The sequence below is a fragment of the Polaromonas sp. genome (genome assembly GCF_029945685.1).
In the GTDB taxonomy this organism is placed as follows: domain Bacteria; phylum Pseudomonadota; class Gammaproteobacteria; order Burkholderiales; family Burkholderiaceae_C; genus Polaromonas.
The window spans coordinates 1-57,671 of sequence record NZ_JAQSDA010000009.1; the positions used below are offsets into that span (position 1 = coordinate 1).

The following is a 57,671-nucleotide window of genomic DNA, read 5'->3' on the forward strand; positions in this document are numbered from 1 at the left end:
GGGTCGCCTTTTCTTTTGCTTACTTTTCTTTTGGCGACGCAAAAGAAAAGTGAGTAGCTGCCGGGCTACCCCCGGCTTGCTGGCAAACCTCCAACAGCAGAAGCAAAGAAGACTTCAACAAGCTCAGCCTGAGCAGCATGAAGACGCTGCCGCCTAAACCGGCAATCCCCGGAATTTAAGCGCGGCCTGGCGAATCACTTCGGCCAGCAGGTTTTCCTTGGCCTGCAACTCGCGCAACCAGCGCGCGTCGTTGTTGGACAGCTCGACGCTGCTGCGCAGCAGGTGAATGCCGCTGCTGGCCCCAAGGGCTCTGGCGTGTGAGCCGATCTTGTCCATGGTCATCAGGATGTGGTCGCGCAGGGCCATGTGTTCGCCGGTGGCCGGGTCCACGTAGACCGCCTCCAGCCCGAAGCGGCAGGCCTGGAAGCGGTTGTAGGTGTAGACCAGGTAGTCGTCTTCGGTCGGCGTGAAGGGCTGGTCGTTCATGAACCACGAAGCGAGCGACTGCACGTAACCCGACAGCGCGGCGGCGCGGCCCACTGTCAACGGGGTGTCGAAAACGCGGATCTCAATGGTGCCGAACTCCGGCTTGGGCCGGATGTCCCAGTAGAAGTCCTTCATGCTCCTGACCACGCCGGTGCGTGTCATTTTCTCGAAGTAGACCGTGAACTCGTCCCAGGTCAGCGCCATCGGCGCGCGGCCCGACAGCGGAAAGGCAAACACCGAATTCAGGCGCGCTGAGTCAAAGGCCGTGTCCTGCCCCTGGACATAAGGCGAGGAGGCCGACAGTGCAATGAAGTGCGGAATGTAGCGCGACATGCGGTGCAGCGTCAGCAGCGCGGTGTCGGCATCGGGGCAACCCACATGCACGTGCTGGCCAAAAATCGTGAACTGCTTGGACAGGTAGCCGTACAGCTCGGACAGCTCGCGAAAACGCGGCTTGTCGTAAATGCGGCGTTCGTGCCACTGCTGGAAAGGGTGGGTGCCACCACCGACCACTGCAATGTTCAGCTTGTCAGCGCTTTTGACCAGCGCGTCGCGGATTTGCGTGAGCTGGCCCAGCACCTCCGACGAAGACTGGCACACGCCGGTGGAGATCTCGATCATGCTCGACGTCATCTCGGGGACCACGCTGCCGGGCAGCGGAATCTTTTCCATCAGGCGCAGCATGTCTTCGGCATACGGGGCGAGGTCGTAGTCATGGGTGTTGACGAGCTGCAGTTCCAGCTCGACGCCGAGCGACAGCGCCTCCGATTTCTGGAAGGGCTCCAGCCCGCCGGGTGCCAGTTGCGCAGGGGTGTGTTTACTCACGGAGCTCTCCGGTTGAGGGGGTCCAGGGTTTGTGCGCCCAGGGCTTGGAGCTTTCACGGGCACGGTAGATGGAGAAGGTCGCGACAATGGCGCCCAGCACTTCCATCAGCAGGATGGCCGGTAGCGCAATGCTTGCAATACGCGGTCCCAGGGAAGCCGACGAAGCCACAAACTGGGAAACGATGAGCAGCGCCACCGAGGACATGGGCGACATCGCGCAGCCGACCCACAGGGCCTGCTTCCAGCTGGCGCCGCTGCCCACATTGCCGAGCGCGACGCCGGTGATTTTGGCCAGAGCCCGTGCCACGACCAGCGCCGCCACCAGTCCGGCCACCTGGCCGCTCCAGTCGGCCTGTGCGGCCACCACGGAGACCAGCACAAACATCAGCATGGTCAGCATCGCCGAGGCGGTGCCCATCTGCCGCGGCCAGGACCACGGCCGGGGATTGAGCTGCTTGAGCATCATGCCGCCCAGCAGCGCAGCCAGCGGAGCCGATCCGCCGAAGTGCGCGGCCAGTGCAGCGCCCGCAGCGATCAGGGCCAGCAGCAGGATGGCGGTGTTCTCGCTGGTCGGGCTCATCACGCGAAGGGCCGACCGCAGCGCCAGCGCCAGGCCGGCACCCACCACCACCGACAGGCCCAGCACCACGGCCACCGGGTAGAAGGTGTCGGTGAGACTTTGTTCGCCGCGGCCCATCATGCCGGCGCGGGCGCTGCAAAGCGTCAGCGCATACAGTGTGCTCAGGGTCGACAGCACCATGGCCCGCTCGGTCACGGGACCGGAGGCGCGGGTGTCGATGATCACGCGCGACAGCACCGCCGGCGAAGCCGCCATGGCCAGCAGGGCCAGCGGCTCGGCGACAACCTCCCGCATGCCGAAAAAGGTCAGCGCCCAGTAGACGGCGACAAAGGTCAGTGTCGATTCGGCCAGGCTTTGCACCAGCACCATGGGGTTGTGGCGGAACCAGCGCAGAGGAATGCGGCCACCCGCTTCAAACAGCACGACGGCCACACCGAGTTCCAGCAGAAACAGGCCCGTTCCCTGCAGCGGCCAGGCGGCGCCGGTAAACCCGGCCAGGCCGGCAAAGGCGCCGACCGCCGAATACCCCACCACCTTGGGCACGCCCGCGTAGCGTTGCACCAGGTGCCCGGTCAGTGCGGCCAGCGCCAGAAGGAAGGACCACTGGACCGTGGGCAGACCCGCTGAGGGTTTGATCCATTCGGCCCAGATGGCCATGATTTCATTCATGGATGAGTGTCTCCGTTGATTGATTGAAATTCATGCAGCGCCGCACGGGTGGTGCGCGGGTGCTCGATGGGACCGGCCGCCGATGGGGCGACAAGCCCCGGTGCCTGCGGTGGGTCTATGTTGCGGCCAATGATTTCAGGCCAGGCAGGCTTCCATGAAAAAAACATGCCTAATTTACAACGCTTCACACTCTTTGCATGTAGGACAAGTACTCACATGGGCGCCTGCCGTGCTGTGGGCGTAGCAGTTGTCAGGGTGTTGACAGCTCCTGCGCGGTGTCAATCAGGCAGAAAAAAGCTGGCCGGCTTGCTGCGCCAGCGCGCCCAGATCGCGGAACGGATGCGTCCGCGATCCACGCCGCTGACGCTGTGCGCCCGCAGCGCCAGCCGGAACGCGAAGTAAAAGCTCACCCCCAGGTTGAGAGCGCCGATCAGCGGGATGGCGGCCACACACCACCACAGGGCCGGTTGCCGCAGCGCGTCCCAGCCGAGGGCCGCAACGGCCGCGGCCAGCTGGCCGGAAGACAGTGTGACGTGGCGCACTTCGAGTTCCACCCCGAAGAAGCCGGTCATCGGCGGAATCAGTCCCAGCATGAAACCCAGGGCGATATTGGAGGTGAAGCCCGAAATGTTGTCGCGCATGAAATGGCCCCAGCGCCGCGCCCGTGCAACGCCCAGTGCCCGGGTGATGCGCGGGTTGTAGCGCATGGCCGACGCCAGGCGGTACAGCACAAACCAGTTTTCCACCCAGCCGCCTATGATGCTGGCAGCAAACAGCACCACGCCGGTGAAGGCGGCCCACAACAGCGTTGGGCCGAGCAGGCTCAGGGCGTGCAGCACATGAGCGGCTTCCTTGGCATCGATCATCGGTCGCCCCAGCCCGTACTGCATGGCGATGCTGATCAGCAGGACCGCCGGCACGACCACGAGCACGTTGCCCAGCACGGCCGCCACCTGGGAGCGCACCAGGTGCGTGACCTCATCGACAAACTCGCTCACCGCTTCGCCCGTGCGCAGGTCCTTGAGCTTGGCGGCCATGGCCGGTGCCGTCATGGCCGGCTGTTTGGTGGCCAGCGTGAAGTGCATCAACTGGATCAGCACAAAGCTGGCGGCATAGACGATGCTGGACAGGAAGCCGCCCCAGAAGGCCGACAGTGCCAGCCCCACCACCATGAACTTGAGCAGCGTGGTGACGGCCGTCAGGGCGCCGCCGCCGGCGGCCTTGCCCAGCATGTCGGTGTAGGCCGCGCGGTCGCGCGTGATGTAGTGCTCGCCGGTTTCGGCGCCGCGTTCGGCCACCTTGGCGGCCAGCAGGGTGGAGTTGCTGGCCACCAGCGCGCGTATGCTGCGCCGCTCCTCGGCCAGCAGCACCAGCCGGGCCAGCAACTGCATGGCGCTGGTGGCGGGTTTGTCCGAAAGCAGGCAGTCAAGCAGATCACGAATGCGCAGGATGCGCTCGCGCAGCTGGCGCAGGCGAAACACCAGGCCGACCGAGATGCCGTGTTCATCAAGATGGACGTACACCGACGAGGCCGCACTGCGGCAAGCCTCCAGCCGGCTCTTGAACTGGTCAAGCGCCAGATGCAGTGCGCCGCTGTCGGGCCCGTGCAGCAGTAACGCGGCGCGCAGCGCTTCAAGATCGGCGAGCAGGCCGTGAAAGGGCCGGGCCAGCAGGCTCTGGGGGCTCATCCGCAGGCGCAGTTCGGGCGAGAAGCCGGTGGCGCAGACCTGGCTGGTGCAGTAGGTCAGGGACTCCAGCAGCGTGGCCTGCCAGTCCTTGAGCAGGGCACTGGCGCCGGGGGCAGGGAGGTCGGCGGGAGCGTCGTCGCCGGCCTGGCCCAACAGTGCACCCAGCCGCCCCAGCGTGTCCTCGTCGAGCAGTTTGAGCCACTGTGCGTCAAACGGGACCGGGAACAGCAGCATGAACAGTTCGGTGGCGTGGGTGGTCTCGGGCGTGCCCGGCAACAGCTTGTAGCGCAGCCGTTCGCCGAGTTCGCTGAGAAAAGCGGCACGTGGCGCAAAACCGAAATCGGCAAACAGGGGCGTGGCATCCACCGTTTCGACCAGGGTGAGCCACCACAGGCGCAGCCGCTCCGGAAAACCCGGCCGGGCATGCGCCGCGTCGAGGAACAGCCCCACCCGCGACAGCGCCGCCTGCGCATTGCTCGCGTCCCCGCGTATCCAGTCCAGCAGGTCGCTGAGCCAGAGGTGCCGCACGGCCAGTTCAGCCCCGGGCTCCAGCTGGTCGAGCAGCTCGCTCAGTGTCCGCATGGCCGGACGCCCCTAGTGGAGGACACGGGCGCCGCCGGCCTGGCCGGGGCCACCGCCACGGCCAGCCTCGAGCACAAACATCGGAATGGTCGCTTCGAAACGTTCGCCATCCTCGGCAACACAGAAGTAGCTGCCGTGCATGGTGCCGGTGGGTGTGCGCAGGCGCGAACCGCTGCTGTACTGGAAGGACTCGCCCGGTTTGAGCAGTGGCTGATGGCCGACCACGCCCAGGCCCTTGACCTCCTCGGTGTGACCGCGCGCGTCGCTGATGATCCAGTGGCGCGAAATCAGCTGCGCCGCGACCTCGCCGGTGTTGGTGATCGTGACGGTGTAGGCAAAGCCATACACCTCGTCTTCGGGGGCCGATTGCTCGGGAAGGTAGTGTGGCTGGACGTCGCAGGAAAATTCGTATTTCGGCATGGGGTTCCCATAGAGGCGCCCATGTTAACCGCCCTCCGGCGGGCATGAAAATCCGGGGGAAATGGGCGGGGTGCGCACTTGCTGCGACAATCCTGCCATGAGCCAAAACAAGCCACCGGTGTACCGGATTGCCCCGTCGATTCTGTCCGCCGATTTCGCGCGCCTGGGTGAGGAACTGAGGTCAGTCATCGAGGCCGGCGCCGACTGGATCCACTTTGACGTGATGGACAACCATTACGTGCCCAACCTGACCTTCGGGCCCATGATCTGCAGCGCCCTCAAGCCGCACGCCAAAAAGGCCGACGGCACCGCGGTGCCGATCGACGTGCACCTGATGGTGCAGCCGGTCGACAGCCTGGCCGCAGCCTTTGCCGATGCCGGCGCAGACCTGATCAGTTTTCACCCCGACGCTTCCGGCCATGTGCACCGCAGCGTGCAGGCCATCAAGTCCAAAGGCTGCAAGGCCGGGCTGGTCTTCAACCCCGCCGCGCCGCTGGATGTGCTGGACTGGGTCATCGACGACATCGACCTGATTCTGATCATGAGTGTCAACCCCGGTTTTGGCGGCCAGAGTTTCATCGACTCGGCCCTGCGCAAGATCGAGCAGGCGAGAAAGCGCATTGACGCGTCCGGCAAGGACATCCGTCTGGAGGTCGACGGCGGCATCAAGCTCGACAACATTGCGCAGGTGGCAGCGGCCGGAGCCGACACCTTTGTGGCGGGCAGTGCGATTTTCGGCAAGCCGGATTACCGGTCGGTGATCGAGGGAATGCGGGCAGCGCTGGCGACATAGGCCGATAGCGCAGCCTGCGGGTGAACCAGGCGCCGTGCCCTGGCTGGATTGGAAGGGCCGGACCATGGAGACTGCGGGCAGACCGGAAGTGGAGGAGCTCAAGCAGAGCAGCCGTGCGAACCTGCCGGAGCCGCTGCACAGGCACCGCATTCTGGTGATTGAGGACAGCGCGGATATCCGCTACCTGCTCACGGCCCTGTTGCAGGACAGCTACGAGGTGATGGCGGCTGCCGCCGGCGAGGTTGGCCTGGACATGGCCCGTTCGGCCGAGCGGCCCGACATCATCCTGCTGGACGTGGTGATGCCGGACATGGACGGCTACGAGGTGCTTGCCCGGCTCAGCCGGGACCCGCGCACCGCCGATATTCCGGTCATTTTCCTCACGGCGCTGGGCAGCGAGGATGAAGAGCAACGGGGGCTGGACCTGGGCGCGACCGACTACGTCACCAAGCCCATCAGCCCGCCGGTGCTGCTGGCGCGCCTGAAGCTGCACCTTGAGCGCCACGCCAATGCCAGGCGCCTGAAGGTGTTGTCCGAGCAGCTCTCGCGGTACCTGGCGCCGCAGGTTTACCAGTCGCTTTTTGACGGTTCACGCCAGGCCGAAATCCGGACGCAGCGCAAGAAGCTGACGGTGTTTTTCTCCGACATCAAGAATTTCACCGAGTCGACGGCGCAGTGGCAGCCTGAAGAGGTCACGCTGCTGCTCAACAGCTATTTCGCGGAAATGTCGCAGATTGCCGCCGAGTATGGCGCGACGCTGGACAAATTCATCGGGGACGCCATCGTCATTTTTTTTGGCGATCCGCATACGCTGGGCGTTCGCGAGGATGCGGTGCAGTGCGTGCGGATGGCCATCGCCATGCAAAAACGCATGGAAGGGCTGCGGGCCCGCTGGCGCGACATGGGCATCCACAGGAATTTCGAGATACGTATCGGCATCAACTCGGGGTTTTGCGACGTCGGCAATTTCGGCAGCAGCCTGCGCATGGAATACACCATCATCGGCCGTGAGGTCAACCTGGCCGCCCGCCTTGAGCAGGCTGCCGAGCCCGGCGAAATCCTGATTTCCAGCGAGACCCATGCCCTGGTGCAAGGCCAGGTGCAGGCCGACGCTCGGGACGCCATCCTCGCCAAGGGCTTTGCCCAGCCCATCCCGGTGTATGTGGTCCGCGGGGAAAACACCGGAGTGCCCGGCGATCCCGGGGTCATCCGCTTTGACGGGCCCGGCTTGCGTCTGGAGCTAAATGCGGTCCGCCTGACCACCGCGCAAAAGGCCGAGGCCGTGAGCGAGTTGCGCAAGGCGCTGGCAAGGCTGGAAGCGGCAACGACCGGCGACCCGGATGCCGATGCCTGGCCCACCGCCATCGCGGGGCTGGACCTGGCCCTCGGGCTGCGCCGGGCGATGGGCGTGAAAACGCTTTATCTCTCCATGCTGGGGCGTTTTCTGGAAGGGCGCAGAGACACCCCCCGGCGCATCCGGGAGGCGCTCGACGCGGGCGACACAAAAGCAGCGGAACTGCTGGTCCACTCCCTGCGCGGCCTGTCCGGGCAGATCGGCGCCACGCAGGTGCCCGACCATGCGCAGGCGCTGGAGCAGGCACTGCACGGGGAAGCGCCGCGCGCCGCCCTCGATGTTTTGCTGTTGCGCCTGGAGGCCTCGTTGGGCGAATTGATGGCGGCGCTGGAGTCCGGCTTGCCCGCAGCGGCCACGCCATGACCGGCAGGCTGCGTCCGGCCGCAGGCAGGCCTGCAGGGTCCACTGGTGTATCGTGCGTACAAGCGGTTCGGGAAAAGCCCGCGGGGCACCGATCCCGCACCCAGCCCCCGCACAAGGCCCCGCCATGAAGCTGCCCTTTCGCACCAACATCACCATCGCCCTGGGCTTGGGCCTGCTCCTGATGGCCCTGAGCACGGTCACGTCCTACATCACCATCCATTCGCTGCTTGAGGACGAGAAGGGCGAAGAAAAAATCCAGGTGACGGTGGTCCTGCTGGAGCGGCTCGTCTCGCAGTTCAAGACCACAGAGTCCCTGCAGCGGCGCTACCTTCTGACCAACGTCGACCAGGACCTGGCCGCCTACCGGCAGGCCAGGGCAGAGTTGCAGCAGGTGCTGCTGGGCGTCGGTGGCCTGCCGGCGGCGGACGAGCGCCTGGCAGACCTGCGTACCCTGCAGGGGCTGGTCGCCCGACGACTGGATTTCATGGAGGAGACCGTCAGCGCCCGGCAACAGGCGGGGCTGGAGGCGGCGATCGCGCTGGTCGGCAGCGACGTGAACCGCCAGCTTCACAACGACATCGGGGAGCTCGCCGGCCGGATCAAGAGCACCCAGGCGCAGACTCTGGATCGTTCCGAAAAAAACACCCGGAGGACGGCGCAGACGGTCCGCTTGCTGATTCTGTTGAGCGGCCTGCTCACGCTTGGGCTGCTCGGCTGGACCATTCGGGCCGCAATCCGTGCGCAGGCCAAGAACCGCAGCATCCAGGCCGAACTGGCCGACAGCGAAGCCATGAGCCGCGCCATCACCGAGAGCATGGCAGAAGGGGTGGTGACCGCCACCGGGGATGGCCTGGTCGTCCACGCCAACAGCGCTGCCCGGCACCTCTTCGGCTACCGCCTCGACGAGCTGATGGGGCAACCGGTGGTCAGGCTGCTGCCTGTGCGTTACCAGATGGGCTTCACGGCCTTCTTCGCGTCGCTGGCGGACCGGCCCCGGGGCTTCCGGGAGTCCGATACGCAGGTCGTGGGCCAGCGCCGTGACGGCACCGAGTTTCCGGTCAACGTGTCCTTTGGCGACGTCAATGTCGGCGGCCGGCGCTTGTTCACGGCCATCATTCGTGACGTCACCGAAAGCAAGCGGATTGCCCAGCACTTGCGCGACAGCGAGGAGCAGTTGCGCCAGCTCACCGATAATGTCCCGGCCTTGATGGCCTACGTGGACAGCGACCAGCGTTTCCAGTTTCACAACAAGGCCTATGAAGAGGTTTTTGGCTTGCCGCGGGAAAGAATCGACGGCAAAACCCTGCTTGAAATCACCGGCCCCGAGTTTTACAACCGGATCAGCCACCATGTGCAGGAGGCGCTGTCCGGCTATGCGGTGCGTTACGAGCGGGAGCAGGTCACCGCCAGCGGTGAGCGGCGCGAATACGTGATGAGTTATTTCCCGCGCTACGGCGAGGGCGATGAGGAGGACAAGGTCATCGGATTTTTCTCGCTGGGTACCGACGTCACCGAGCTCAAGCGCATCGACCGCATGAAAAGCGAGTTTGTCTCCATCGTCAGCCATGAACTGCGCACCCCCCTGACTTCGATACGCGGCTCGCTGGGGCTGGTCTCGGGGGGCGTGGCCGGTGCGCTGCCGGAACGGGCCAAAAGCCTTGTGGAAATCGCCAAAAACAATTGTGAGCGGTTGATCCGCCTGATCAACGACATCCTCGACAGTGAAAAAATCGAGTCCGGCAAGATGCAGTTCGAGCTGCAGCCGCTGGAACTGCTGCCGCTGCTGCAGCGGACGCTGGCGGACAACGAGGGATTTGCCGCGCAGCACCAGGTCAGGCTGGCCCTGCATGCGCCCAGACAGCCCCTGAAGGCCCTGGTGGACAGCGACCGCCTGCTCCAGGTGATGACCAACCTGCTGTCCAATGCCATCAAGTTTTCTCCCGCGCAGGGCACGGTGCTGGTGCTGCTGGGCCGGCACGCCGGCCGCCTGCGTGTCGAGGTCAGTGACAATGGACCCGGTATCCCCGAAGAATTCCGCCAGCGCATTTTTCAGAAATTTTCGCAAGCCGATTCTTCCGACACACGCCAGAAGGGTGGTACCGGTCTCGGCCTGGCGATTTCAAAGGCGATTGTGGAGCGGATGGAGGGAAGCCTGGGCTTCACCTCCAAGGTCGATGTGGGGACCACCTTCTATTTCGAACTGCCGGAGTGGCGCGAGGCGCCACCGGTGACAGCGCCCATGAGTCTTGATGGCATCAACCGGCCGCGTATCCTGGTGTGTGAAGACGACCCGGATGTCGCCCGGCTGATAGGCATGATGCTGGACAAAGCCGGCTTCGATGCCGACATCGCCCACACAGCGGCACAGGCGCGTGACTACCTCAACATGGTGTCTTACACCGCGATGACCGTGGACGTGCAGCTTCCCTACGAAAACGGGCTGGACCTGATCCGTTCACTGCGGCAGGACAAACGCACCGCGGACCTGCCGGTTCTGGTGCTGTCCGTGACCGCTGCGGAAGCCCGGCTGCATGCCGGCAACACCCTGGCAGTGTCGGCCTGGCTTGAAAAGCCGATTGACGAACAACGCCTGCTGGGCAGCTTGCGTCAGGCCATCGACGGCCGGCGGGCGGCCCGTGGCCGGCGCTGAACCGGTATGATCCCGGTCTGCGCTGCGCTGTCCTTTCCAACCTTCACTCGGGTTCCACCCACCCATGAAATTCTCGCGCCATACGGAACGCCACCGCACTGACCGCATCGGCTGGCTGCGTGCGGCTGTGCTGGGGGCCAACGATGGCATTGTTTCCACCGCCAGCCTGGTGGTCGGCGTTGCCGCCGCGCAGTCAAGCCAGGGCAGCATTCTTGTGGCCGGGGTCGCCGGGCTGGTAGCCGGGGCGATGTCGATGGCCGCAGGGGAGTATGTCTCGGTTCACTCGCAGGCTGACACCGAAAAGGCCGACCTTGAGCGCGAACGTGCCGAGCTGGCGCTGGACCCCGCCGCGGAGCAGCGTGAGCTGACGGCCATTTATGTCGCGCGGGGGCTGACGCCCGGGTTGGCCCAGCAGGTGGCTGTTGCGTTGACAGCGCACGACGCGCTGGCCGCCCATGCCCGGGACGAACTCGGCATTTCAGAGGCGCTCAGTGCGCGGCCGGTGCGGGCGGCGTTGGCCTCGGCGGCAAGTTTTGCGGTCGGCGCGGTGTTGCCGCTGGCCGTGACCGCCCTGGCTCCCGCACAAGGCCTCATCGTCTGGGTTTCCGCCAGTTCACTGGTGTTTCTCGCCCTCCTGGGTGTTGTGGCTGCCCGCGTTGGCGGCGCCGGCGTTCTGGCCAGTGCATGGCGCGTCACCTTCTGGGGCGCACTCGCGATGGCGATCACGGCAGGCGTGGGCGCACTGTTCGGCGCGGTAGTTTGATCTGCAGGGAAACAAGGCCGGTGTCCCTGAACCACAGCCTGTTTGATGCAGCGATCGTCGACCTGGACGGCACCCTGGTCGATACCCTCGGTGATTTTGTGGTTGCCCTGAACCGGATGCTGGCCGATCTGTCCTTGTCGCCGGTCGACCGATCCGTGGTCGGGGCGCGGGTGGGCAAAGGCTCGGAGCATTTGATTCACTCTGTCCTGGATCATGTGCTGAATAGCCCTGTAGCCCCTGATGGACAAGCGTCAACAGCTATCAATAAAGAAGCAGTGGAGCGGCTGCTTCCGGCAGCCTGGGCCAGTTACCAGCGCCACTACCTGGCCATCAACGGCCAGCATGCCAGCGTCTACCCGGGCGTGGTGGAGGGTTTGCAGCTGCTGCAGCGCCAGGGTCTGAAGCTGGCCTGCCTGACCAACAAGCCGGCCGCGTTTGCCCGGCCCCTGCTCAAGGCCAAGGGCCTGGACGGTTTTTTCAGCCTGGTGTTTGGCGGCGATTCGTTCGAGCGGAAAAAACCTGACCCTCTGCCCTTGGTCAAAACGTGCGAGGCGCTGGGAAGCGCACCGGAGCGAACGCTGATGATCGGTGACTCCAGCAACGATGCGCGGGCCGCAAGGGCCGCGGGTTGCCCGGTGTTGCTGGTGACCTACGGCTACAACCACGGCGAGCCGGTTCGCGGTGTGGATGCCGACGGTTTTGCCGACACGCTGGCGGCGATGGACCTGGCCGCCCTGCAAATAAAAACGGGGCTTGCGCCCCGTTAACCGTCACCGCCAGCGCTGGGCTCAGGCGGGTTTGCCGAGCAGGGCGTCCTTGAGTTTCCAGTCGGCGGGCACGGGACCGAGCCAGATGCGCATCAAGGCGTTGAAAAACTCTGGTTCCTTGAAGGGCTCGCCTTGCGGGGCGCCCTTGACGGTGATCACGGTGCCGGTGCCGGGCACCCAGTCAATCATGAAAACGTCGCCGGCGACCAGCTTTTTCTGGTCCGAGAAAATCTGGGCCATCTTGATCAGGCCGGGGATCAGCTTGGACATCTCGGCCTTGGGCGCGTTGTCCTGCACGCCGCGCGTGAAGAGCTTGCCGAGTTCATTGGAGTCGATCTCGCGCAGCATGGTGATCTGCAGGCGCTTGGCGCCGGGGGCTGCCAGAACCTCTTCCGGCGTGGCGGCTTTTTTGCCGAGGTACAGGCCGGCCGTGTACACCTTGAAGACGGCCTTGTAACGCACACCGGCGCCATTGAGCACCAGCTTGCTTCCGCGCATGTCGATTTGGTCTTCCAGCTTGACGCCGCCCACCTCGATGGTGGCTGCGGCGGCGCTGACGGCCAGCAAAAGCGACACGACGCCCGCCAAGCATGTTTTCATCCAGGTCATATGAGGTCTCCCAAAAAAAGAACGGTCGTTCGTTAATGAAGTTATTCTGTTCCGGCACCCGGGTACCCGCAAGAGGGTTTGCGAGATGAGTGTTACTACTAGTTACATTTGTCCGAAGCTGTGGAGGGGCTGATTTTTTACTGTTCTTTTTTGTCGGACTTTCTGTGAACTTCGGTTTTCGGCGCCTATTCAAGGGGGCCGGGGTCTGTCTTTCAGTCGGCCTTTGCTACACTCAGCTTTCCATGTTCATTCATCGCATCATTCAGACAGGTAGCAGCTACCGGGGAGCCTGGCCCTGGCGGGCCTGACAGCTCTCGCATGCCGCGGCCGATTGGTCTCGTTGCCATGCAAGCCTGTTTTGATGCGCTCTTGCCCTCCTGCAACGAGCATCCTTGCCCCGGTTTTCGGGGCGTACTGAATGAAGGTGGCCACGCCGGCGCGCGTGGGCCCACCGGTGAAGGAACTTGCCGTGATCACTGAACTTGAATTCAAAAGCCTTGCGCAGCAGGGCTACAACCGCATTCCCCTGATGGCGGAGGCGTTTGCCGATCTTGAAACCCCGCTCTCGCTGTATCTGAAACTGGCACATTCCAGGGATGGCGGCAAATTCAGCTTTTTGCTCGAATCGGTCGTCGGCGGCGAGCGTTTTGGCCGCTACAGCTTCATCGGCCTGCCGGCGCGTACCCTGGTGCGGGCCAGCGGCTTTGGCGCCGACGTGCTGACCGAGGTGGTGCGGGACGGCCAGGTGATCGAAACCTCCAAAGCCAATCCGCTCGATTTCATCAGCGACTACCAGAAGCGTTTCAAGGTCGCGCTGCGGCCCGGCCTGCCGCGTTTTTGCGGCGGCCTGGCCGGTTATTTCGGCTACGACACGGTGCGCTACATCGAGAAAAAACTCGAATCGTCATGCCCACCAGACACCCTGGGCTGCCCCGACATCCTGCTGCTGCAGTGCGAGGAACTGGCGGTGATCGACAACCTCTCGGGCAAGCTCTACCTGATCGTCTATGCCGACCCGGCCTTGCCCGAGGCCTATGCCAACGCCAAAAAACGCGTGCGCGAACTGAAGGAGCAGCTCAAGTATTCCGTCAGCGCGCCAGTGGTCAAACCGACCCAGGGTTACCCGGCCGAACGTGACTTTGCGAAAGCCGATTACCTGGCCGCTGTCGAACGCGCCAAGCGGCTGATCGAGGCCGGCGACTTCATGCAGGTGCAGGTGGGCCAGCGCATCAAGAAGCGCTACACCGAGTCGCCGCTGTCGCTGTACCGCGCGCTGCGTTCGCTCAACCCCAGCCCCTACATGTATTACTACCACTTCGGCGACTTTCACGTGGTGGGCGCGTCGCCGGAAATTCTGGTGCGCCAGGAGAAAGTCGAAGCCGCCGCGACGGGCCGCCCCGAGCAAGGCACGGCCCCCGCGGGGGGCAGCGCAGTACACGCAGTGACAAGCGTGGGGGCGCGGTTCGAGCAGAAGATCACCATCCGGCCGCTGGCCGGCACGCGGCCGCGCGCTTCGTCGCCCGAGCTTGACAAAGCCGTCGAGCAGGAGCTGATCAACGATCCGAAAGAGCGCGCTGAACATGTGATGCTGATCGATCTGGCGCGCAACGACATCGGCCGTATCGCCAAAACCGGCACGGTCAAGGTCACCGAGGCGTTTTCGGTGGAGCGTTACAGCCATGTCATGCACATCGTCAGCAATGTTGAGGGCGTGTTGCTCGACGGCATGACCAGCATGGACGTGCTCAAGGCGACTTTCCCGGCCGGCACGCTGACCGGCGCGCCCAAGGTGCACGCGATGGAACTGATCGACCAGCTCGAGCCGACCAAACGCGGCCTGTACGGCGGCGCCTGCGGCTACCTCAGTTATGCCGGCGACATGGATGTGGCCATCGCCATCCGCACCGGCGTCATCAAGGACCAGATGCTCTACGTGCAGGCGGCGGCGGGGGTGGTGGCCGATTCGGTGGCCGAGCTCGAATGGAAAGAGACCGAGGCCAAGGCGCGCGCCTTGTTGCGCGCTTCCGAGCTGGTCGAGGAGGGGCTGGAATGATCATGGCCACATCCTCTTCACCAGCCGGGGCCGCGGAACCGGCTTTGCCGGGCCGCAGGCGCAGCGCCCCCTCGGGGGGCAGCGTATTACACGAAGTGAAAAGCGTGGGGGCCGTATGAAGTTATTGATGATCGACAACTACGACTCCTTCACCTACAACATCGTCCAGTATTTCGGCGAGCTCGGTGCCGAGGTCGAGGTCTTCCGCAACGACGAGATCACGCTGGAAGGCATTGCCGCACGCGCGCCGGACCGGCTGGTGATCTCGCCCGGTCCGTGCTCACCGGCGGAAGCCGGCATTTCAGTGGCGGCCATTCAACACTTCGCCGGCAAGCTGCCGATCCTGGGCGTCTGCCTGGGCCACCAGGCGGTGGGCGCGGCCTTTGGCGGCAAGATCGTGCGTGCGCAGCAGCTGATGCACGGCAAGACCAGCGTGATCAGCACCACGCAGGAAGGCGTGTTCGCCGGTTTGCCCAGGCAGTTCACCGTCAACCGCTACCACTCGCTGGCGATTGACAAGGCGTCCTGCCCCGAGGTGCTGGCCATCACCGCCTGGACCGACGACGGCGAGATCATGGGCGTGCGCCACAAGGAACTCGCGATCCAGGGCGTGCAGTTCCACCCCGAATCGATACTGACCGAACACGGCCATGCGATGCTGAAAAACTTCCTTGAGCAGCGCGTTTAGCCACGGCTCGGTTTGCTATCAAAAGCGGAGCTGCCTGCGTAGATTCCATAAAGGCTGGTGCCACATATGACCTCAAAAGTTGACCTGAGAAGCGACACCGTGACGCAACCCACCGAAGGCATGCGTGCCGCGATGGCGCGCGCGCCGCTGGGGGACGACGTGTTCGGTGACGACCCGAGCGTGAACGCGCTGCAGGAAAAAATCGCGGCCATGCTGGGCTTCGAAGCGGCGCTGTTTGTGCCCACCGGCACCCAGAGCAACCTGTGCGCGATTCTGGCCCACTGCCAGCGCGGCGACGAGTACATCGTCGGCCAGATGCAGCACTGCTACCGCTGGGAAGGCGGCGGCGCGGCGGTGCTGGGCAGCGTGCAGCCGCAGCCGCTGAACCATCAGGCCGACGGCACGCTGGCGCTGGCCGACATTGAGTCCGCGGTCAAGCCGGACGACCCGCATTTCGCGCGCAGCCGCCTGCTGGCGCTGGAAAACACGCTGGGCGGCAAGCTGCTGCCCATGGCTTACATCGAACAGGCAACCGACCTGGCGCGCCGCCAGGGGTTGGCCCGGCACCTGGATGGCGCACGCCTGTTCAATGCGGCGGTGGCGCAGGCGGCTTTCCTTGGCACCGAGGCGCGTGCAGAAGCCCGGCGCATCGCCGGCTGCTTCGATTCGGTGTCCGTTTGTTTCAGCAAGGGCCTGGGCGCGCCGGTGGGCTCGGCGCTGTGCGGTTCGGTCGAATTCATCGCCCGCGCCCGGCGCATTCGCAAGATGGCCGGCGGCGCCATGCGGCAGGCCGGCGGGCTGGCGGCCGCGGCCTCGTATGCGCTGGATCACCACATCGCCCGCCTGGCCGACGACCACGCGCTGGCAACCCGGCTGGCCGACGGCCTGGCCGGCCTCGACGGTCTGCAGGTCGAGGCGCCGCAGACCAACATCCTGTTTGTGGATCTGGTCGGCAGCGCTCGCGACCGCTCCGAGGCCTTGCTGCGGCACCTCGCCAGCGAAGGCATTCAGGCCACCGGCCTGTACCGCATGCGTTTTGTCACCCACCTTGACGTGGATGCGGCCGGCGTGGACCGCGCGATCGCGGCGATCCGCGGCTTCTTCAAGGACTGAGGGCCCATTCATGGCGACCGAACAACTGCTGCTGTTCATGGCTGCCGGCGTGTTGCTGAACCTGACGCCCGGCCCGGATGTGCTCTACATCGTGACCCATGCCCTTCGCCGCGGCGCACGCGCCGGTATGGTGGCGGCGCTGGGCATCACCGCGGGCTGTTTTGTGCACATCCTCGCGGCGGCAGGGGGCGTCAGCGCGCTGCTGGCGGCCTCGGCCACGGCTTTTGCGGTGCTCAAGTGGGCCGGTGCCGCCTACCTGGTGTATGTCGGCATCCGCCTGCTGACCAGCCAGGGTACCAAATTTGCTATTAATTCAGAAGCTGCTGGCGCCCATCCAGCGAGGGCTGGAGGCCTGAAAGGCATATTCTTCCAGGGTTTCTGGACAAACGTGCTGAACCCCAAGGTGGCGCTGTTTTTCCTGGCGTTTGTACCGCAGTTCATTGCCCCCGGCGTGGACAACAAGCCACTGGCGTTTTTGCTGCTGGGCCTGCTGTTCAACTTCAACGGGCTGTGGGTCAACATCGGCTGGGCGCTGGCAGCCAGCTGGCTGGCGCGGCGCGCGGGGGCCTTGCAGCGCGGGCTGCGCTGGCTGGACCGGGTGGCCGGCGCCATGTTCATTGGATTTGGCATCAAGCTGGCCCTGACCGACAATCCTTCCCACTAACTCCAGAGACAAGACAAGAACACGATCATGCCCATGAGCAACAAAATCACGCCCCAGGAAGCCCTGCAGCGCACCATCGAACACCGCGAAATTTTCCATGACGAGATGCTGCACGTCATGCGCATGATCATGAGCGGGGAGATGTCCCCGGTCATGATGGCCGCGCTGATCACCGGCCTGCGCGTCAAGAAGGAAACCATCGGCGAGATCACTGCGGCGGCCCAGGTGATGCGCGAGTTTTCCACCAAGGTCCATGTGGCCGACAAGACGCACCTGGTGGACATCGTCGGCACCGGCGGCGACGGCTCGCACACCTTCAACATCTCGACCTGCTCGATGTTTGTCGCGGCGGCCGCCGGTGCCAAGGTCAGCAAACACGGCGGGCGCAGTGTCAGCAGCAAGTCCGGCAGCGCCGATGTGCTCGAAGCCCTGGGCATCAACATCAACCTCAAGCCCGACGCGATTGCCCAATGTATCGCGGACGTCGGCGTCGGCTTCATGTTTGCGCCCAACCATCATCCGGCGATGAAAAACGTCGCCCCGGTGCGCAAGGAACTCGGCGTGCGCACCATCTTCAACATCCTCGGGCCGCTGACCAACCCGGCCGGTGCACCCAACATCCTGATGGGCGTGTTCCACCCCGACCTGGTCGGCATCCAGGTGCGCGCGCTGCAGCGCCTGGGCGCCGAACATGCGCTGGTGGTCTACGGCAAGGACGGCATGGACGAGGTGTCACTGGGTGCGGCTACGGTGGTCGGCGAGCTCAAGGGTGGCGAGATCACCGAGTACGAAATCCATCCCGAGGACTTCGGTCTGGCCATGGCCAGCAACCGCACGCTGCGCGTGGAAGCGCCCGAGCAGTCGATGGCCATGCTCAGGAGCGTGCTCGACGACGAGCCCGGTGCGGCGCGCGACATCGTCATCCTCAACGCCGGCGCCGCGCTGTATGCGGCCAATGTGGCCGAGTCCATGGTGGCCGGCATCGCGCTGGCCCGCGCGGCCATCACTTCCGGCGCTGCCAAAGCCAAGCTCGAACAGCTGGTTTCCACCTCCCAAGCCCTGGCGACCTGAACCATGTCCGATATTCTGAACAAGATTGTGGCCGTCAAGCGCGAGGAAGTCGCCACGGCGATCAAGCGCAAACCCCTGGCCGCGGTGCGTTTTGACGCCGAGTCGCGCGTGCTGACGCGTGATTTCGTCGGCGCCCTGCGCGCCAAAATCAGCGCCGGCCAGCCCGCGGTGATTGCCGAAATCAAGAAGGCCAGCCCCTCCAAGGGCGTGCTGCGCGCCGACTTCATTCCGGCGGACATTGCCCAAAGTTATGCTGAGCATGGCGCCGCTTGTTTGTCGGTGCTCACTGACAAGGACTTCTTCCAGGGCAGCATCGACTACCTGAAGCAGGCGCGGGCCTCCTGCAGCCTGCCGGTGTTGCGCAAGGATTTCATCATCGACCCCTACCAGGTCTACGAGTCGCGCGTGATGGGCGCCGACTGCATCCTGCTGATCGCTGCCTGCCTGGACGACGCGCAGATGAAGGCGCTGGAGGCGCTGGCCTTGTCGCTGGACATGGCGGTGCTGGTGGAGGTGCATGACCGTGCCGAGCTGGAGCGCGCGCTCCAGCTCAAGACACCGCTGCTGGGCATCAACAACCGCAACCTGCAGACCTTCGAGGTGTCGCTGGACACCACCTTGGGCCTGGTCAAGGACGTGCCGGCCGACCGCCTGCTGGTGACGGAGTCCGGTATCACGACTGCGGCCGATGTGGCGCGCCTGCGCGAGGCCAAAGTCAACGCCTTTCTCGTCGGCGAGGCTTTCATGCGCGCCGAAGACCCTGGTCTCGCGCTCGCCGGCCTGTTTCCGGATGCTACTGATTAAATAGCTGGCGACGCCCATGCCACAAGGACTGCAGGCCGATTTGGCTTTTGAAACCCTGCCCAAACCGTTACCGGAGGGCGCCGGCCACGGCCGGCACCTGACACGCTGGCACCCGGATGACTGGCCGCTGGCGGCCGACTGGGCGCCCGAGGTTGGCCATTTCGTGGCGAGTCGGCCCGGACAGCAACTCGGCGCGTTCATTGAGCGGCGCCTGGCGGCCGGCGCCATCATCTACCCGCCGCAGCCTTTCCGGGCCCTAGCGCTGACGCCGCTGGCTGACGTCCGCGTGGTCATTCTGGGCCAGGACCCCTATCACGGCCCGGGGCAGGCGCAGGGGTTGGCCTTTTCGGTGCCCGACGGCGTGAAACCCCCGCCCAGCCTGCGCAACATGTTCAAGGAACTGGCGCGAGATCCAGCGGTGGTGCCGGAAGCGCACAGCGGCGGTTCGCTGGAGCGCTGGGCCAGCCAGGGGGTGTTGCTGCTCAACACCAGCCTGACGGTGGAAGAAGGCCAGGCCGCCAGTCACGCCAAACAAGGCTGGGAAGTGCTGACCGACCAGCTGATCGCCGCGGTGGCGGCCAAACCCGAGCCGGTGGTGTTTTTGCTTTGGGGCGCCCACGCGCAGACCAAACGGGCGCTGATTCCGGCCCGGCACCTGGTGCTGACGGCCAATCATCCCTCGCCCCTGTCGGCTTTGCGGCCCCCCAAACCCTTCATCGGCTGCGGGCATTTCGGCGCCGCCAATGACTTTTTGCGCAGCCATGGCCGTCGGCCGGTCAGGTGGTAAGCACTTGTTGTTCTGGATTGCCGGATGTCAAATTTCCATGGCATAATCTGAGGTTCGCCAAAGGAGAGGTGGCCGAGTGGTTAATGGCAGCAGACTGTAAATCTGCCCTCTAACGAGTACGCTGGTTCGAATCCAGCCCTCTCCACCAGCGATGAATTTTGATAGGCAGGCCCAGGCTTGGATGGTTGGTATGCCGTGTTTCGGGGTTGTCTTGAAGTGAAAAGGCGGTCGATGCGGGAGTAGTTCAATGGTAGAACCCTAGCCTTCCAAGCTAATGACGCGGGTTCGATTCCCGTCTCCCGCTCCATCACAACAAGCGCTGGTTTTGTATTTGGCAGGTAAGCAGAGTTTTTGAATTTGGCCCATTTGGCTCAGTGGCAGAGCACTCCCTTGGTAAGGGAGAGGTCCCGGGTCCGATTCCCGGAATGGGCACCATTTCATCGGTGCATGGTCGGCACGACGTGCCGGCGTGGCTGGTGGGGTGGCAGTGGTGTGACAAATTTCGTAAGTAAATCCTTAAGGTATTTGGAGTCGAAAAATGGCAAAAGGCAAATTTGAGCGGACCAAACCGCACGTCAACGTCGGCACGATTGGACACGTTGATCACGGCAAGACCACCCTGACGGCAGCGATCACGACCGTGCTCGCAGCCAAGTTCGGCGGTGAAGCCAAAGGTTACGACCAGATCGACGCGGCTCCCGAAGAAAAAGCCCGCGGCATCACCATCAACACCGCCCACGTGGAATACGAAACGGCCAACCGCCACTACGCCCACGTTGACTGCCCAGGCCACGCCGACTATGTGAAAAACATGATCACCGGCGCTGCCCAGATGGACGGCGCGATTCTCGTTTGTTCGGCTGCTGACGGCCCCATGCCCCAGACCCGCGAGCACATCCTGCTGGCCCGTCAGGTCGGCGTGCCTTACATCATCGTGTTCCTGAACAAATGCGACATGGTCGACGACGCAGAACTGCTCGAACTCGTTGAAATGGAAGTGCGCGAGCTGCTCGACAAATACGACTTCCCCGGCGACGCCACCCCCATCATCCACGGCAGCGCCAAGCTCGCCATGGAAGGCGACAAAGGTCCCCTGGGCGAGCAGGCCATCCTCAAGCTCGCAGAAGCCCTGGACACCTACATCCCCCTGCCAGAGCGTGCTGTGGACGGCGCCTTCCTGATGCCCGTCGAAGACGTGTTCTCCATCTCCGGCCGCGGCACCGTCGTGACCGGCCGTGTCGAGCGCGGTGTGGTCAAGGTCGGCGAAGAAATCGAGATCGTCGGTATTGCCGATACCCAGAAAACCATCTGCACCGGCGTGGAAATGTTCCGCAAGCTGCTCGACCAGGGTCAGGCCGGCGACAACGTCGGTATCCTGCTGCGCGGCACCAAGCGTGAAGATGTCCAGCGTGGTCAGGTCCTGTGCAAGCCGGGTTCGATCAAGCCCCACACCCACTTCACCGGCGAGATCTACGTTCTGAGCAAGGACGAAGGCGGCCGCCACACACCTTTCTTCAACAACTACCGTCCCCAGTTCTACTTCCGCACGACGGACGTGACCGGTGCGATCGAGTTGCCAGAAGGCAAGGAAATGGTCATGCCAGGCGACAACGTGTCGATCACCGTCAAGCTGATCAACCCGATCGCCATGGAAGAAGGTCTGCGTTTCGCCATCCGCGAGGGCGGCAAGACCGTCGGCGCCGGTGTCGTGGCCAAGATCATTGCGTAACGAGATTCGTTTTTTGGGGATGGGCCGGTAACAAGGCTTTTTGCTCTGTCCCCAACTGATTGAGAGATGAAGGGGTATAGCTCAATTGGCAGAGCGTCGGTCTCCAAAACCGAAGGTTGTAGGTTCGATTCCTACTGCCCCTGCCACCCGGTTTCAAGGGTAGCCTGAAACCGAGAGTGGTGCGAAACGGAACTATGCAAGCCCGCCGGGAGTCCTTGGACCCCAGGTGGGCTTAAGCGTCTGAGAGGACGCGTGAAGAAGAACAGGAATTCAGGCGATCATGGCCACTTCTCAAGTCGAAACCGTCAGCACAACTGCTGACAAGGCCAAGCTGGCCCTTGCCCTTGCCTTGGCGCTGGGTGCGCTGGCGGGCTTTTATCTGCTCGCCAAGCAGGGCCCGATCGTCCAGTGGGGTGGCTTGATTGCTGGTCTGGTGGTGGCGGTGGTCGTGTTTTTGACCTCCGAGCCTGGCAAGCAGTTTGTGGCGTTCGGGCGTGACTCCTGGCGCGAAGTCAAAAAAGTGGTCTGGCCGGCCCGCAAGGAGGCCATGCAGATGACGGCTTACGTCTTTGCATTCGTGGTGGTTATGGCCCTGTTTCTGTGGCTCACCGACAAAACGCTCGAATGGGTGTTTTACGACCTGATACTGGGGTGGAAAAAATAATGAGCGATATGAACGGTGACGTGGTCAGCGAAGTGGCGGCTGGCGCATCCCTGCAGCCGACCCCCGGCATGCAGTGGTATGTCGTGCATGCTTATTCGGGCATGGAAAAAGCCGTTGAACGCAATATCGTCGAGCGCATCAACCGCGCCGGCATGCAGGCCAAGTTTGGCCGTTTCCTGGTGCCCACCGAAGAAGTGGTCGAGATCAAGAACGGCCAGAAGAAAACGACGGAACGCCGTTTCTTCCCGGGTTATGTGCTGGTCGAGATGGTGATGGATGACGAAACCTGGCACCTGGTGAAACACACCAACAAGGTCACCGGGTTTGTCGGCGGCGCCAAGAACCGGCCCGCACCCATTTCCGAGGAAGACGTGCAGAAAATCGTTGACCAGATGCAGGTCGGCACCGAGAAGCCTCGGCACAAGGTCGAATTTGAAACGGGCGAATATGTCCGGGTCAAGGACGGCCCGTTCACCGACTTCAACGGCACGGTCGAGGAAGTCAACTACGACAAGAACAAAGTGCGGGTGTCCGTCACGATTTTCGGCCGCGCTACGCCGGTCGAACTGGAATTCAGCCAGATCGAGAAAACCTAAAGGTCGTAAAACCTGGGTTTTTCGGCTGGCCGTCAGGAATTCGCGCATTGCAACTCGGCGCGGAGGGTTCTTTTCGGAGCCTGATTGAGTTGTGTAACCCCCGGGGAGCCCGGACCTGTCTTCTGACGGCGTCCAGGCGTTATGACCCGCAAGGAGAAAAGTATGGCGAAAAAAATCGTCGGCTTCATCAAGCTGCAAGTGCCAGCTGGTAAGGCCAACCCGTCCCCCCCGATCGGCCCGGCCCTGGGTCAGCGCGGCCTGAACATCATGGAGTTCTGCAAGGCATTTAATGCCCAGACCCAGGGTGTCGAGCCCGGCCTGCCACTGCCGGTGGTGATCACTGCATTTGCAGACAAGAGTTTTACCTTTGTTATCAAGACGCCTCCTGCAGGCGTCCTGATCAAAAAGGCCATCAAGCTGGACAAGGGTTCCGCCACGCCGCACACCGTCAAGGTCGGCAAGATCACCCGCGCGCAGCTTGAAGAAATTGCAAAAACAAAAATGAAAGACATGACGGCTGCTGACCTCGACGCAGCAGTTCGCACGATTGCTGGTACGGCCCGCTCGATGGGCGTGTCGGTGGAGGGTGTTGTATGAGCAAGCTGACCAAACGTCAAAAAGCTGTTGGCGAAAAGATCGACAGCAACAAACTTTACCCGGTGACTGACGCTTTGGGTCTGGTCAAGGAATTTGCCGTCGCCAAGTTCGATGAATCCATCGACGTGGCTGTGCAGCTTGGTGTTGACGCCAAGAAATCCGACCAGGTCGTCCGCGGCGCTGTCGTGTTGCCCAACGGCACCGGCAAGACCAAGCGTGTGGCTGTGTTTGCACAAGGTGCCAAGGCCGAAGAAGCCAGGGCCGCTGGCGCTGACATCGTCGGCATGGATGATCTGGCTGCCGACATCAAGGCCGGCAAGATGGATTTCGACGTCGTGATTGCTTCGCCGGACGCCATGCGCGTGGTGGGTACCCTGGGCCAGATCCTCGGCCCACGTGGGTTGATGCCCAACCCGAAAGTCGGCACCGTGACGCCTGACGTGGCAACGGCCGTGAAAAATGCCAAAGCTGGCCAGGTCCAGTTCCGCGTCGACAAGGCCGGCATCGTGCACGGCACGATTGGCCGTCGTTCGTTTGATACCGACAAGCTGCAGGGCAACCTGGCTGCGCTGATCGATGCCCTGACCAAGGCCAAGCCTGCGTCAAGCAAAGGTGTGTATCTGAGGAAAGTCGCGGTTTCGTCGACGATGGGTGTGGGCGTTCGCGTCGACACGCAAACCATCGCAACGTAATCGCAAAAATTTGAACAGCCCGAAGGGGTCGTTCAAAGTGGTGGGCTGCCGGGGTTTCGACTCTGGCGGGCCATCCAGGACCGTTGGTGCGGCAGGCTGCAAAGTCCGCCGCTTAATCGTCGAAAGACAGCCAACGCAGATGGCGGTCCCGCTGCTGAATGGTTTTGAAAAGAATCTGAAACAGTTGGTCGCTGAACATAGGCGTGTTGATCGGAGGGCGCGAAGGCGTGATCTGAGAAACACATTATTAAGGAGTAGACCTTGAGTCTCAACCGCAGTGAGAAACAAGCCGTCATTGATGAAGTGACCGGCCTCGCCGCTAAAGCTCAAACGCTCGTGATGGCGGAATACCGTGGCATCACGGTCGCTGACATGACCAAGCTGCGCAGCCAAGCCCGCGACAAAGGCGTGACCCTGAGTGTTCTGAAGAACACCTTGGCTCGCCGCGCCGTGGCAGGTAGCGCATTTGACATCGTCTCCGACCAGATGACCGGTCCGCTGATCTACGGCTTTTCCATTGATGCTGTAGCTGCTGCAAAAGTAGTGGCTGACTTCGCGAAAACCAACGACAAGCTGGTGATTCGCGGTGGTGCATTTGGTGGCAAAGTCCTCGACGTGAACAGCGTGAAGCAACTGGCCAGCATTCCTTCCAAGGAAGTGTTGCTGGCCCAGGTGTGTGGCTTGCTGATGTCGCCTATTTCGCGTACGGCCGTTGTGCTGGGCGCGCTGGCGGCAAAAAAAGGTGGCGGCGACGCCCCTGCAGCTGAAGCAGCACCCGAAGCCGTAGCGGCGTAATTTACCCAACTTTTTAGGAAATCAAAATGGCATTCGACAAAGACGCATTTTTGACCGCGCTGGACAGCATGACGGTCTTGGAACTCAACGAATTGGTGAAAGCCATCGAAGAGAAATTTGGCGTGAGCGCAGCTGCAATGGCAGCGCCTGCTGCTGGTGGCGGCGGTGGTGCTGCGGCAGCTGCTGAAGAAAAGACCGACTTCAACGTCGTTCTGCTCGAAGCTGGCGCCCAGAAGGTTCAGGTCATCAAGGCCGTTCGCGAAATCACCGGCCTGGGCTTGAAAGAAGCCAAGGATCTGGTCGATGGCGCTCCGAAGAACGTCAAGGAAGGACTTCCAAAAGCCGACGCAGAAGCAGCCAAGAAAAAGCTCGAAGACGCCGGCGCGAAAGTCGAACTCAAGTAATTCTTGTGTTTCGCGAAGGCTGGAAGACCGGGTTCGGCTTCCAGCCTTTCGTGCTTTCAAGGAGTGCTGTCAAAGCGCCGCGCAAGCGGCGTTTGCAGCCTCCCCGGAGCCACCGGCAAGCAGATTTGCAGAAAATCTTCTTGCCAGTGCTTCCTGACCCCGACTGCAGGAAACGCCTTGGTTCGGGCAACGTGCAATGCGTTGCCGTCCGCCATGGTTGGTAGTGGCCAACCACCAAGTCTGTTTGATTACGTGGTGTATTCATTCAAGACAGTCGCCAGAGCTTAACAAACCAGTCTCCATACTTGTTTGTGTCCCATTAAAGCGGAGAACTCATGGCCTATTCCTATACCGAACGCAAGCGAATTCGCAAAAGTTTCGGCAGCCGCGAGAGCGTGCTGAAAGTCCCTTACCTGTTGCAAATGCAGAAAGACGCCTACACGGCGTTCCTGCAAGCCGACCGCGCGCCGCAAAAGCGCCAGGTCGAAGGCCTGCAGGCTGCGTTTGAAAACGCCTTCCCCATCGTCTCGCACAACGGTTTTGTCGAGATGAAGTTCCTCGAGTACAACCTGGCCAAGCCCGCTTTCGACGTGCGCGAGTGCCAGACCCGCGGCCTGACTTTTGCGTCGGCCGTGCGCGCCAAGGTCCAGCTGATCATTTATGACCGCGAGTCGTCGACGTCGCAGTCCAAGGTTGTCAAGGAAGTCAAGGAGCAGGAAGTCTACATGGGCGAAGTGCCGCTCATGACCGACAAGGGCTCGTTCGTCATCAACGGGACCGAACGTGTGATCGTGTCCCAGCTGCACCGCTCACCCGGCGTGTTTTTCGAGCATGACAAGGGCAAGACCCACAGCTCGGGCAAACTGCTGTTCTCGGCCCGCATCATCCCTTACCGCGGCTCATGGCTGGACTTCGAGTTTGACCCGAAGGACATCCTGTACTTCCGTGTGGACCGCCGTCGCAAGATGCCGGTCACCATCCTGCTCAAGGCCATTGGCCTGAACCCCGAGTCCATCCTCGCGAACTTCTTCGTGTTCGACAATTTCCGCCTGATGGACAGCGGCGCGCAAATGGAATTCGTCGCCGAGCGCATGCGCGGCGAGGTGGCCCGTTTCGACATCACCGACAAGAACGGCAAGGTCGTTGTTGCCAAGGACAAGCGCATCACCGTTCGCCATACGCGCGAGCTCGAGCAAAGCGGCACCTCCACCATCAGCGTTCCCGAAGACTTCCTGATCGGCCGTGTGGTCGCCAAGAACATCGTGGACGCCGAGACCGGCGAGATCATTGCCAAGGCCAACGATGAGTTGACCGACGTGCTGCTGAAGAAGCTGCGTGTTGCCGGTGTGCAGGACCTGCAGGTGCTGTACACCAACGAGCTCGATCAGGGGGCGTACATTTCGCAGACCCTGCGCTCTGACGAAACCGTTGACGAGTTTGCTGCGCGCGTGGCCATCTACCGCATGATGCGTCCCGGCGAGCCGCCGACGGAAGACGCCGTGCAGGCCCTGTTCCAGCGCCTGTTCTACAACCCGGACACCTACGATCTGTCCAAGGTCGGCCGCATGAAGTTCAACGCCCGTGTGGGCCGCGACACCTCCACCGGCCCCATGGTCATGACCAACGAGGACATCCTCGCGGTCGTCAAGATCCTGGTGGACCTGCGCAACGGCAATGGTCAGGTCGACGATATCGATCACCTGGGCAACCGCCGCGTGCGCTGTGTCGGTGAACTGGCAGAGAACCAGTACCGCACCGGTTTGGCACGGATTGAAAAAGCCGTGAAGGAACGTCTGGGTCAGGCAGAGCAGGAGCCCCTGATGCCGCACGACCTGATCAACAGCAAGCCGATCTCTGCCGCCCTGAAGGAATTCTTCGGCGCTTCGCAGCTGTCCCAGTTCATGGACCAGACCAACCCGCTCGCCGAAATCACCCACAAGCGCCGTGTATCGGCTCTTGGCCCCGGTGGCCTGACCCGCGAACGTGCCGGTTTTGAAGTGCGTGACGTGCACGTGACCCATTACGGCCGCGTCTGCCCGATTGAAACGCCTGAAGGCCCGAACATCGGCCTGATCAACTCGCTGGCACTGTACGCCCGCCTGAACGAATACGGCTTCATCGAAACGCCGTATCGTCGCGTGATGGACGGCAAGCTCACGGACCAGATCGATTACCTGTCTGCCATCGAAGAAGGCAAATACGTGATCGCCCAGGCCAATGCCCTGCTCGATGACGCCGGAAAACTGACGGGCGACCTCGTGTCGGCCCGTGAAAACGGCGAATCCGTGCTGGTCGGCGCAGAACGCATCCAGTACATGGACGTGTCCCCTGCGCAGATCGTGTCGGTGGCGGCCTCGCTGGTTCCCTTCCTCGAACACGACGATGCAAACCGCGCGCTGATGGGCGCCAACATGTCGCGTCAGGCGGTGCCTGTGCTGCGTCCGGAAAAGCCATTGGTTGGTACCGGCATCGAACGCGTAGCCGCCATCGACTCGGGGACGGTCGTGACCGCCACTCGTGGCGGCGTGGTGGACTATGTGGATGCCACCCGCATCGTGGTGCGCGTCAATGACGCAGAAGCCCTGGCCGGTGAAGTCGGTGTGGACATCTACAACCTGATCAAGTACCAGCGTTCCAACCAGAACACCAACATCCACCAGCGTCCCATCGTCAAGATCGGCGACAAGCTGGCCAAGGGTGACGTGATTGCCGACGGCGCATCGACCGACCTGGGCGAGATCGCCATCGGCCAGAACATGCTGATCGCCTTCATGCCCTGGAACGGTTACAACTTCGAGGATTCGATCCTCATCTCCGAGCGCATCGTTGCCGAAGACCGCTACACCTCGATCCACATCGAGGAGCTCGTGGTCATGGCGCGTGACACCAAACTCGGCGCGGAAGAGATCACGCGTGACATCCCCAACCTGTCCGAGCAGCAACTCAACCGTCTTGACGAGTCCGGCATCATTTATGTCGGCGCCGAAGTCCAGCCGGGTGACACGCTGGTTGGCAAAGTCACGCCCAAAGGCGAGACCACGCTGACCCCGGAAGAAAAACTGCTGCGCGCCATCTTCGGCGAAAAAGCCAGCGATGTGAAAGACACCTCGCTGCGCGTGAGCCAGGGTTCGCAGGGGACCGTGATCGACGTGCAGGTCTTCACCCGTGAAGGCATCGTGCGCGACAAGCGCGCCCAGCAGATCATTGACGACGAGCTCAAGCGCTTCCGCCTGGACCTCAACGACCAGTTGCGTATCGTGGAAGCCGATGCGTTTGACCGGATCGAAAAGCTGCTGACCGGCAAGGTCGCCAACGGCGGCCCGAAAAAGCTGGCCAAAGGCACCAAGATCGACAAGGCCTACCTGACCGATGTCGAGAAATACCACTGGTTCGACATCCGCCCTGCGGATGACGAAGTTGCGGCCCAGCTCGAGAGCATCAAGAACTCGATGGAGCAGACGCGCCACAGCTTTGACCTGGCGTTTGAAGAAAAGCGCAAGAAGCTCACGCAGGGCGACGAGCTGCCGGCCGGTGTGCTGAAGATGGTCAAGGTCTACCTGGCCGTCAAGCGCCGCCTGCAACCTGGCGACAAGATGGCCGGCCGCCACGGTAACAAGGGCGTGGTGTCCAAGATCGTTCCGGTCGAAGACATGCCTTACATGGCCGACGGTACGCCGTGCGACATCGTGCTCAATCCGCTGGGCGTGCCTTCGCGGATGAACGTGGGCCAGGTGCTCGAAGTGCACCTGGGCTGGGCCGCCAAGGGCCTGGGCCAGCGTATTGGCGACATGCTGCAGGCCGAGGCCAAGGTGGCCGACCTGCGCAAGTTCATGGACACGCTGTACAACAAGTCCGGCCGTGCGGAAGACCTGTCCAAATTGTCGGACAGCGACATCCTGCAGATGGCCGGCAACCTGACGGGCGGCGTGCCGTTTGCCACACCGGTGTTCGATGGTGCCTCGGAAGCCGAGATCATGGGCATGCTGCAACTGGCCTACCCGGACGACATTGCCAAGGGCAAGGGGCTGACGGCCACGCGCACCCAGGCGCAGCTGTACGACGGCCGCAATGGCGATCCGTTCGAGCGCACGACCACCGTCGGCTACATGCACTTCCTGAAACTTCACCACCTGGTGGACGACAAGATGCACGCACGTTCGACCGGCCCGTACTCGCTGGTCACGCAGCAGCCGCTGGGCGGCAAGGCGCAGTTCGGTGGACAGCGTTTCGGCGAGATGGAGGTCTGGGCGCTGGAAGCGTACGGCGCCGCCTACACGTTGCAGGAAATGCTGACCGTCAAGTCCGACGACGTGCAGGGCCGTACCAAGGTCTACGAAAGCATCGTCAAGGGCGAGCACGCGATCACTGCCGGCATGCCGGAGTCGTTCAACGTGCTGGTCAAAGAGATTCGTTCGCTCGGTATCGATATCGAGCTGGAACGCAGCTAACTCAACAGGAAAGAAAAGGATTTAACACATGAAATCATTACTCGACCTGTTCAAGCAATTCACGCCGGATGAGCATTTCGATGCCATCAAGATCGGCATGGCTTCGCCCGAGAAGATCCGTTCATGGTCTTTCGGCGAAGTGAAAAAGCCTGAAACCATCAACTACCGCACCTTCAAGCCAGAGCGCGACGGTCTTTTCTGCGCCAAGATCTTTGGCCCCATCAAGGACTACGAGTGCCTGTGCGGGAAGTACAAACGCCTCAAGCACCGCGGCGTTATCTGCGAGAAGTGCGGCGTTGAAGTCACGCAGACCAAGGTTCGCCGAGAACGCATGGGTCACATCGACCTGGCCGCACCGTGCGCGCACATCTGGTTCCTGAAGTCGCTGCCGTCGCGGCTGGGCCTGGTGCTCGACATGACGCTGCGCGACATCGAACGCGTGCTGTACTTTGAAGCCTACGTGGTGACCGACCCCGGCATGACCCCGCTGAAGAAATTCAGCATCATGTCGGAAGACGACTACGACGCCAAGCGCAAGGAATACGGTGACGAGTACACCGCCAAGATGGGCGCCGAAGGCATCAAGGACCTGCTCGAAGGGCTGGATCTCGATGTCGAGATCGACAAGCTGCGCAACGACCTGACCGGTTCCGAAATCAAGATCAAGAAGAACGCCAAGCGTCTGAAATTGATGGAAGCGTTCAAGAAGTCCGGCATCAAGCCGGGCTGGATGGTGCTGGACGTGTTGCCCGTGCTGCCGCCGGATCTGCGTCCGCTGGTGCCGCTGGACGGCGGCCGCTTTGCGACCTCCGACCTGAACGACCTGTACCGCCGCGTCATCAACCGCAACAGCCGCCTGCGCCGCTTGCTGGAACTGAAGGCGCCGGAAATCATTGCGCGCAACGAAAAACGCATGCTGCAGGAAGCCGTGGACAGCTTGCTGGACAACGGTCGTCGCGGCAAGGCCATGACGGGCGCCAACAAGCGCGCCCTGAAGTCGCTCGCCGACATGATCAAGGGCAAGTCAGGCCGTTTCCGCCAGAACTTGCTGGGCAAACGCGTCGACTACTCGGGCCGTTCTGTCATTACTGTGGGCCCGACGCTCAAGCTGCATCAGTGCGGTTTGCCCAAGCTGATGGCGCTGGAACTGTTCAAGCCTTTCATCTTCTCGCGCCTCGAAGCCATGGGCATCGCGACGACGATCAAGGCCGCCAAGAAGGAAGTCGAATCCGGCACGCCGGTGGTGTGGGACATCCTGGAAGAGGTCATCAAGGAACACCCGGTGATGCTCAACCGTGCGCCTACGCTGCACCGCCTGGGTATCCAGGCCTTTGAGCCCATCCTGATCGAAGGCAAGGCCATCCAGCTGCACCCGCTCGTCTGCTCGGCTTTCAACGCCGACTTCGACGGTGACCAGATGGCTGTGCACGTGCCGCTGTCCGTGGAAGCACAGATGGAAGCCCGCACCCTGATGCTGGCTTCGAACAACATCCTGTTCCCCGCCAGTGGCGAGCCGTCCATCGTTCCTTCGCAGGACGTGGTGCTGGGTCTGTACTACACGACCCGCGACCGCACCAACGGCAAAGGCGAAGGCCTGGTGTTCTCCGACACCGGCGAAGTGCGTCGCGCCTTTGACGCGGGTGAACTCGACCTGAACGCCCGCATCAGCGTGCGCTTGACCGAGTACACCAAGAACAAGGAAACCGGCGAGTTCGTGCCATCGACCAAGCTGTGGGAAACCACCGGCGGTCGTGCATTGCTGTCCGAAATCCTGCCCAAGGGACTGCCTTTCTCCAACCTGAACAAGGCGCTGAAGAAAAAGGAAATCTCCAAGCTGATCAACGTGTCTTTCCGTAAGTGCGGACTGAAAGAGACCGTGGTGTTTGCCGACAAGCTGCTGCAGTCGGGCTTCCGCCTGGCGACCAAGGCCGGCATCTCCATCTGCATCGACGACATGCTGATCCCCAAGGAAAAGCCGAGCATCATTGCGCGTGCCCAGAAGGAAGTCAAAGAGATCGAGCAGCAGTATGTCTCGGGCCTGGTGACCTCCGGCGAGCGCTACAACAAGGTGGTGGACATCTGGGGCAAATCGGGCGACGAAGTCTCCAAGGTGATGATGGCCCAACTCTCGAAAGAGAAAGTCATCGACCGCCACGGCAAGGAAGTCGAGCAGGAGTCCTTCAACTCCATCTACATGATGGCCGACTCCGGTGCCCGCGGTTCCGCCGCGCAGATCCGGCAGGTGGCCGGCATGCGCGGTTTGATGGCCAAGCCCGACGGCTCCATCATCGAAACGCCCATCACCGCCAACTTCCGTGAAGGCCTGAACGTGCTGGAGTACTTCATCTCCACCCACGGTGCCCGTAAGGGTCTGGCTGACACGGCGCTGAAAACCGCCAACTCCGGTTACCTCACCCGCCGCCTGTGCGACGTGGTGCAGGATCTGGTGGTGACCGAGGAAGACTGCGGCACCCAGGATGGTTCGCTGATGCGCGCCATTGTCGAAGGTGGTGAAGTCATCGAATCGCTGCGTGACCGTATCCTCGGCCGTACCGCGGTCGAGGACATCCTGCACCCCGAGAATCGCGCTGTTCTGGCCAAGGCTGGCGTCATGCTGGACGAGGACCTGATCGAGGAGCTGGAAGCAGCCGGCGTGGACGAGGTCAAGGTGCGTACCGCGTTGACCTGCGAAACCCGCTTCGGCCTGTGCGCCAAGTGTTACGGTCGTGACCTCGGTCGCGGCGGCCTGATCAACATCGGCGAAGCGGTCGGCATCATTGCCGCGCAGTCGATCGGCGAGCCGGGTACCCAGCTGACCATGCGGACCTTCCACATCGGTGGTGCGGCTTCCCGTGCAGCGATTGCCTCCAGCGTCGAGGCCAAGTCCAACGGCGTGATCGGCTTCAATGCACCGATGCGTTATGTGACCAACACCAAGGGTGAACTGGTCGTGATCGCACGTTCCGGCGAAATCGTGATTCACGATGAGCATGGCCGCGAGCGCGAGCGCCACAAGGTGCCTTACGGCGCGATCCTGTCCGTCAAGGCGGACCAGCAGATCAAAGCCGGCGCGATTCTGGCCAACTGGGACCCGCTGACCCGCCCCATCATTACCGAGTTCGCCGGCAAGGTGGCCTTCGAGAATGTGGAAGAAGGCGTGACGGTGGCCAAGCAGCTCGACGAGGTGACCGGTCTGTCCACGCTGGTGGTGATCGATCCGAAACGCCGCGGTGCAACCAAGGTGATCCGTCCCCAGGTCAAGCTGATCGACGCCACCGGCAGCGAAGTCAAGATCCCCGGCACTGATCACTCGGTGACGATCGGCTTCCAGGTCGGTGCGCTGGTCCAGGTGCGTGACGGCCAGGACGTGGGCCCCGGCGAGGTGCTGGCGCGTATTCCGGTCGAAGGCCAGAAAACCCGCGACATCACCGGTGGTCTGCCGCGTGTGGCCGAGCTGTTCGAAGCCCGTACCCCGAAAGACAAGGGCACACTGGCCGAGATGACCGGTACCGTGTCCTTTGGCAAGGAGACCAAGGGCAAGGTGCGCCTGCAGATCACCGATCCTGAAGGCAAGGTCTGGGAAGACCTCGTGCCCAAAGAGAAGAACATTCTCGTGCACGAAGGCCAGGTCGTGAACAAGGGCGAGTCGATTGTCGACGGCCCTGCCGACCCGCAGGACATCCTGCGCCTGCTGGGCATGGAAGAGCTGGCCCGCTACATCGTCGACGAAGTGCAGGACGTCTACCGCCTGCAGGGCGTGAAGATCAACGACAAGCACATCGAAGTGATTGTTCGCCAGATGCTGCGCCGTGTGGTGGTGGAGAACGTCGGCGAGTCCAGCTACATCGCTGGCGAGCAGGTCGAGCGTTCGGTCATTCTGGATGCCAACGACGCCCTGCGCGCCGACGGCAAGATCCCGGCGACCTTCAGCAACCTGTTGCTCGGTATCACCAAGGCCTCGCTGTCGACCGATTCGTTCATCTCTGCGGCTTCCTTCCAGGAAACCACCCGCGTGCTCACCGAGGCTGCCATCATGGGCAAGCGCGACGAGCTGCGTGGCCTGAAAGAGAACGTGATCGTCGGCCGCCTGATTCCCGCCGGTACCGGCATGGCCTACCATGAGGCACGCAAAGCCAAGGACCAGATGGACGACGCCGAGCGCCGTGCCATTGCCGAAGCGGAAGCGGCCGAACTCGAAGCCATGCCCGAGCAGACCAGCGAAGGTGCTGCCAGCGAGTAATCGCTGTTTTTTGACGCTATAAAAAGCGTAGCGCCTCGCGCCCTGTCAATAAGGGCCCGAGGCGCTTTTTATTGGGAAATCCGGAATTGTCTTGCTGCCGCGCCGCGCGGGTCTGTCGGCAGACTGTACAGCCGCCCGCCTTGTCGGCTAAAGTCGCCCGTGCCGGTTCGCGGCGCTTGCTGTTGATAGAAAGAAGGCCCCATGTCCACCACATCCCTGGTTTCGATTGTTGTGCTTGCCTTGCTGCTGTTCTGGGCTGTCGGGGCTTACAACCGGCTGGTGCGCCTGAAAAATATCATCGCCAACGCCTTTGGGCAGATTGATGTGCAGCTCAAGCGCCGTTACGACCTGGTCCCCAACCTCGTGGAGGCCGCCAAAAAATACCTGCTGCACGAGCGTGAGACGCTCGAAGCCGTTATTTCGGCGCGCAACCAGGCGCGTTCGGCCAGCGATGCTGCGCGCAGCCGCCCCACCCACGCGCCGGAAGTGCTGGCTTTGGCTGCTGCCGAACAGGCGCTGAGCGGCAGCCTGGGACGCCTGTTCGCCCTGGCCGAGGCCTACCCCGAGCTCAAGGCCGACAGCACCATCCGCGAGCTCAGCGAGGAGCTGACCAGCACCGAAAACAAGGTGGCGTTCGCGCGGCAGGCCTACAACGATGCGGTGCTCGACTACAACAATGCGCAGGCCCAATTTCCGGCACTGCTGATTGCCCGTCTGTTTGGTTTTGCGGCCTCGGCCATGCTCAGGGCCACAGAGACGCCCGCCGAGCGTGAAGCGGTGCGCATCCAGATGTGAATGTGGCCTCCACGCTTGTCGCTTCGCGTGCCTTCGGCGGTGCGCTGCCCCTCCCATGGGGAAGAGGGGCTCATTTTTCCAGGGGCGGCCCGTCGAAAAATTGCTTGTCAGCTCTGGGTGCCGGTCGGCAAATCTAATTCATCTTCACATGCGTTTTTTTGAACACCAGGAGCGGGCCCGCGCCGAAACCCGGCAATTGCTGCTGCTGTTCGCCTTGACGGTGGCCGCCCTGGTGCTGGCCGTCAATGCCGCGCTGGCCCTGACCTGGCATCTGCTGACGCCGGGTGGGACGGGCTACCCGGCGTATTTTTTCAGCGTCAACACCGGCATGACCCTGCTCTTTGTGCTGGGTGGCTGGTGGCTGGAGACCTCCAGCCTGCACGGTGGCGGTGAAAAACTGGCGCGGCGTGTGGGTGCCCGTGAAGCCTGGCCCGCCAGCCGGCTTGATGAGCAAAAGCTTTGCAATATTGCGTCCGAACTCGCCATTGCCGCCAGCATGCGCGTGCCGCAGGTCATGGTGCTGGAACGCCAGAGCAGCATCAACGCCTTTGCCACCGGCTGGGACGAGGACGACGCGGTCATCGCCGTCACGCGCGGTGCGCTCGACGGCTTGAACCGCGACGAACTGCAGGGACTGGTGGCCCATGAACTGAGCCATATCCGCGAAGGCGATACCCGGCTCAACATGCGGCTGGCCGGCATGGTGTTCGGGCTGGAGCTGATCTTCAACCTGGGCGCCGGCATGTGTGAGCCCGACGAGAACGGACGGCGCTCGGTGCTGGTGCTGCCGGGTCTGGCCATTCTGGCGGCCGGTTTCCTCGGCTGGCTGGCGGGCCGCGCCCTGAAGGCGGCCGTGTCGCGCCAGCGCGAGTTCCTCGCCGATGCGCGTGCGGTCCAGTTCACGCGCAGCCGCGATGGACTGGGGGGTGTGCTGCGCAAGGTGGCCAGCCAGCAGGGCGCGGGAGGCACAGCGTTTTTTCATCCGGCGGTGCAGCACATGCTGCTGGTCGGCCAACAGGCCCGGGTGCACTGGCTGGACTCGCACCCGCCGCTGGCCGAGCGGATCCGCCGGATCTACGGTCGTGCCATGCCGGGGCTGACCGACGGCGAGCCCGCACCGACCCGTCCCGACCCCCCGTTCTGAGCCCCGGAGCCAGACGGGAGGTGGCTCCTGCGATCGACCGGAACAGCCTCATCGGGCCGGGCACCTGGCTGCGAACGGCCGCCAGGACTGGTCTAATAGGTGCAGTGCGGCCCGCTTCCGGGCGGCTTGAAGCAGCAGCGCCCCAGGGGCTGCCGTCACAGGATTGATGCAAGACAACAAGACCACCCCCATCCCTCTGTGGCGCCAGCTGCAGGGGGCGGCTTCTTTATTGATGGCCATTCGCGCCGGCCGCTCCATGACGGCGGCGCTCGAAGACATCGACTCCAGCCTCCGGCCCGGCGTGCAGGCCCTGGGGTTTCATGCGCTGCGCTGGCTGGGCCGTGCTGAAGCCCTGCGCCAGCAACTGGCCCAGCGACCTCCTCCTCCGGAGGCCGATGCCTTGCTGTGTGTCGCTTTGGCCCTGGCCTGTACGGACAGCGGCTCCGACGACGCTACCGCCGGCCATCTGCCGGAAGGCGACAGCCCCCGTTATACCGCCTACACGCTGGTGGACCAGGCCGTGGAAGCGGCCAAGCGCGATGAGGCCACGGTGCACCAGGCCAGCTTCATCAACGGCTGTCTACGCCGCTTCCTGCGCGAGCGCGACGCGCTGCTGTCTGCGACGCAAAGGCATCCGCAGGCGGTCTGGAACCACCCGCAGTGGTGGATAGACCGGGTGCGCAAGGACCACCCCGAGCACTGGCAGGCCATCCTGCATGCCAACAATGCCAAAGCGCCACTGATCCTTCGGGTTAATACAAGAAAAACGACTCCAGCCCAATACCTGAAAGCGCTGACAGCTATGAATATAGTAGCAAGTCAGGTTGGCCCCCAAGGGGTGGTTCTGGCGACACCGAGCGCGGTGACGGCGCTGCCCGGGTACGCCGAGGGGCATTTTTCGGTGCAGGACGCGGCGGCCCAGATGGCGGCTCCCTTGCTGCTCGATGGGCTGGACCCGACCGCTGGCGCGCCGCTGCGGCTGCTCGATGCCTGCGCCGCACCCGGCGGCAAAACGGCGCATCTGCTGGAACTCGCCGACTGCGAGGTCACGGCGCTCGATATCGATGCGCGTCGCTGCGAGCGCATGGTGCAGAACCTGCAGCGCCTGGACCTGCAGGCGGACATCCGCGTGGGCGACGCCGCCCGCCCCGATGCCTGGTGGGACGGCCGGCTTTACGACGGCATCCTGCTCGATGCGCCGTGTACTGCGTCAGGGATTGTGCGGCGCCACCCCGACGTGCGCTGGCTGCGCCGGCCCACCGACATCGCCCAGCTGGCTGCGCTGCAGGCGCGGCTGCTGGAAACCTTGTGGCCGCTGCTGCGGCCGGGCGGCCGGCTGCTGTACTGCACCTGCTCGGTTTTCAGGGCCGAAGGCGAGCAGCAGGCCCAAACGTTTGTTACGCACCACAAAGACGCTCATTTCATGCCGTCACCCGGTCATTTGCTACCCCAAAGTGGCGCCCTGGAGACCGTCTTCCCGGACAATTTGGAAGGTGAGCACGACGGTTTCTTTTACGCAGTTTTTGAAAAACGCAAAGCCTGACTCGGCGCTGCGGCGGCTGCTGGCGTTCTGGGTGTGCACCGTGGTGGCGCTGGCCGGCCAGGCGGCGCTGGCGACCGAGGTGACCCTGTTGAAGATGGAGCGTTCGGATGAGGGCGTGTACCTGTCCGCCAGCGTCCATTTCGACCTGCCCCCTGCCGTTGAAGACGCGCTGCTCAAGGGCATTCCCATGTTTTTTGTGGCCGAGGCCGACATCTATCGCAGCCGCTGGTACTGGTACGACAAACGCATCACCACCGCGACGCGGACCATGCGCCTGGCGTTCCAGCCGCTGACCCGGCGCTGGCGTTTCAACGTGCTGCCCGGCGCCATCAGCGTCACCGGCTTGCGTGCCTCGTTCAGCCAGAACTACGACAATCTTGACGATGCCCTGGCGTCCATCCAGCGGTTTTCGCGCTGGCGGATCGCCGATGCGGCCGAAGTCGAACCCGGTGTCCGGCACAACGTCGATTTCCGCTTCCGGCTCGACCTCTCGCAGTTGCCGCGTCCCTTCCAGATCGGCGTGGCGGGGCAGAAAGACTGGGCCATCACCGTTGAAACCAACCGCGACCTGGTGGCCGAACCGATTCGCGACCTGTCCAGGGATCTCTCTAAGGAAGCCGTCAAAGAGGCGGAGAAGTGAGCCTGAAGGGCCATGTCTCGTCGCTGAAAAGCAGTCCTGCGTTTCGCTGGTCGGTGGGTGTCGGCGTGGGCATCATGGCCGCACTGGGGCTGGTGCTACTTTTTTTGCTGACCCAGGCCACCGGTAACCGGGAGCTCTACGAACGCAACTACGTGCTGTTGTTCGGGCTGAACGTGGCGGTGGCCGGCCTGCTGCTGCTGGTCATCAGCTGGATCGTGCTGCGGTTGATCCTGCGCCTGCGCAAGGGCAAGTTCGGCAGTCGCCTGCTGGTCAAGCTGGCCGCCATCTTTGCGCTGGTGGGTCTGCTGCCCGGCATGATGATTTACGTGGTGTCCTACCAGTTCGTTTCGCGCTCGATCGAAAGCTGGTTTGACGTGAAGGTCGAAGGCGCCCTCGATGCCGGTCTGAACCTGGGCCGCGTCACGCTCGATACGCTGGCCACCGAGCTGGGCAACAAGACCCGTGCGGCCGCGGGCCAACTGACGCAGACACCCGATGCCTCGGCCGGTCTGGCGCTGGAACGCCTGCGCGAGCAGCTGGCCGTCAGCGACGTCGTGTTGTGGACGGCGTCCGGGCAGATGATTGCCAGCGCCGGCGACTCGCGCTACTCCCTCAAGCCCGAGCGGCCGCCGGCGCAATTGCTGCGCAGTGCCCGCAACCAGCGCGTGGCCACACAGATAGAGGGCCTCGACGAGGTGGCACTGCCTGGCGCCGAGCCGCCGGGCAGTGCTGCAAGTCTTGCCGCGGGCAGTGCGACCCCGCCCCGCATCAAGGCTCTGGCGCTGATCAGCAACCCCAATGTCGGGCTGCTTGGCGAGATCCGTTTCCTGCAGGTGACGGAAGTGTTGCCGGCCAGCCTGGTCGCCAACGCCATCGCCGTGCAGGAGGCCAACCGCGAGTACCAGGAGCGCGCCCTGGCCCGGGGTGGCCTGCGCAAAATGTACATAGGCACACTCACGCTCAGTTTGTTCCTGGCGGTGTTTGGCGCCGTGCTGCTGGCAGTGTTGCTGGGCAACCAGCTGGCCCGGCCCCTGCTGGTGCTGGCCGAAGGGGTGCGGCAGGTGGCCCAGGGCGACCTGACGCCCAAGGCGGCCCTGCAGGGAAAGGACGAACTGGGCGGGCTGACCCGTTCCTTTGCCGACATGACCCAGCAACTGGCCGACGCACGCGGGGCGGTGCAAAAAAGCATGGATCAGGTGGACGCCGCACGCGCCAACCTGCAGACCATCCTGGACAACCTCACCGCCGGCGTCATGGTGCTGGACCTCAAGGGGCGTATCCAGACCAGCAACCCCGGTGCCACGCGCATCCTGCGTGTGCCGCTGGCGGCCTATCACGGGCGCTCGCTCAGCGACATTCCGGGGCTGCAGGTTTTTGCGCAAGGCGTGCAGGCCCAGTTCGACGCCTACTTTGGCGAGAACCAGCTGCACGATGTGGAGCACTGGCAGCAATCGTTCGAACTCAATGCCGCGCAGCCCGGCGCACCTGACAACGCCATCACGCTGATTGCGCGCGGCGCCAAGATGCCCGGCAGCGAATGCCTGCTGGTGTTCGACGATGTGTCCGAAATGGTTTCTGCCCAGCGCGCCCAGGCCTGGGGCGAGGTGGCGCGCCGGCTGGCCCATGAGATCAAGAACCCGCTCACGCCCATTCAGCTGTCGGCAGAGCGGCTGGAGATGAAGCTCACTGGCAAGGTGGCCGAGCCCGAACAGATTCTGCTGACCAAATCGGTCAAGACCATCGTTGACCAGGTCGATGCCATGAAACGTCTGGTCAACGAATTTCGCGACTATGCCCGCCTGCCGGCTGCCGAACTCAAGCCCGTCGACCTCAATGCGCTGGTCAATGACGTGATGCAGCTTTACGCCAGTGAGAACGCCGTGGTGCCGGTTGACACCGAGCTCGACCCGGCTTGCCCCCCGATCAAGGCAGATTCGCAACAGATACGGCAGGTCATTCACAACTTGTTGCAAAACGCCCAGGATGCCCAGGAGGGACGGGTAGATGGCCGCGTGCTGCTCAAAACCGAGTACTCGGAAACCTCAAAACGGGTGCGTCTGACGGTGCGCGACAAGGGCACGGGCTTCCCGGAACACATTCTGAAACGGGCCTTCGAACCCTATGTCACGACCAAGGTCAAGGGCACCGGTTTAGGGCTGGCCGTCGTCAAGAAAATCGCCGATGAACACGGCGCGCGCGTGGATATTTCCAATCGCCTGGTTGACGGCGTCGTTCAAGGCGCCCAAGTATCGTTATCATTTGCGGTTGTGACATAACAACACTGCGAGCCCGGAGGTGGGTACCGCAGAATCGACAACTGCAGGCAGGGGTAGCGTTTCAACATGGCAAACATTCTGGTAGTCGATGATGAGCTGGGCATACGTGACCTGCTCTCCGAAATTCTCAACGACGAAGGACATCAGGTCGAACTCGCAGAGAACGCCGCGCAGGCGCGCGCCGCGCGTGGGCGATCCCGGCCCGACCTCGTGCTGCTCGATATCTGGATGCCGGACACCGACGGTGTGACGCTACTCAAGGAGTGGTCTTCCAGCGGTCTGTTGAGCATGCCGGTGATCATGATGAGCGGACACGCCACCATCGACACGGCCGTGGAAGCCACCAAGATAGGCGCGATTGCCTTTCTTGAAAAACCCATCACGCTGCAAAAGCTGCTCAAGGCGGTCGAGCAAGGCCTCATCAAATCGGCAGGCCGCAAACCATTGGCGGCTCCTGCAGCACTGCTGCATGCGGTGGACATGACGGTGGAAGTCGCGATGACCGGCCAGGTGATGCCTGTGGCGGTAGACCTCGGTCCGCAAGCCACGCAGAGTTTCCTGCTCGAAAAGCCGCTACGCGATGCGCGCGACGAGTTCGAAAAAGCCTATTTCGAGTTTCACCTGGCCAAGGAAGGCGGCTCCATGACCCGCGTGGCAGAAAAGACCGGGCTGGAGCGCACCCACCTGTACCGCAAGCTCAAGCAGCTCGGCGTTGACCTGACCCGGGGCAAGCGCGCCGCCTGATATATAATCTGAGGCTCAGGCCCGGTAGCTCAGTCGGTAGAGCAGAGGATTGAAAATCCTTGTGTCGGTGGTTCGATTCCGCCCCAGGCCACCATATAAAACAAGCACTTAGGCCAGCCTTTTAGGTTGGCCTTTTTGCTTTTTGTTTTTCATGTAGGCACTGTGTAGGCATTTGAGATGCGTGTAGGTCCACGCATTTACATGATAGCGAGCGACAACCGTCGTTATTTTGTCTGCCTGCACCGTTGTTATGGGTCCAGCAGAGAATTCGTGGCGTCTCGTGCGCTGGGGCCAAGATCCCCCTGCAGTGGGCCAAAACAGGCCTCCGAAGCCAAGGGTCATGGGTTAGATCCCCGCCAGCCGCACCAATAGAAAATTCACGATTTAGACTCTCCGTCTGAAATTCGGGGCGTCACTGTAAGCGCCCATGTAAGCAAACTTGGTTGGGCGTACCTCGAACGCGTTTACCGGTTAGCTCTTGCGGGAGAGGCTTGGCCGGATTCGGCTGCCACCCTCTCCCCCAGTAAGCCAATAAACAAGCGCCTCTCGGGGTGCTTTTTTATTGCTTCCTACCAATGCTTCTGCCATTGGCTGCGGTGGTTGCAGGTCCTGGCCCTCGGCTCAGTTGGGCAAGGTTGCACCGCTCAACTGCCAAAATCGAGTCAAACTCGGCAGCCTCTTAGGCAGGTGCGGGCTCGACGGCTTGATCGAGCGAATTGCGCAGGCGTTATGCGAACCCTCATTGTTGGCCTATCATGCATCCCAACGACAATCTGAATTCGGGGTTGCTCAAAATTTAAGCAAAAAAAAGACAAGAATAGGCACTGTGGCTAGCTCGGAACAACTTAAGGCGCTTATAAAGTCGCACATCAGTCGCGACGACGGACATTTTTATTCCGTCGCGATGCAGGTGGCCGCGCATGAAGCAAAGCTTGGTCATGGAAAGCTTGCGGAAGAGCTTCGCGACCTGATTGACTCGGGCAAGACCCGAGTCAGTCAAGACGCCTCCGGCAAGCTTGTGCCCATAGCAGGCAGTGTAAATATAGCGAACAAGCCGCGCGGTGAGCTTGCCAATCTGTTGACCGTGACTCATCCGGCCAACCGCTTGGGTGAAATGGTGTTGGATGACTTGGCCGTCAAGCAGCTTGCTCGCATCATCAAAGAGCAACGCATGCTAGCGCGGATTAAAGAGCACGGACTGTCCCCGCGCCGAAAGCTTTTGCTGGTAGGCCCACCTGGAACCGGTAAAACCATGACGGCATCTGCCTTGGCAGGTGAACTGGGCATCCCGCTGTTTTTGGTACGTCTCGATTCGTTGATTACCAAATTCATGGGTGAAACTGCTGCCAAACTGCGTCAAGTGTTTGATGCCATCGCAGACATGAGAGGCGTCTATTTTTTCGACGAGTTTGATGCGATCGGCTCGCAGCGCGGTGCCGCAAATGATGTGGGCGAAATTCGGCGAGTGTTAAATAGTTTTCTGCAGATGATTGAGCATGATCAGTCGAACAGTTTGATTATCGCCGCAACAAACCATCCCGAAGTCTTAGACAACGCGTTGTTCCGGCGCTTCGATGACGTGGTGGAGTATCACTTACCTACGCCAACGCAGGCGCTGAATCTGATTAGATTTCGTTTAGGGGGGTTTGCTCCCAAGCCCTTTAAGAGAGAGGGTCTAGTCGAGCAAGCGGAGGGACTTAGCTACGCTGAAATTTGTCGAGCTGTGGATGATTCCATCAAGGATGCGATCATGCATGATCAGACAAAGGTGCAACGGGTGGAGTTGGGGCGTGCGTTAGAGGAACGCCGCCTCATTGGCGCAAAGCGGGCCAATAACAATAAGCACACGTCAAATCATGCCGGAACAAGCCCAAGATAAACGTCCCCACCTTGTACTGAAAAAATCATCTAAGGCCCAGCCATTTACGGCTCCGTCAGCAGGTGGCGGCGGGACGCCCGAGGTGCCCAAGCTTGACCGAGCCCAGCACGGTGCCGGGCTACAGGCACAGTTGCAGGCTCTTAAGCCGACTGCTCAGCAAGCCGTGGAGGTACAGACAGAGCAAGGACTTCAGAGTGGCTTAGGGTTGCAAATTCAGTTTGTTGGTATACCGAATGTCGAACTCGCATTTGAAAGTCTCGGTAATGAACGCAGTCGCAATCCAGGCAAACAGATTGAAGTACTGAGTGTTCGAGCCGATGGTAATTCGACTGTTGCCAACGTCTTTGTGCCCGACGGTAAGCTTGATCACTTTGAGAAATACATTGCCGAGTATCTGGATGCCAAGACAGACAAAAATGGCAAGCTGATCGACCACAGTACGTTGCTCAACGCGATCTCATCCATTCGCAATGCTGAACTTCGCGGGCTCTGGACCGATTTGCCCGACCTGCTTCCTCAGGATATGGCCGAGAAGTTTTGGTGGGAAGTTTGGCTTCCCGTTCGTGGCCAGCGAAGCAACGTGGTCGAGGATTTTCGAAAGTTAGCAGGGCTAGCTGAATGCAAAGTTAGCGCCCACCAGATCAACTTCCCCGAACGAACCGTTGTCCTGATGTTCGGGTCGCAACAGCAGCTCTCAACCTCTGTAATGACGCTCAATTGTGTGGCAGAACTTCGCCGTGCGAAGGAGACCGCAGAGTTCTTTGACGGAATGGTTCCGCTTGAGCAACAAAATTGGGTTGATGAAACGTTGGCTCGATTAACTGTAGCGCCGGAACACGAGGCAACGCCCCATGTCTGCCTCTTGGATTCCGGAGTGAATCGAGGACATCCTCTGCTGGCGCCGTTCCTCACCACCGCAGACCTACACTCAGTTGAACCTGCGTGGGGTGTTGACGACACGGCGAATCATGGCTCTGGGTTGGCTGGACTTGTGGCGCTGGGGGATTTGGCAGACGCGTTGGCCTCAGATGGCCCTGTGGTGGTCCAGCATCGTTTGGAATCAGTGAAGTTGACCCCCGAACAGGGCGCTAACGATGGAGATTCCAGACATCATGGCTACCTGTTCGCGGAGGCCGTTTCCCGGCCCGAAGTTGCTGCACCCATGCGTCTACGTGTATTTACCTCCGCGGTGACATCTAGCGATGACCGTGATCGAGGCCGTCCGTCCGCCTGGTCTTCGACCGTGGACCGCCTTGCTGCTGACTATGATGGCAACGGTGAATTTCCACGTCTGTTTGTTCTGTGCGCAGGCAATACTGAAGATCAACACTCTTGGAGTACCTACCCAGCAAGTTTGAGTACTAGTGGCATCCGAGACCCCGGTCAAGCCTGGAATGCGATCACGGTCGGTGCTTTTACCGAAAAGGTGAAGATCACCGAAGCCGATGCCCAAGGTTTTTCCCCTGTTGCGCTCAGTGGTGGGCTTAGTCCATATACGCGCACGTCGGCGGACTGGAGTAGCGCTTGGCCATTGAAACCTGAGGTGGTCTTTGAAGGCGGAAACGCTGGCAAGGATGCTTTGGGTGCTATTGGGATCTCCAGTCTCCATTTGCTGACAACCCACAATCAGCCGATTGACCGCTTGTTTGCCACGACCAATGCGACAAGCGCTGCTTCTGCGTTGGGCGCACGTATGGCTGGGCAACTGATTGCGGCTTACCCTGCCTTTCGTCCCGAGACCATCCGTGCATTAATTGTCCATTCAGCGGAATGGACAGATCAGATGCGTGCCACTTATTTGCCCGCCCATGGATCTGCAACCAAAGCGGACCACGTAAAGATAATTCGGCATTGCGGCTGGGGCGCACCGCAATTGGATAGAGCGCTTTGGAGCGCGGGTAACTCGCTCACCTTGGTAGTTGAGGATCAACTACACCCTTACCAGAAGGTTAAAGAAAAGGGTGTCGTCAGCAAAGACATGAATCTTCATTCCCTGCCGTGGCCGAAGGAGCAATTGCAGGCGCTGCCGCCCGACAGCAAAGTGGAACTGCGTATCACTTTGTCATACTTCATCGAGCCGAATCCTTCGGCTCGTGGCACTGCTTCTAAGTTCTACTATCCGTCTCATCGCCTTAGGTTTGATGTTCAACGCTCACTGGACGCAACAACCGAAGACTTCGTTGCCCGCATCAATGCAGCGGCCGAGCGGGAGGACGATGACGACGCGATTGACCCCAAAGACCCAGACTGGCTCTTGGGAGATCGTCAGCGCCACCGCGGATCATTGCACCAGGACATCTGGCGAGGTACCGCTGCTGAACTAGCAAGTCGGGGCTTCATTGCTGTCTACCCGGCTAAGGGTTGGTGGCGTACACGCCCAGCCCAAGAACGCTATAACCTGCCTGCACGTTACAGTCTCATCGTGTCTATCCGTACTGGAGAGACAGACGTGGATCTCTACACCCCGGTTGCCCAACAAATTGCCGCGCAAGTCGCAGTGCCTGTTGTTGTGAGCACCTGACTGCCTTTTAGAACTAAGTTGCTGGAAAGCAATCCCGGATCTTGCTGATTAGCCTTGAAGCGTCCCGATCTTGATGCCATGGACGAAAGACTGATTCCAAGGTTTTTCAGGCACATATAACCAGCACATAGCAGGGCGACTTGACGTGATGGCCAAGGATCATCTTGGCGGCGAATTGCCCCTGCCGCTGGTCTGCCTGACACGACGGTCTAATTGCAATTTGTCGCTGTACCAGATACCCAAGTTCGCGCGCCTTTCTCCTATGTAACTCGATCTAGCTCGACCTAGCCAAGCGCTAGGCCGGGCTTTATGCCGTCCCGTCTGTTTCCGTAAAAAAAGGAGCCATCAACCCCAACCACTTTCAAGGAGTACATATGGATTTCAAACCCTACAGCCCACCCAACGAAGGCACAAGCCTCCTGACGGTGGACCGCGATCTTTGTTGGCGCATCAACCCGAGAGGTTTGGTAACCCCAGCCGTTATTGGCGCTGTCTGCTGGGCCAGCAACAACTTCTCCATTTCGGATCGTCAACACCAGGCCGTACTTTCTGGCCTGGGCTTGGAGTACCACCGGCTACCCGGCGGCGCCACCGTTCTGCAGCCCCAGCCGCAGTACCGCCTCCCTCCAGCAACTGACAATGCAGCAGACGAGTACTTCAACCTCACCAGCCCCCAGCTACCCTTGCATCACTACGACGCCGTCGAGGTGTATCCCTGCGTGGAAGGCGAGGGCGGTATTGAGCGCTTTGAGGCCAATGAACATCCGGCCAATGCTCATCCGCATTTCTGGAGCGTGGCCTTGCACCTGGAAGTTGGGCACATCGAAACCATTGCTGACTTCCCCGGCAGGGCCCAGGCCGACGGCTTCGGCGACCTAATGCGGCAGATTCTCCGCTCCGCGCGCATAGCACAAGGTTTGGCTACTTCCCACGTGTAATCCGGCCAGCCCCAGTGGTTGGCAAACCTCGCCTCGTCACGCCGCAATGGCCGGCATGTCCCGTTCTCGCCTTTCCCCTTAACGAACCATCTGAATCTGCGCCCAAGCGGAGGTCAAGTCACGTCCGCCACCAGCCAGAAACCCAATCAACCCTACCTAGGAGACCCAATGTGAGATACGCCCCCCACCTCAGCCACCAGGAACTGGAACGTTACGCCTTTCTTGCCGATGACGGCCTGACAGCCGCACTGGCAGAAACAGCCGACGATCTTGAACAGCAGAACCTCGAATACTTCAACAGCCAGGATGCCCTCAAAACCCAAGCCTTCGAAGCCGGAAAGCTCGAAGGCCTGGGCGAGGACGTCCAGGCCGCCATCACTGGGCTGACGCAGGAGGCAACAGCGCTGCGCGACCAGCTGGGCAAAGCCATTGCGCTGCTCGGCACCTGCCACGCCTGGCTACAGGGCGAGCAAACCAAAACCATCAAAGGCCGCCGTCAGGCAGCACACTCCCTGGCCAACCAGATGGCCAGCCAGGGTATGGGTTACCCCCGGCACTGACTCCGCACTTCTTCCCCGTCCGCTTGCCGCCATTCATTCAGTAGTCCTGTCCCTATTCCTATCCCTATTTTTAAGCAAGGAATCATGCTCATCAACAGCTCTGCCCTCGAAACCCTGGGCGCCTTTGCCATCGCCTTCTTTGGCGGCATCGTCTGCGGCCTGGGCCTTGTACGTTACGGCCGCTACGTCCGCAAAGACGCGCGTCGCGGCTACACCGCCGTCTGATCTTCACTTCTCATTTCCGCCTTCCACGCGCTTTCCCCTCCACCAACCCACTTCCAGGTAAACCTCAATGAGCTACTTCCAATTCTTCAACCGCAGGGCCAGGCCTTTGGCCTCCATTTGCCCCAATTGCAACCATGAGGACGGGCGCAACCGCAACTTGGCTCGTCGCGTAGGCGGGACCGTCGGTGGCATCGCCGGGTCCGCTGCCGGCGTCGCCGGCATCCTGAGCGCCGCCCGGCTTGGCATGACCGTCGGTGCAATCGCAGGCCCGGTCGGCTCCGTGATGACCGGCCTTGCCGCGGCAACCCTGCGCGGCATCATCGGCGGCACTATCGGCTGCGAAATTGGCTCTTCGCTGGGCGGACTTATTGACCACCACGTCCTGGAGTCCGACCGCTGCAAGCACTGTGGCTTCCCGCATGGCCACGATGTCGCTTCTCAGCGACGCCTGAACCATTCGCCATGGCCCAACACACCCCATTACCCGATGGGGTCGCATGACGATGATCCGGATCTTGACGAGGAATTCCCGGACGGCGCGCCGCTTCCTGGCTGAACGTCAGAAGGGCCTTCAGCGTCCCAGCTGACCCGGCCTACCACCTGACGTTGCGCGTCGTTCTGCTCCTCCGTTTCTCCCTTCTCTCTCCCCACCAACCCCAGTCGTTTCTGAATCTGCCTGACCGCAGAGGCCCAGTCACGCTTGAAATTTATGAAAGCAACGCATGGCACACCAAATTGAAAAAATGGCCTATGTCGGCGACACCCCCTGGCACGCTCTCGGCAGCCACTTACCGGCCAAACAACCCCTGGAGGTCTGGGCCCAGAAAGCCGGCATGGACTGGAAAATCTGCGAAACCCCAGTCCGCTTCGTTGCTGCTGAAAAGCACGCTGAATCAGGCGGTCAGGGCAACATGCTGGCCTTTGAAGACCAGAAAGTCCTTTACCGCAGTGACAACCACAAAGCCCTGTCCGTCGTCTCCAAGCGGTACAAGGTCGTTCAGCCCCGCGCCGTCCTGGAGTTCTATAGAGATCTCACCCAAGCCTCCGGTTATGAGCTGGAAACGGCGGGAGTCCTCAAGGAAGGGCGCAAGTTCTGGGCGCTAGCTCGCACAGGCAAGGAGACCAAGCTCCGCGGCAACGACCTGGTCCAAGGCTACATCCTTCTGGCCACATCCTGCGACGGCACCCTGGCCACGGTCGCGACTCACACCACCGTGCGTGTCGTGTGTGCCAACACCCTGGCTGTCGCCCTGGACAACGCCCGGGGCGCCGTCAAGGTACCCCACAGCACCACTTTCGATCCGGCCCAGGTCAAGTCCCAGCTCGGCATTGCCGTCTCCCAGTGGGACGGCTTCATGGGCCGCATGAAGGAGCTGACTGACTGCAAGGTCAATGACGCCGCAGCTGAGAAGTTCCTGCGAAGGCTGATCTGCCAGACCGATGCGCCTGTCAGCGCCAATGAACGCCTGAGTCAGGCACGTGCCCTCAAAACTGTCCAGAGCCTCTTTGCCGGGGAGGGCCGGGGCGCTGACCTGACGTCCGCAAAAGGTACCGCCTGGGGTCTGCTCAACGCGGTGACGCAGTTTGTCGACCACGAGCGCCGGGCCCGCAGCCAGGACTACCGCCTGGACTCTGCGTGGTTTGGCGCTGGCGCCCTGCTTAAAGAGAGGGCCCTTGGGCAGGCGTTGGCTTTGGTGGATTGAGCACCGGCCCGACAGAGGCCTCCGCCTTGGCCGGGTTTCGTCATCACGTCATAGCCCCGCCCGAGCAGATCGGACGGGGGCTTCTTATTTAAGAAGAAACAATTCAACCTAAAGGAGTTCACATGCGCACTACATTTGCGTCTGTACGGTCGGAGCGGGCAAGACCTGCCTTGGAATTGGTCAATACAAGTCAACCAGCTCTTGTTGAGCAGATGGTGACTGGGCAGGCAGGCATCACCGCGTCGGAGGCCGCAGCAGCAGTGGGCTGCGATCCCACCAGGTCCGCCATGGACCTCTGGCGTGAGAAGACAGGGCGACAGCCCGAACCTTCCCATCCAGCGCCGCACGATGAAACTCATCCCGGCTACTGGAAGACTCTCTTGGAGCCCTTGCTAGCAGCGGTCTACACCAAGCGGACGGGTCGCCGGCTCAGGCGCGTAAACCACGTTCTGTGCCATCCCAGCCATCCCTGGATGCAAGCACACATGGGCTGGGAAGTCATGGACGCGCCAGGAGCACAGATTCTTCAATGCCTGAGCGTCGGGGAAAACGAGATGCCTTGGTGGCGGGATGGCGTGCCGGCACACTTGCGGCTCAACGTCCAGCACCTGTTGGCAGTCACGGGGGCCTCTGCTGCTGACATGGCCGTGTTGATGTGCGGCCAGGCGCTGCAGATTCACCGGGTGGAGCGGGACGAGTCACTGATCAAGCAACTGATTCTGCGGGAGCGCAACTTCTGGCGTTACGTCGAGTTGAACGAGCCGCCTCCAGGCGCCCTGGCTACACCACGACTTACAGGGCTATGCGGTGGCCATGGCTCATCTTGAACACTTGTTTGCCGCCGGACTGCGCTTTGATACCGAGATCCAGTATCTGGCCCGCCACGGTGAAAGGCTGGTGTACGAGAACCTGCCGATCTGCCAGTCGGACTCACCTCAAACCTGCGCGCTGTCCAGCCTGACTCAATGCATCGCAGTTCTTGGCCAGCTTCCCGTGAGGGATGTCAAGGATCTAGGTCGAGCCGTTCAGAGAATCTGGATCCAACGGCACCAGCCCAGCGAGCGTCAAGAGCAAGGCGAGGTGACCCCGGACAGCTTGATGACGGTCATCGAGGCCCTCTGCACAGCCCGTGCTGAGGTACACCTGTCCGGTAGCGGTGACGATCTGGGAATGGTCGCCCACCGCGCGCTGCGGGCAGGGCAGGTCAGCCTGTTGCAGTTCGAAACAGCCCGGGCCTGCCGGTGGGCGATGGTGACAGGCGTGGAGCTGGACCGCAAGGATCTGGCGTCTGGGATGAAAAGCCAAAGCCGGGCGCTGTTGTTGCTCGATTCCAGCGCAAGCCGGCCTTGGGCTTGTGCGCACAATGTAAGGGTCGAACTCCAGGCTGCAGCCGGCAAGGCGGTGCGGGCAAGTCCCGGTTTCCCACTCAATTGCCGGCACCTGACGGGGGAAGCCTGTGCGGTGCGTTTGCGCAGTCTGATTGTGATGCGCGCATCAAAGGAATCGGGCTAGCTGCAGCAACTGTCGCTTCAGCGTTTCCTGACCGGGTAGGGCCGGGCGGTGCGCGGTGCGCGGGTCACCGTGACGTCCAGCCCCCGCTCCCGAGGCAGGTCGGGGTTCAGAAGCTCCCCGGCGGGTGTTCCAAGGGCCTTAGCCAGCAACTCGATATTGTCGATCGAGATGTTGCGCAGGCCGCGCTCCAGCGTACCCACAAAGGTGCGGTCCAGTTCGGCCTCATCGGCCAGGCGTTCCTGGGACATCCCGGCATCAATGCGGACCAGGCGGACATTTCGGGCAAACACCAGGCGAAGGGAGAGGGCGGGAGCTTTGGGCATGCCGTCTATCCTGCAGATATGAGGTATTTGATACCACGGTGTTTGAAGCTCTTTAAAATCCGGAATTTGGGCTTGGCGGTCTGTTAAATCCAGGCATTTTTGAAGATCAGACATGCACTGTCGTCAAAAAAGGAGATTTAAAAGCATCTTTATAGATGCTCGAAACAAGCGAACCCGTTTTGCCTGGCTCCTGTAGCCCGTCATTACGGGTTGGGAGAGGCCTCACAGGCACAACAAAACTCAATAGGAAAAACACATGAAATCAATTCAGCTACACAAAATCCTTGCATCCATCTTCACCTGCCTGACCTTGATGGCATGCGCCGATTCCAGCATCACCGAGGTCAAGAAAGCGTCCATCTCCCAGAGCGACTACACATTCGGGGAGATTTTTGACAACGCCAAAGGATGCAAGACCACCGAATGGGCAAGCCAGGAGGAAAATGGCCGATCAGTGGTCCGCTATACCTGCACGGTCGACACGCCCCAGGCAATGGTGGACTTTGCAGAAAGGGACAACACCAACAAGGTCAAGGCGTTGAGCAAGTCACTCGACGACGGGTGGCAGCGAACGCTCAAAAACCTGGAATCCCGTAAAGAGACCGTCTTGGGTGCGGCTGCGCAGGCCCGGAAATACAACGACGCCAAACTCAGCGAAGGTCACAGTCAGTTGCAGGCTGCCCAAGCCAAACTGAACGAAGCGATGGCCAGCACACCCCAAAACTACATTGGCTATGGAGCGAGTGGCTACACACCCCAATTGCTCGCAACGGGCAGGGAGCGTAAGCAATTGGCCATTGACAGGGCCCAACGGGAGGTTGGGGTGGCACAGCGCAGGATCGCGGAAGCAACGGAGAACCAAAATGATCCGGGCTATGCCCACAATCAGTTTTCTTCACAGCGCGGCCAGAGGAGTGCTGAGGAGTATCAGCAGATGATCGATGGCATGCTTTCCTGGAGGGACCGCTACTACGCTGCCATCGCTGACCTTGAAGCGCGGGAGATGAGCCGGGCACAGGAATTCCTGAAAACGGCGAAAGGTCGCCAGCTGCAAATGAAGGTCACTTTTCTTGTCAGGAAGAAGTCTCCCGTGGATATAGGGTCAGCGACATGGAGCTTTGACGGGCAGGATGCCGGGCCGGTCAACTTGATATTCCTTGGCGCCTCGCTGCTGAATCCAAAGACTCTTGAAGAGGTTTTGAGTCTTGCGCGAAAAGCCCGTCTGAAGCACGAAATTGACAGTCGCGCAGCAACTAACTCGTTTCCAATCGCCTGCGGCGAGACAATTCCAACTGGGTGCGAACTCAAGGAGGGTAAAAACTAAATTAGGCATCGCGTTGTTAAAGCCGCATCGGCATAGCAAAGAAGAGAGACCCCTGGGTCTCTCTTCTTTGCGTTTATTTTTTTCCGATTGAAGGCAGCGTTCCCAAGCTGTAGGATATTGAGGCGGCACTCGAATCAGCAATTGGGGTTTACAGGTGGAAGGCTAACCGAAGGATCAATTTTTGAGAGCACTGACACAGCCCGGCGTTCTCGCCACCTTGATGGCCGCGGCCTTGTTCGGCGCGGGCACGCCGCTGGCCAAACTGCTGCTGGCGCAGACCAGTCCCTGGCTGCTGGCCGCTTTGCTGTACCTTGGCTCGGGCATTGGACTGTTCCTGTTGCGAAAAATACGCAGATCTGCGCCTGTGCGCTTGCCCGGTGGGGAGTGGAAGTGGCTGGCTGGCGCGGTGGTTGCGGGCGGAATGGTCGGACCTGTCTTGTTGATGGTGGGCCTGTCGGGTATGCCGGCATCAGGGGCCTCACTCCTTCTGAATGCGGAAGGTGTCCTGACGGCCTTGATTGCATGGTTTGTATTCCGGGAGAACTTTGATCGGCGCATTGCTTTGGGAATGCTGGCCATCGTTGCCGGCGGTGTGCTCCTATCCTGGCCCGGTGAAAGGCGGTTTGGCGAGCTATGGCCGGCCTTGGCAGTGGTGGGTGCCTGCCTAGCCTGGGGCGTGGACAACAACCTGACGCGCAAGGTCTCTTTGTCCGACGCCTCGTTCATTGCCATGGTCAAGGGGTTGGCGGCGGGTGCGACCAACCTTGTGCTGGCACTTTCGCTGGGGGCCGCATGGCCTGAAATTCCTGTCGTGCTAGCGGCCGCGCTGCTGGGTTTTGCGAGTTACGGAGCCAGCCTGGCGTTGTTTGTCCTTGGCTTGCGTCATTTGGGAACAGCGCGCACGGGGGCCTATTTTTCCGTTGCGCCATTCGTAGGGGCAGCCCTGGCGATTGTGGTGCTTGGAGAACCAGTCACCCTGTCGCTGATCATCGCCGGCGTGTTGATGGCAGGAGGCGTTTGGCTTCATCTGACGGAAAGCCACCAGCACTCGCACACCCACGAGCCACTGGAACACAGCCATGAGCATGAGCACGGTGACGAACATCACGACCATGCGCACGAAGCTACGGTTGAAGTGGGTGCGAACCATACCCATCCGCACCGGCACGCCCCGATTGCTCATAGCCACGCGCATTTCCCGGACGCGCATCACCGTCACCCGCATTGAGCCACGCCGGCCACCGATGTACGCGACAACGAAAGGGATCAGGGTGCCGGGGTCACCGAAAGCACCGGCCATTCCATGCGGTCGTAGCGTAAAGCACGTGCAAAAAGCTGAAGTATGGCCCGTGAACCTCCTTGCGGGCGAGGCTCAATTCCCGCCTCCAAGCCTCATAACCCACTGCACAGCCATAAGAGGTCGCCGCCTTGGGTGTTGCCGCTGCGCTTAGCCAAATTCCTCAAGTACAGCGAGGACCAGATTGCGCGATCGTGGGACTGGCGGACCGGAGTCGATCACTTTTGGACTCCGCTGTAAAGTGCTGGCCTATTCGGTGCGGGACAACCGCAACCACCGGCGCCGGAGACAGTCGCACAACCAGCTGACACCACCGCGGGCTCGACCTGGCAGAACGCGTTGCTCCTGCGGCGCCGCACCAGCCAAATTGCGAAGCCCACCAGAGCGGCCACCACGATGGCACTGGCGATGACAGCGGCGTTGCTGCTCAAACCCAACCAATCACCGCTCGCCATCGCGATCAAGCCGGCCACCGAAGCCCCACCAACAAGGGGAACCAGCAGTGGGATGGCGCAGCAAGCGGCACACGCTCCGGCGACTCCAAAAACCGTCAACACAGGTTTCTTCATTTTTTGCTAACTTGGATGAACTCGGGACAATTCCCTTAAACTGAATTCAGAACCTCAAGTAACTTGAGATGCAAGGACTATCGATGAATAACCTACAGAACTCAGGGCAATTGAACATTGGCGCACTTGCACAGCGCACCGGTTTCAATGTCTCTGCCATCCGGTATTACGAGGAAGTTGGGTTGATTCCGGAGGCGATGTGCCGCCCTAACGGCCACCGGGTATACTCTCCTGATGTTCAGGAGGTGCTCACACTGGTGAAGCATTGCCGGGATTTCGGGTTTTCTATCGAGGAGACTCGCACGATGGTGTCGCTGTCTACCAGCAATGACCGCGACTGTGCGGAGACGCGCGAGATCGCGCAGACGCACCTGAATACCGTCAGGTTTAAACTAGCGAAGCTGCAGAATCTGGAGCGCAGTCTCTCAAAGTTCGTTCAGGCTTGCACCGACCAATGTGTTGGCGGGCCGGCGCCGAAGTGTTCGATTCTGAAAGGCCTCTCGGTCGCCGATTCCAAGCTGGCTACGTCGGGTCGATGCTGCGGCTAGACCATTCGCGCTTGCTTCCAAAAATCCACATGCAGCAACTCCGCGATTCTCTCGAAAGCCGCCAGATTTCCATCTACTTCGTGACGGTAGTCGTTGCTGCAATCATCGCGATAATGGCATCACCAGCGACCACGGTTCTGGAAGTGGCTGTCAATCCGGCGCTCGCTTTCATGCTGTTCGTGACGTTTCTCCAAGTGCCGATCGCCGAACTCAAGAGGTCTTTCGGTAGCGTGCGCTTCCTCGGCGCGCTTCTCGTTACGAACTTCGTTTTCATACCGCTCCTTGCCGCACTGCTGTTGATATTTGGCCCCACTGACCCCCTGGTTCGTCTGGGAGTGCTTCTGGTGCTGCTCACGCCCTGCATCGACTACGTTGTCACCTTCTCCCACCTTGGCCGGGCGGACGCGCGAGCGTTGCTGGCGGCGACTCCCGTGCTTTTGATTGTTCAGATGCTCCTGCTTCCGGCATACCTGACGGTGTTCCTTGGTGAGAGTGCGAGCCGCCTGGTGCAGATGGGGCCGTTTTTGCATGCCTTTGTGTGGCTGATCGCTGTGCCGCTACTGCTTGCTGCTCTCGTCCAGCTTTGGGCCTCTCGCAATGCAGCAGGCGCGAAGACGGCAGCGATATTGGGGGTTTTGCCGGTGCCCGCAACAGCGCTGGCGCTTTTCGTCGTGATCGCCGCTGTCGTTCCGCAACTCGGATCGGCATTCAAAGTGGCGCTTAGCGTCGCTCCGTTGTATCTTGCCTTTGCCGTGCTTGCGCCAATGGTTGGTTGGTTCGTCGCCCGCGCCTTTCGACTGGAGACGTGCCTTGCCCGTTCGGTTGCCTTCAGCGCAGGTACACGGAATTCCTTGGTCGTTTTGCCGCTGGCGCTATCGGTTCCAGGGGCCATTCCCATATTGCCGGCGGTCATCGTCACGCAGACGCTGATCGAGCTGATCGCCGAGCTGGTTTATGTGCGCGTCATGCCGAGGTTGGGGGCGAGACAAGCCAAAGCGACGGCCGGCCCGACAGCTTGACGACGGCTGCGTAGCGTCGTCGACAAGTGCGTCAGTGTTTGTGAGCGCGCTTACTGTCTTGCTAACTGGGTTAACTCGGCATCGAAACATCTCTTGCGCAGGGTGACTTCGTGGTCGCCGCCCTTTGAAAACGCGAGAAATTCATGTTTAAACGTTTGTTGGCCAGTTCGCTGGTCCTGCTATCCGCCTTACCGGCGCTTGCCCTGGCGCAACTCGCGCCCGCAAGTGCGCCAGCTTGCCTAGCTCGGTATCGACTTTGCGCACCTCTCCGGTAGTCAACTGAGCGCTTGCGGGAGCAGGTGAATCCAGCGTTTTTCCTGCCGAACCCGCCGGCATGTCCTTCGCCGCCAAGACAAGTCCAGTACCGCTCGTTAAGAAGAGGGCGGCAGTGAGTGCAAAGTTGATCTTGGATTCATCGAAAACCCCTTGAAATTGGGGAATGCAAGAGTCGAGAGCTAAACACTCGGGCCACCCGCATCGATTTTTAGGCGCCGAAGCGTTCAGAAAACAGGTCTTGCCTGAGGTCTGGCGAAGTCACGCTGGGTTTGGCGTTGTTATGCGGCAAGTTGTCGGTGTGCACCAGCCTTCCACCCTGCATGCCGAAGCTGTGCTGCGGCGAGGTGTTGATCGCGCCGTCGGCACTGGCCGTTGCAGTTCCTGCATTTTTTGGAGCCGAGGCGGCACCCTTCTTCACCTCAACGCGCCCCTTGTCGCTTTGGCTTTGCTGTGGTGCGATATGGACACTACCGTCCGCGCCAGCCCAGGTGCGGCCGGAGTTGGCAAAAGCAACGGGAAGAACGGCACCAGCCAAGGCAAGTGCAAATACAGTTTTTCGGATCATCATGAATAATTCCTTTGATTACGCTTGCAAAGTGCTGCCCCAACATCTGGAGCAACTGCGATGCAACCCTTGCATCACAGTTCCTAATGTAAAAATCGAGGCACAACATCACGCTGACCTTCAGATTACGAATCTGTCATATAACCCGAGACTCAATTGAAAATTCTGATCATTGAAGACGAGCCGAAAGCCGCCGAATACCTGCGCAAGGGCTTGGCAGAGAGCGGGTATGCGGTTGAAGTGGCCCATAACGGCACGGACGGGTTGCACGCCGCTGCCAACGGCGACCATGACCTGGTGGTCCTGGATGTCATGCTTCCGGTCATCGACGGGTTTGCGGTTCTGTCAGCACTACGGACCTCTAAACAAGTTCCAGTTCTGATGCTCACCGCTCGCGGTAACACCGATGACAAGCTACGCGGCTTCGATCTCGGTGCGGATGACTACTTGGTCAAGCCGTTTCAATTTCCTGAGCTTTTGGCTCGTGTAAAGGCCTTGCTTAAGCGTGGGCAGCCAGCGCCAGCGGAGTCTGTGCTGAGAGCCGCCGACCTGGAAATTGATCCCGTCCGCCACCGCGCAACACGGGCGGGACAGCGCATTGATTTGTCCGCCAAAGAATTCGCCTTGCTGACGCTTCTCGTTCAGAAAACAGGCGAAGTTCTTTCCAGAACCCAGATTTCCTCGTTGGTGTGGGATATTCACTTCGATTCAGACACCAACGTCGTGGAGGTCGCGATACGCCGGCTCCGCGCCAAGATAGACGATCCCTTTGATGAGAAATTGATTCACACCGTCCGAGGCGTTGGGTACGTTCTGGAACGCAGGGCAGCAGTGTGACGCAAGTTCAAAATCCCGGTTTCTGGTCCAGAAAATCTATGGCAATGCGCATTGCTCTGGCCAGCTGTCTGTTTGGATTTCTTGTGACGGGCGGTGTTATCGTGTTCGGCTTTTATGCGCTTGCACATCAGCTTGATGTCCGTTCAAGTGGTGAATTGCTGGGCAAGCGTGACCTGCTAGAGCATGTCCTGTCAAAGATCCCGTCACAGGAGTCCCTCAGCCTGAACACGCATCGCTTCGGCGATTTGTTGATCGGACATGATGATTTGCACCTCGCACTTGCGGATTCGAGCACGGGTCAAAATATTCTGAGCTTTTCTCGAATCGCGGAGCAATCAATGTCGGAATTGGCCCCTCTGTCGGCCAATCCTAATTCGATCCGCAATTGGACAGCTTCCACTGGCGAGCAAATGAGCACAGTCGGCGCAAGCACGCCTTTTACCGACGGCCGCATGGTCCGCTACTACCTGTCGCAGGATCGTCGGCAAGACAACCGCTTGCTGGCAAGTTTCGTCAAGACGAGCTTGGTGGGCTGGCCT

50 protein-coding genes and 5 tRNA genes (1 of these 55 running past the window's edge) are annotated in these 57,671 nt (G+C 61.4%); 48 read left to right on the forward strand and 7 right to left on the reverse strand.

All coding sequences use genetic code 11. The features are described 5' to 3' along the window. Positions 1-153 precede the first annotated feature (153 nt). The 4 genes from PSV26_RS06740 to apaG form a co-directional block, all read right to left on the reverse strand. Complete coding sequence (locus PSV26_RS06740) at positions 154-1,311, reverse strand: YbdK family carboxylate-amine ligase (protein WP_300569107.1); 1,158 nt, start codon at positions 1,309-1,311, stop codon at positions 154-156. Next, positions 1,304-2,560 carry a cation:proton antiporter gene (locus tag PSV26_RS06745; protein ID WP_300519896.1) on the reverse strand — a complete coding sequence of 419 codons (1,257 nt, stop codon included), beginning with the start codon at positions 2,558-2,560 and terminating at the stop codon, positions 1,304-1,306. The genes PSV26_RS06740 and PSV26_RS06745 overlap by 8 nt, the downstream gene beginning before the upstream one ends. A 278-nt stretch (positions 2,561-2,838) precedes the next feature. Beyond that, positions 2,839-4,830, reverse strand: a complete 1,992-nt coding sequence (locus PSV26_RS06750; RefSeq protein WP_300519894.1) for a site-specific recombinase — start codon at positions 4,828-4,830, stop codon at positions 2,839-2,841. Positions 4,831-4,842: 12 nt separating this feature from the next. Beyond that, a complete protein-coding gene (apaG, locus tag PSV26_RS06755; RefSeq protein WP_300519891.1) occupies positions 4,843-5,250 on the reverse strand; it encodes a Co2+/Mg2+ efflux protein ApaG in 408 nt (135 codons plus the stop codon). Between the two features lie 97 nt (positions 5,251-5,347). Here apaG and rpe point away from each other — a divergent pair, with 97 nt between their 5' ends. The 5 genes from rpe to gph all read left to right on the forward strand — a co-directional run bounded on the left by rpe (position 5,348) and on the right by gph (position 11,940). Next, on the forward strand, positions 5,348-6,043 hold the full coding sequence (gene rpe, locus PSV26_RS06760) for a ribulose-phosphate 3-epimerase (RefSeq protein WP_300519888.1): 696 nt from the start codon (positions 5,348-5,350) through the stop codon (positions 6,041-6,043). Positions 6,044-6,107: 64 nt separating this feature from the next. Then, positions 6,108-7,760 carry an adenylate/guanylate cyclase domain-containing protein gene (locus PSV26_RS06765; protein ID WP_300569110.1) on the forward strand — a complete coding sequence of 551 codons (1,653 nt, stop codon included), beginning with the start codon at positions 6,108-6,110 and terminating at the stop codon, positions 7,758-7,760. Positions 7,761-7,884: 124 nt separating this feature from the next. Further along, positions 7,885-10,410 carry a PAS domain S-box protein gene (locus tag PSV26_RS06770; protein WP_300569113.1) on the forward strand — a complete coding sequence of 842 codons (2,526 nt, stop codon included), beginning with the start codon at positions 7,885-7,887 and terminating at the stop codon, positions 10,408-10,410. A 64-nt stretch (positions 10,411-10,474) separates the two neighbouring features. Beyond that, entirely contained in the window at positions 10,475-11,173 is a 699-nt protein-coding gene (locus PSV26_RS06775; protein WP_300569115.1) for a VIT family protein, read from the forward strand. 26 nt (positions 11,174-11,199) lie between these two features. Continuing rightward, complete coding sequence (gene gph, locus PSV26_RS06780) at positions 11,200-11,940, forward strand: phosphoglycolate phosphatase (RefSeq protein WP_300520029.1); 741 nt, start codon at positions 11,200-11,202, stop codon at positions 11,938-11,940. Positions 11,941-11,961: 21 nt separating this feature from the next. Here the strand turns inward: gph and PSV26_RS06785 are convergent, their stop codons facing one another. Next, positions 11,962-12,549: a chalcone isomerase family protein gene (locus PSV26_RS06785; RefSeq protein WP_300519877.1), complete on the reverse strand. Its 588-nt coding sequence runs from the start codon at positions 12,547-12,549 to the stop codon at positions 11,962-11,964. A gap of 469 nt (positions 12,550-13,018) precedes the next feature. Here PSV26_RS06785 and PSV26_RS06790 point away from each other — a divergent pair, with 469 nt between their 5' ends. From PSV26_RS06790 to PSV26_RS06965, 36 genes are all read left to right on the forward strand, one after another. Then, complete coding sequence (locus tag PSV26_RS06790; protein ID WP_300519875.1) at positions 13,019-14,602, forward strand: chorismate-binding protein; 1,584 nt, start codon at positions 13,019-13,021, stop codon at positions 14,600-14,602. 115 nt (positions 14,603-14,717) lie between these two features. Continuing rightward, complete coding sequence (locus tag PSV26_RS06795) at positions 14,718-15,290, forward strand: aminodeoxychorismate/anthranilate synthase component II (protein ID WP_300569117.1); 573 nt, start codon at positions 14,718-14,720, stop codon at positions 15,288-15,290. Between the two features lie 66 nt (positions 15,291-15,356). Further along, on the forward strand, positions 15,357-16,403 hold the full coding sequence (ltaE, locus tag PSV26_RS06800; RefSeq protein WP_300569119.1) for a low-specificity L-threonine aldolase: 1,047 nt from the start codon (positions 15,357-15,359) through the stop codon (positions 16,401-16,403). Between the two features lie 10 nt (positions 16,404-16,413). Next, positions 16,414-17,067, forward strand: a complete 654-nt coding sequence (locus PSV26_RS06805) for a LysE family translocator (protein WP_300569121.1) — start codon at positions 16,414-16,416, stop codon at positions 17,065-17,067. A gap of 27 nt (positions 17,068-17,094) precedes the next feature. Beyond that, entirely contained in the window at positions 17,095-18,138 is a 1,044-nt protein-coding gene (gene trpD / locus PSV26_RS06810; RefSeq protein ID WP_300519864.1) for an anthranilate phosphoribosyltransferase, read from the forward strand. A gap of 3 nt (positions 18,139-18,141) precedes the next feature. After that, a complete protein-coding gene (trpC, locus tag PSV26_RS06815; protein ID WP_300519861.1) occupies positions 18,142-18,942 on the forward strand; it encodes an indole-3-glycerol phosphate synthase TrpC in 801 nt (266 codons plus the stop codon). A 16-nt stretch (positions 18,943-18,958) separates the two neighbouring features. Next, on the forward strand, positions 18,959-19,729 hold the full coding sequence (locus PSV26_RS06820) for a uracil-DNA glycosylase (RefSeq protein ID WP_300569123.1): 771 nt from the start codon (positions 18,959-18,961) through the stop codon (positions 19,727-19,729). 62 nt (positions 19,730-19,791) lie between these two features. Then, positions 19,792-19,877 (forward strand) — tRNA-Tyr (locus PSV26_RS06825). Between the two features lie 85 nt (positions 19,878-19,962). Continuing rightward, a tRNA-Gly gene (locus tag PSV26_RS06830) sits at positions 19,963-20,036 on the forward strand. A gap of 53 nt (positions 20,037-20,089) precedes the next feature. Continuing rightward, positions 20,090-20,164, forward strand: a tRNA-Thr gene (locus tag PSV26_RS06835). A gap of 103 nt (positions 20,165-20,267) precedes the next feature. After that, positions 20,268-21,458 carry an elongation factor Tu gene (gene tuf, locus PSV26_RS06840; protein ID WP_300569125.1) on the forward strand — a complete coding sequence of 397 codons (1,191 nt, stop codon included), beginning with the start codon at positions 20,268-20,270 and terminating at the stop codon, positions 21,456-21,458. Between the two features lie 70 nt (positions 21,459-21,528). Then, positions 21,529-21,604 (forward strand) — tRNA-Trp (locus PSV26_RS06845). 134 nt (positions 21,605-21,738) lie between these two features. Next, the gene (secE, locus tag PSV26_RS06850) at positions 21,739-22,122 is read left to right on the forward strand and encodes a preprotein translocase subunit SecE (RefSeq protein WP_300519686.1); all 384 of its coding nucleotides are present in this window, start codon (positions 21,739-21,741) and stop codon (positions 22,120-22,122) included. A gap of 8 nt (positions 22,123-22,130) precedes the next feature. Then, the gene (gene nusG, locus PSV26_RS06855) at positions 22,131-22,718 is read left to right on the forward strand and encodes a transcription termination/antitermination protein NusG (RefSeq protein WP_240523332.1); all 588 of its coding nucleotides are present in this window, start codon (positions 22,131-22,133) and stop codon (positions 22,716-22,718) included. 162 nt (positions 22,719-22,880) lie between these two features. Then, positions 22,881-23,315, forward strand: coding sequence for a 50S ribosomal protein L11 (gene rplK / locus PSV26_RS06860; protein WP_300569127.1), 435 nt, complete (start codon positions 22,881-22,883; stop codon positions 23,313-23,315). After that, positions 23,312-24,007, forward strand: coding sequence for a 50S ribosomal protein L1 (gene rplA, locus PSV26_RS06865; RefSeq protein WP_300569129.1), 696 nt, complete (start codon positions 23,312-23,314; stop codon positions 24,005-24,007). The genes rplK and rplA overlap by 4 nt, the downstream gene beginning before the upstream one ends. 261 nt (positions 24,008-24,268) lie before the next feature. Further along, positions 24,269-24,802: a 50S ribosomal protein L10 gene (rplJ, locus tag PSV26_RS06870; RefSeq protein ID WP_300519692.1), complete on the forward strand. Its 534-nt coding sequence runs from the start codon at positions 24,269-24,271 to the stop codon at positions 24,800-24,802. 26 nt (positions 24,803-24,828) lie between these two features. Continuing rightward, complete coding sequence (rplL, locus tag PSV26_RS06875; protein ID WP_300519695.1) at positions 24,829-25,206, forward strand: 50S ribosomal protein L7/L12; 378 nt, start codon at positions 24,829-24,831, stop codon at positions 25,204-25,206. A gap of 335 nt (positions 25,207-25,541) precedes the next feature. Beyond that, positions 25,542-29,654 (forward strand): DNA-directed RNA polymerase subunit beta, encoded by a 4,113-nt coding sequence (gene rpoB / locus PSV26_RS06880; RefSeq protein ID WP_300519698.1) that lies wholly within the window; start codon positions 25,542-25,544, stop codon positions 29,652-29,654. Between the two features lie 28 nt (positions 29,655-29,682). Next, positions 29,683-33,894 carry a DNA-directed RNA polymerase subunit beta' gene (gene rpoC / locus PSV26_RS06885; RefSeq protein WP_300519700.1) on the forward strand — a complete coding sequence of 1,404 codons (4,212 nt, stop codon included), beginning with the start codon at positions 29,683-29,685 and terminating at the stop codon, positions 33,892-33,894. A gap of 201 nt (positions 33,895-34,095) precedes the next feature. Continuing rightward, entirely contained in the window at positions 34,096-34,689 is a 594-nt protein-coding gene (locus tag PSV26_RS06890; RefSeq protein ID WP_300519702.1) for a LemA family protein, read from the forward strand. A gap of 148 nt (positions 34,690-34,837) precedes the next feature. After that, the gene (locus tag PSV26_RS06895; RefSeq protein ID WP_300519705.1) at positions 34,838-35,833 is read left to right on the forward strand and encodes a M48 family metalloprotease; all 996 of its coding nucleotides are present in this window, start codon (positions 34,838-34,840) and stop codon (positions 35,831-35,833) included. Between the two features lie 166 nt (positions 35,834-35,999). Continuing rightward, positions 36,000-37,376: a 16S rRNA (cytosine(967)-C(5))-methyltransferase RsmB gene (rsmB, locus tag PSV26_RS06900; RefSeq protein WP_300519708.1), complete on the forward strand. Its 1,377-nt coding sequence runs from the start codon at positions 36,000-36,002 to the stop codon at positions 37,374-37,376. Continuing rightward, positions 37,357-38,016: a DUF4390 domain-containing protein gene (locus PSV26_RS06905; protein ID WP_300519711.1), complete on the forward strand. Its 660-nt coding sequence runs from the start codon at positions 37,357-37,359 to the stop codon at positions 38,014-38,016. Before rsmB ends, PSV26_RS06905 begins: the two co-directional genes overlap by 20 nt. Next, positions 38,013-40,292, forward strand: a complete 2,280-nt coding sequence (locus PSV26_RS06910; protein WP_300519713.1) for an ATP-binding protein — start codon at positions 38,013-38,015, stop codon at positions 40,290-40,292. Before PSV26_RS06905 ends, PSV26_RS06910 begins: the two co-directional genes overlap by 4 nt. A gap of 66 nt (positions 40,293-40,358) precedes the next feature. Then, positions 40,359-41,036: a response regulator gene (locus tag PSV26_RS06915; protein WP_300519716.1), complete on the forward strand. Its 678-nt coding sequence runs from the start codon at positions 40,359-40,361 to the stop codon at positions 41,034-41,036. 18 nt (positions 41,037-41,054) lie between these two features. Then, positions 41,055-41,130 (forward strand) — tRNA-Phe (locus tag PSV26_RS06920). Between the two features lie 531 nt (positions 41,131-41,661). After that, the gene (locus PSV26_RS06925; RefSeq protein WP_300569131.1) at positions 41,662-42,915 is read left to right on the forward strand and encodes an AAA family ATPase; all 1,254 of its coding nucleotides are present in this window, start codon (positions 41,662-41,664) and stop codon (positions 42,913-42,915) included. Further along, entirely contained in the window at positions 42,893-45,436 is a 2,544-nt protein-coding gene (locus tag PSV26_RS06930) for a S8 family peptidase (RefSeq protein ID WP_300569134.1), read from the forward strand. The genes PSV26_RS06925 and PSV26_RS06930 overlap by 23 nt, the downstream gene beginning before the upstream one ends. A 374-nt stretch (positions 45,437-45,810) precedes the next feature. Beyond that, on the forward strand, positions 45,811-46,374 hold the full coding sequence (locus PSV26_RS06935; RefSeq protein WP_300569137.1) for a hypothetical protein: 564 nt from the start codon (positions 45,811-45,813) through the stop codon (positions 46,372-46,374). 170 nt (positions 46,375-46,544) lie between these two features. After that, positions 46,545-46,934 (forward strand): hypothetical protein, encoded by a 390-nt coding sequence (locus tag PSV26_RS06940; protein ID WP_300569140.1) that lies wholly within the window; start codon positions 46,545-46,547, stop codon positions 46,932-46,934. Positions 46,935-47,018: 84 nt separating this feature from the next. Beyond that, positions 47,019-47,159 (forward strand): hypothetical protein, encoded by a 141-nt coding sequence (locus tag PSV26_RS06945; protein WP_300569143.1) that lies wholly within the window; start codon positions 47,019-47,021, stop codon positions 47,157-47,159. Between the two features lie 67 nt (positions 47,160-47,226). Further along, positions 47,227-47,715 (forward strand): hypothetical protein, encoded by a 489-nt coding sequence (locus tag PSV26_RS06950; RefSeq protein ID WP_300569147.1) that lies wholly within the window; start codon positions 47,227-47,229, stop codon positions 47,713-47,715. A 166-nt stretch (positions 47,716-47,881) separates the two neighbouring features. After that, positions 47,882-48,862 (forward strand): DUF932 domain-containing protein, encoded by a 981-nt coding sequence (locus PSV26_RS06955; protein WP_300569150.1) that lies wholly within the window; start codon positions 47,882-47,884, stop codon positions 48,860-48,862. A 212-nt stretch (positions 48,863-49,074) separates the two neighbouring features. Then, complete coding sequence (locus tag PSV26_RS06960) at positions 49,075-49,689, forward strand: lambda-exonuclease family protein (protein WP_300569538.1); 615 nt, start codon at positions 49,075-49,077, stop codon at positions 49,687-49,689. Further along, on the forward strand, positions 49,676-50,374 hold the full coding sequence (locus PSV26_RS06965; protein ID WP_300569153.1) for a hypothetical protein: 699 nt from the start codon (positions 49,676-49,678) through the stop codon (positions 50,372-50,374). Before PSV26_RS06960 ends, PSV26_RS06965 begins: the two co-directional genes overlap by 14 nt. A 17-nt stretch (positions 50,375-50,391) precedes the next feature. On the opposite strand, the gene PSV26_RS06970 is transcribed toward PSV26_RS06965, so the two are convergent. Then, the gene (locus PSV26_RS06970; protein WP_300569156.1) at positions 50,392-50,697 is read right to left on the reverse strand and encodes a helix-turn-helix transcriptional regulator; all 306 of its coding nucleotides are present in this window, start codon (positions 50,695-50,697) and stop codon (positions 50,392-50,394) included. Positions 50,698-50,953: 256 nt separating this feature from the next. On the opposite strand from PSV26_RS06970, the gene PSV26_RS06975 reads away from it, so the two are divergent. From PSV26_RS06975 to PSV26_RS06995, 5 genes are all read left to right on the forward strand, one after another. After that, positions 50,954-52,021, forward strand: a complete 1,068-nt coding sequence (locus PSV26_RS06975; RefSeq protein ID WP_300569159.1) for a hypothetical protein — start codon at positions 50,954-50,956, stop codon at positions 52,019-52,021. 181 nt (positions 52,022-52,202) lie between these two features. Beyond that, positions 52,203-53,249, forward strand: coding sequence for a DMT family transporter (locus PSV26_RS06980; RefSeq protein WP_300569162.1), 1,047 nt, complete (start codon positions 52,203-52,205; stop codon positions 53,247-53,249). A gap of 465 nt (positions 53,250-53,714) precedes the next feature. After that, on the forward strand, positions 53,715-53,897 hold the full coding sequence (locus PSV26_RS06985) for a hypothetical protein (protein ID WP_300569165.1): 183 nt from the start codon (positions 53,715-53,717) through the stop codon (positions 53,895-53,897). Positions 53,898-53,970: 73 nt separating this feature from the next. Next, complete coding sequence (locus PSV26_RS06990; protein ID WP_300569168.1) at positions 53,971-54,435, forward strand: helix-turn-helix domain-containing protein; 465 nt, start codon at positions 53,971-53,973, stop codon at positions 54,433-54,435. Between the two features lie 29 nt (positions 54,436-54,464). Beyond that, positions 54,465-55,454 carry an arsenic resistance protein gene (locus PSV26_RS06995; protein WP_300569541.1) on the forward strand — a complete coding sequence of 330 codons (990 nt, stop codon included), beginning with the start codon at positions 54,465-54,467 and terminating at the stop codon, positions 55,452-55,454. A gap of 484 nt (positions 55,455-55,938) precedes the next feature. Here the strand turns inward: PSV26_RS06995 and PSV26_RS07000 are convergent, their stop codons facing one another. Next, the gene (locus PSV26_RS07000; RefSeq protein ID WP_300569170.1) at positions 55,939-56,298 is read right to left on the reverse strand and encodes a DUF4148 domain-containing protein; all 360 of its coding nucleotides are present in this window, start codon (positions 56,296-56,298) and stop codon (positions 55,939-55,941) included. A 153-nt stretch (positions 56,299-56,451) separates the two neighbouring features. Between PSV26_RS07000 and PSV26_RS07005 the strand changes: the two genes are divergently transcribed. Then, positions 56,452-57,132: a heavy metal response regulator transcription factor gene (locus tag PSV26_RS07005; protein ID WP_300569172.1), complete on the forward strand. Its 681-nt coding sequence runs from the start codon at positions 56,452-56,454 to the stop codon at positions 57,130-57,132. A gap of 38 nt (positions 57,133-57,170) precedes the next feature. Continuing rightward, a protein-coding gene (locus tag PSV26_RS07010) for a heavy metal sensor histidine kinase (RefSeq protein WP_300569174.1) crosses the window boundary here: on the forward strand, positions 57,171-57,671 show its 5' portion. Its footprint extends 873 nt past the window's final position; 501 of the gene's 1,374 nt are visible here — the first part of the coding sequence; it begins with the start codon at positions 57,171-57,173; the stop codon falls past the right edge of the window.

What these genes read in the sequence shown, in the direction of transcription:
- PSV26_RS06745 (WP_300519896.1), bottom strand. Translation starts at nt 2,560, where the DNA reads ATGAATGAAATCATGGCCATCTGGGCCGAATGGATCAAACCCTCAGCG.
- PSV26_RS06750 (WP_300519894.1), bottom strand. Translation starts at nt 4,830, where the DNA reads ATGCGGACACTGAGCGAGCTGCTCGACCAGCTGGAGCCCGGGGCTGAA.
- apaG (WP_300519891.1), bottom strand. Translation starts at nt 5,250, where the DNA reads ATGCCGAAATACGAATTTTCCTGCGACGTCCAGCCACACTACCTTCCC.
- rpe (WP_300519888.1), top strand. Translation starts at nt 5,348, where the DNA reads ATGAGCCAAAACAAGCCACCGGTGTACCGGATTGCCCCGTCGATTCTG.
- PSV26_RS06765 (WP_300569110.1), top strand. Translation starts at nt 6,108, where the DNA reads ATGGAGACTGCGGGCAGACCGGAAGTGGAGGAGCTCAAGCAGAGCAGC.
- PSV26_RS06770 (WP_300569113.1), top strand. Translation starts at nt 7,885, where the DNA reads ATGAAGCTGCCCTTTCGCACCAACATCACCATCGCCCTGGGCTTGGGC.
- PSV26_RS06775 (WP_300569115.1), top strand. Translation starts at nt 10,475, where the DNA reads ATGAAATTCTCGCGCCATACGGAACGCCACCGCACTGACCGCATCGGC.
- PSV26_RS06785 (WP_300519877.1), bottom strand. Translation starts at nt 12,549, where the DNA reads ATGACCTGGATGAAAACATGCTTGGCGGGCGTCGTGTCGCTTTTGCTG.
- PSV26_RS06795 (WP_300569117.1), top strand. Translation starts at nt 14,718, where the DNA reads ATGAAGTTATTGATGATCGACAACTACGACTCCTTCACCTACAACATC.
- ltaE (WP_300569119.1), top strand. Translation starts at nt 15,357, where the DNA reads ATGACCTCAAAAGTTGACCTGAGAAGCGACACCGTGACGCAACCCACC.
- PSV26_RS06805 (WP_300569121.1), top strand. Translation starts at nt 16,414, where the DNA reads ATGGCGACCGAACAACTGCTGCTGTTCATGGCTGCCGGCGTGTTGCTG.
- trpD (WP_300519864.1), top strand. Translation starts at nt 17,095, where the DNA reads ATGCCCATGAGCAACAAAATCACGCCCCAGGAAGCCCTGCAGCGCACC.
- trpC (WP_300519861.1), top strand. Translation starts at nt 18,142, where the DNA reads ATGTCCGATATTCTGAACAAGATTGTGGCCGTCAAGCGCGAGGAAGTC.
- PSV26_RS06820 (WP_300569123.1), top strand. Translation starts at nt 18,959, where the DNA reads ATGCCACAAGGACTGCAGGCCGATTTGGCTTTTGAAACCCTGCCCAAA.
- tuf (WP_300569125.1), top strand. Translation starts at nt 20,268, where the DNA reads ATGGCAAAAGGCAAATTTGAGCGGACCAAACCGCACGTCAACGTCGGC.
- secE (WP_300519686.1), top strand. Translation starts at nt 21,739, where the DNA reads ATGGCCACTTCTCAAGTCGAAACCGTCAGCACAACTGCTGACAAGGCC.
- nusG (WP_240523332.1), top strand. Translation starts at nt 22,131, where the DNA reads ATGAACGGTGACGTGGTCAGCGAAGTGGCGGCTGGCGCATCCCTGCAG.
- rplK (WP_300569127.1), top strand. Translation starts at nt 22,881, where the DNA reads ATGGCGAAAAAAATCGTCGGCTTCATCAAGCTGCAAGTGCCAGCTGGT.
- rplA (WP_300569129.1), top strand. Translation starts at nt 23,312, where the DNA reads ATGAGCAAGCTGACCAAACGTCAAAAAGCTGTTGGCGAAAAGATCGAC.
- rplL (WP_300519695.1), top strand. Translation starts at nt 24,829, where the DNA reads ATGGCATTCGACAAAGACGCATTTTTGACCGCGCTGGACAGCATGACG.
- rpoB (WP_300519698.1), top strand. Translation starts at nt 25,542, where the DNA reads ATGGCCTATTCCTATACCGAACGCAAGCGAATTCGCAAAAGTTTCGGC.
- rpoC (WP_300519700.1), top strand. Translation starts at nt 29,683, where the DNA reads ATGAAATCATTACTCGACCTGTTCAAGCAATTCACGCCGGATGAGCAT.
- PSV26_RS06890 (WP_300519702.1), top strand. Translation starts at nt 34,096, where the DNA reads ATGTCCACCACATCCCTGGTTTCGATTGTTGTGCTTGCCTTGCTGCTG.
- PSV26_RS06895 (WP_300519705.1), top strand. Translation starts at nt 34,838, where the DNA reads ATGCGTTTTTTTGAACACCAGGAGCGGGCCCGCGCCGAAACCCGGCAA.
- rsmB (WP_300519708.1), top strand. Translation starts at nt 36,000, where the DNA reads ATGCAAGACAACAAGACCACCCCCATCCCTCTGTGGCGCCAGCTGCAG.
- PSV26_RS06915 (WP_300519716.1), top strand. Translation starts at nt 40,359, where the DNA reads ATGGCAAACATTCTGGTAGTCGATGATGAGCTGGGCATACGTGACCTG.
- PSV26_RS06930 (WP_300569134.1), top strand. Translation starts at nt 42,893, where the DNA reads ATGCCGGAACAAGCCCAAGATAAACGTCCCCACCTTGTACTGAAAAAA.
- PSV26_RS06935 (WP_300569137.1), top strand. Translation starts at nt 45,811, where the DNA reads ATGGATTTCAAACCCTACAGCCCACCCAACGAAGGCACAAGCCTCCTG.
- PSV26_RS06945 (WP_300569143.1), top strand. Translation starts at nt 47,019, where the DNA reads ATGCTCATCAACAGCTCTGCCCTCGAAACCCTGGGCGCCTTTGCCATC.
- PSV26_RS06950 (WP_300569147.1), top strand. Translation starts at nt 47,227, where the DNA reads ATGAGCTACTTCCAATTCTTCAACCGCAGGGCCAGGCCTTTGGCCTCC.
- PSV26_RS06955 (WP_300569150.1), top strand. Translation starts at nt 47,882, where the DNA reads ATGGCACACCAAATTGAAAAAATGGCCTATGTCGGCGACACCCCCTGG.
- PSV26_RS06960 (WP_300569538.1), top strand. Translation starts at nt 49,075, where the DNA reads ATGGTGACTGGGCAGGCAGGCATCACCGCGTCGGAGGCCGCAGCAGCA.
- PSV26_RS06965 (WP_300569153.1), top strand. Translation starts at nt 49,676, where the DNA reads ATGGCTCATCTTGAACACTTGTTTGCCGCCGGACTGCGCTTTGATACC.
- PSV26_RS06970 (WP_300569156.1), bottom strand. Translation starts at nt 50,697, where the DNA reads ATGCCCAAAGCTCCCGCCCTCTCCCTTCGCCTGGTGTTTGCCCGAAAT.
- PSV26_RS06975 (WP_300569159.1), top strand. Translation starts at nt 50,954, where the DNA reads ATGAAATCAATTCAGCTACACAAAATCCTTGCATCCATCTTCACCTGC.
- PSV26_RS06985 (WP_300569165.1), top strand. Translation starts at nt 53,715, where the DNA reads ATGGCACTGGCGATGACAGCGGCGTTGCTGCTCAAACCCAACCAATCA.
- PSV26_RS06990 (WP_300569168.1), top strand. Translation starts at nt 53,971, where the DNA reads ATGAATAACCTACAGAACTCAGGGCAATTGAACATTGGCGCACTTGCA.
- PSV26_RS06995 (WP_300569541.1), top strand. Translation starts at nt 54,465, where the DNA reads ATGCAGCAACTCCGCGATTCTCTCGAAAGCCGCCAGATTTCCATCTAC.
- PSV26_RS07000 (WP_300569170.1), bottom strand. Translation starts at nt 56,298, where the DNA reads ATGATGATCCGAAAAACTGTATTTGCACTTGCCTTGGCTGGTGCCGTT.